The organism is Glycomyces rhizosphaerae, assembly GCF_042647865.1.
Lineage (GTDB): Bacteria > Actinomycetota > Actinomycetes > Mycobacteriales > Micromonosporaceae > Glycomyces > Glycomyces rhizosphaerae.
In genome coordinates this window covers 1-56,912 of record NZ_JBHRWO010000021.1, presented here as the reverse complement: position 1 = coordinate 56,912, position 56,912 = coordinate 1, and the positions used below count along the sequence as shown (strand labels likewise).

General features: G+C 70.0%; 50 protein-coding genes and 1 pseudogene (1 of these 51 running past the window's edge). 19 read left to right on the top strand and 32 right to left on the bottom strand.

The window, feature by feature from the left end:
• Positions 1 to 796: the 5' portion of a CobW family GTP-binding protein gene (locus ACFO8M_RS20575; RefSeq protein WP_387979045.1), read on the bottom strand. The gene continues 461 nt to the left of window position 1, outside the view; 796 of the gene's 1,257 nt are visible here — the first part of the coding sequence; its start codon is at positions 794 to 796; its stop codon lies beyond the left edge, outside the window.
• Positions 797 to 859: 63 nt separating this feature from the next.
• On the opposite strand from ACFO8M_RS20575, the gene rpmB reads away from it, so the two are divergent.
• The 4 genes from rpmB to ACFO8M_RS20555 all read left to right on the top strand — a co-directional run bounded on the left by rpmB (position 860) and on the right by ACFO8M_RS20555 (position 2,007).
• Positions 860 to 1,096 carry a 50S ribosomal protein L28 gene (gene rpmB / locus ACFO8M_RS20570; RefSeq protein ID WP_387979043.1) on the top strand — a complete coding sequence of 79 codons (237 nt, stop codon included), beginning with the start codon at positions 860 to 862 and terminating at the stop codon, positions 1,094 to 1,096.
• The gene (gene rpmG / locus ACFO8M_RS20565; protein ID WP_387979041.1) at positions 1,097 to 1,267 is read left to right on the top strand and encodes a 50S ribosomal protein L33; all 171 of its coding nucleotides are present in this window, start codon (positions 1,097 to 1,099) and stop codon (positions 1,265 to 1,267) included.
• 40 nt (positions 1,268 to 1,307) lie between these two features.
• Positions 1,308 to 1,613, top strand: a complete 306-nt coding sequence (gene rpsN, locus ACFO8M_RS20560) for a 30S ribosomal protein S14 (protein WP_387979039.1) — start codon at positions 1,308 to 1,310, stop codon at positions 1,611 to 1,613.
• Positions 1,614 to 1,809: 196 nt separating this feature from the next.
• Positions 1,810 to 2,007 (top strand): hypothetical protein, encoded by a 198-nt coding sequence (locus ACFO8M_RS20555; protein ID WP_387979037.1) that lies wholly within the window; start codon positions 1,810 to 1,812, stop codon positions 2,005 to 2,007.
• A 26-nt stretch (positions 2,008 to 2,033) separates the two neighbouring features.
• Here the strand turns inward: ACFO8M_RS20555 and ACFO8M_RS20550 are convergent, their stop codons facing one another.
• A complete protein-coding gene (locus ACFO8M_RS20550) occupies positions 2,034 to 3,188 on the bottom strand; it encodes a hypothetical protein (RefSeq protein WP_387979035.1) in 1,155 nt (384 codons plus the stop codon).
• A gap of 114 nt (positions 3,189 to 3,302) precedes the next feature.
• On the opposite strand from ACFO8M_RS20550, the gene ACFO8M_RS20545 reads away from it, so the two are divergent.
• Positions 3,303 to 4,142, top strand: a complete 840-nt coding sequence (locus ACFO8M_RS20545) for a hypothetical protein (RefSeq protein ID WP_387979033.1) — start codon at positions 3,303 to 3,305, stop codon at positions 4,140 to 4,142.
• 21 nt (positions 4,143 to 4,163) lie between these two features.
• On the opposite strand, the gene ACFO8M_RS20540 is transcribed toward ACFO8M_RS20545, so the two are convergent.
• From ACFO8M_RS20540 to ACFO8M_RS20530, 3 genes are all read right to left on the bottom strand, one after another.
• Positions 4,164 to 5,540 (bottom strand): glycine--tRNA ligase, encoded by a 1,377-nt coding sequence (locus ACFO8M_RS20540; RefSeq protein ID WP_387979031.1) that lies wholly within the window; start codon positions 5,538 to 5,540, stop codon positions 4,164 to 4,166.
• Positions 5,541 to 5,746: 206 nt separating this feature from the next.
• The gene (locus ACFO8M_RS20535) at positions 5,747 to 8,845 is read right to left on the bottom strand and encodes a tetratricopeptide repeat protein (protein WP_387979029.1); all 3,099 of its coding nucleotides are present in this window, start codon (positions 8,843 to 8,845) and stop codon (positions 5,747 to 5,749) included.
• Between the two features lie 63 nt (positions 8,846 to 8,908).
• Entirely contained in the window at positions 8,909 to 10,717 is a 1,809-nt protein-coding gene (locus ACFO8M_RS20530) for an HSP90 family protein (RefSeq protein WP_387979027.1), read from the bottom strand.
• Positions 10,718 to 10,939: 222 nt separating this feature from the next.
• Between ACFO8M_RS20530 and ACFO8M_RS20525 the strand changes: the two genes are divergently transcribed.
• Together ACFO8M_RS20525 and ACFO8M_RS20520 are read left to right on the top strand one after the other, a co-directional pair.
• Positions 10,940 to 12,211: a hypothetical protein gene (locus ACFO8M_RS20525; RefSeq protein WP_387979025.1), complete on the top strand. Its 1,272-nt coding sequence runs from the start codon at positions 10,940 to 10,942 to the stop codon at positions 12,209 to 12,211.
• A gap of 15 nt (positions 12,212 to 12,226) precedes the next feature.
• Positions 12,227 to 13,624 carry a hypothetical protein gene (locus ACFO8M_RS20520; RefSeq protein ID WP_387979023.1) on the top strand — a complete coding sequence of 466 codons (1,398 nt, stop codon included), beginning with the start codon at positions 12,227 to 12,229 and terminating at the stop codon, positions 13,622 to 13,624.
• On the opposite strand, the gene ACFO8M_RS20515 is transcribed toward ACFO8M_RS20520, so the two are convergent.
• From ACFO8M_RS20515 to ACFO8M_RS20475, 9 genes are all read right to left on the bottom strand, one after another.
• Complete coding sequence (locus ACFO8M_RS20515) at positions 13,621 to 14,568, bottom strand: hypothetical protein (RefSeq protein WP_387979021.1); 948 nt, start codon at positions 14,566 to 14,568, stop codon at positions 13,621 to 13,623. The genes ACFO8M_RS20520 and ACFO8M_RS20515 overlap by 4 nt on opposite strands.
• A complete protein-coding gene (locus tag ACFO8M_RS20510) occupies positions 14,565 to 14,954 on the bottom strand; it encodes an antibiotic biosynthesis monooxygenase (RefSeq protein ID WP_387979019.1) in 390 nt (129 codons plus the stop codon). The genes ACFO8M_RS20515 and ACFO8M_RS20510 overlap by 4 nt, the downstream gene beginning before the upstream one ends.
• A gap of 10 nt (positions 14,955 to 14,964) precedes the next feature.
• Positions 14,965 to 15,348, bottom strand: coding sequence for a Fur family transcriptional regulator (locus ACFO8M_RS20505; protein WP_387980766.1), 384 nt, complete (start codon positions 15,346 to 15,348; stop codon positions 14,965 to 14,967).
• A 26-nt stretch (positions 15,349 to 15,374) separates the two neighbouring features.
• Positions 15,375 to 15,689: an ArsR/SmtB family transcription factor gene (locus tag ACFO8M_RS20500; RefSeq protein WP_387979017.1), complete on the bottom strand. Its 315-nt coding sequence runs from the start codon at positions 15,687 to 15,689 to the stop codon at positions 15,375 to 15,377.
• 62 nt (positions 15,690 to 15,751) lie between these two features.
• Positions 15,752 to 16,651: a metal ABC transporter permease gene (locus ACFO8M_RS20495; RefSeq protein WP_387979015.1), complete on the bottom strand. Its 900-nt coding sequence runs from the start codon at positions 16,649 to 16,651 to the stop codon at positions 15,752 to 15,754.
• Positions 16,648 to 17,412: a metal ABC transporter ATP-binding protein gene (locus ACFO8M_RS20490; RefSeq protein ID WP_387979014.1), complete on the bottom strand. Its 765-nt coding sequence runs from the start codon at positions 17,410 to 17,412 to the stop codon at positions 16,648 to 16,650. Before ACFO8M_RS20490 ends, ACFO8M_RS20495 begins: the two co-directional genes overlap by 4 nt.
• 15 nt (positions 17,413 to 17,427) lie before the next feature.
• Complete coding sequence (locus ACFO8M_RS20485; protein ID WP_387979012.1) at positions 17,428 to 18,429, bottom strand: metal ABC transporter solute-binding protein, Zn/Mn family; 1,002 nt, start codon at positions 18,427 to 18,429, stop codon at positions 17,428 to 17,430.
• Positions 18,430 to 18,560: 131 nt separating this feature from the next.
• Positions 18,561 to 19,268, bottom strand: coding sequence for a TIGR03943 family putative permease subunit (locus ACFO8M_RS20480; RefSeq protein ID WP_387979010.1), 708 nt, complete (start codon positions 19,266 to 19,268; stop codon positions 18,561 to 18,563).
• Complete coding sequence (locus ACFO8M_RS20475) at positions 19,265 to 20,299, bottom strand: permease (RefSeq protein ID WP_387979009.1); 1,035 nt, start codon at positions 20,297 to 20,299, stop codon at positions 19,265 to 19,267. Before ACFO8M_RS20475 ends, ACFO8M_RS20480 begins: the two co-directional genes overlap by 4 nt.
• Positions 20,300 to 20,373: 74 nt before the next feature.
• Here ACFO8M_RS20475 and ACFO8M_RS20470 point away from each other — a divergent pair, with 74 nt between their 5' ends.
• Positions 20,374 to 21,228 (top strand): ion transporter, encoded by an 855-nt coding sequence (locus tag ACFO8M_RS20470; protein WP_387979007.1) that lies wholly within the window; start codon positions 20,374 to 20,376, stop codon positions 21,226 to 21,228.
• 82 nt (positions 21,229 to 21,310) lie between these two features.
• Here ACFO8M_RS20470 and ACFO8M_RS20465 read toward each other — a convergent pair whose 3' ends face one another.
• Complete coding sequence (locus ACFO8M_RS20465) at positions 21,311 to 22,096, bottom strand: isoprenyl transferase (protein WP_387979005.1); 786 nt, start codon at positions 22,094 to 22,096, stop codon at positions 21,311 to 21,313.
• 305 nt (positions 22,097 to 22,401) lie between these two features.
• Here ACFO8M_RS20465 and ACFO8M_RS20460 point away from each other — a divergent pair, with 305 nt between their 5' ends.
• Positions 22,402 to 23,157 (top strand): alpha/beta hydrolase, encoded by a 756-nt coding sequence (locus tag ACFO8M_RS20460; protein ID WP_387979003.1) that lies wholly within the window; start codon positions 22,402 to 22,404, stop codon positions 23,155 to 23,157.
• Between the two features lie 5 nt (positions 23,158 to 23,162).
• Here the strand turns inward: ACFO8M_RS20460 and recO are convergent, their stop codons facing one another.
• Positions 23,163 to 23,915, bottom strand: coding sequence for a DNA repair protein RecO (recO, locus tag ACFO8M_RS20455; protein ID WP_387979001.1), 753 nt, complete (start codon positions 23,913 to 23,915; stop codon positions 23,163 to 23,165).
• A 76-nt stretch (positions 23,916 to 23,991) separates the two neighbouring features.
• On the opposite strand from recO, the gene ACFO8M_RS20450 reads away from it, so the two are divergent.
• Positions 23,992 to 24,633, top strand: coding sequence for an MOSC domain-containing protein (locus ACFO8M_RS20450; RefSeq protein ID WP_387978999.1), 642 nt, complete (start codon positions 23,992 to 23,994; stop codon positions 24,631 to 24,633).
• 90 nt (positions 24,634 to 24,723) lie between these two features.
• Here the strand turns inward: ACFO8M_RS20450 and ACFO8M_RS20445 are convergent, their stop codons facing one another.
• From ACFO8M_RS20445 to ACFO8M_RS20435, 3 genes are all read right to left on the bottom strand, one after another.
• Entirely contained in the window at positions 24,724 to 25,173 is a 450-nt protein-coding gene (locus ACFO8M_RS20445) for a hypothetical protein (RefSeq protein WP_387978997.1), read from the bottom strand.
• A gap of 82 nt (positions 25,174 to 25,255) precedes the next feature.
• Positions 25,256 to 25,945, bottom strand: coding sequence for an endonuclease V (locus tag ACFO8M_RS20440; RefSeq protein WP_387978995.1), 690 nt, complete (start codon positions 25,943 to 25,945; stop codon positions 25,256 to 25,258).
• A gap of 32 nt (positions 25,946 to 25,977) precedes the next feature.
• Positions 25,978 to 26,220 (bottom strand): hypothetical protein, encoded by a 243-nt coding sequence (locus ACFO8M_RS20435; RefSeq protein ID WP_387978993.1) that lies wholly within the window; start codon positions 26,218 to 26,220, stop codon positions 25,978 to 25,980.
• Between the two features lie 128 nt (positions 26,221 to 26,348).
• Between ACFO8M_RS20435 and ACFO8M_RS20430 the strand changes: the two genes are divergently transcribed.
• A complete protein-coding gene (locus tag ACFO8M_RS20430; RefSeq protein ID WP_387978991.1) occupies positions 26,349 to 27,431 on the top strand; it encodes an NAD-dependent epimerase/dehydratase family protein in 1,083 nt (360 codons plus the stop codon).
• 56 nt (positions 27,432 to 27,487) lie between these two features.
• Here the strand turns inward: ACFO8M_RS20430 and ACFO8M_RS20425 are convergent, their stop codons facing one another.
• From ACFO8M_RS20425 to ACFO8M_RS20405, 5 genes are all read right to left on the bottom strand, one after another.
• On the bottom strand, positions 27,488 to 28,246 hold the full coding sequence (locus ACFO8M_RS20425; protein WP_387978989.1) for a hypothetical protein: 759 nt from the start codon (positions 28,244 to 28,246) through the stop codon (positions 27,488 to 27,490).
• A gap of 175 nt (positions 28,247 to 28,421) precedes the next feature.
• Positions 28,422 to 29,576: a uroporphyrinogen-III synthase gene (locus tag ACFO8M_RS20420; RefSeq protein WP_387978987.1), complete on the bottom strand. Its 1,155-nt coding sequence runs from the start codon at positions 29,574 to 29,576 to the stop codon at positions 28,422 to 28,424.
• On the bottom strand, positions 29,576 to 29,917 hold the full coding sequence (gene nirD, locus ACFO8M_RS20415) for a nitrite reductase small subunit NirD (RefSeq protein WP_387978985.1): 342 nt from the start codon (positions 29,915 to 29,917) through the stop codon (positions 29,576 to 29,578). The genes ACFO8M_RS20420 and nirD overlap by 1 nt, the downstream gene beginning before the upstream one ends.
• Positions 29,918 to 29,921: 4 nt before the next feature.
• Complete coding sequence (gene nirB, locus ACFO8M_RS20410; RefSeq protein WP_387978983.1) at positions 29,922 to 32,414, bottom strand: nitrite reductase large subunit NirB; 2,493 nt, start codon at positions 32,412 to 32,414, stop codon at positions 29,922 to 29,924.
• Entirely contained in the window at positions 32,411 to 33,832 is a 1,422-nt protein-coding gene (locus tag ACFO8M_RS20405) for an FAD-dependent oxidoreductase (protein ID WP_387978981.1), read from the bottom strand. Before ACFO8M_RS20405 ends, nirB begins: the two co-directional genes overlap by 4 nt.
• Before the next feature lie 310 nt (positions 33,833 to 34,142).
• Between ACFO8M_RS20405 and ACFO8M_RS20400 the strand changes: the two are divergent.
• The 5 genes and pseudogenes from ACFO8M_RS20400 to ACFO8M_RS20380 form a co-directional block, all read left to right on the top strand.
• Positions 34,143 to 36,092 (top strand): annotated as a pseudogene (locus ACFO8M_RS20400) (terpene synthase family protein); the annotation flags it as partial.
• Between the two features lie 1,039 nt (positions 36,093 to 37,131).
• Complete coding sequence (locus ACFO8M_RS20395) at positions 37,132 to 37,926, top strand: bestrophin-like domain (protein WP_387978979.1); 795 nt, start codon at positions 37,132 to 37,134, stop codon at positions 37,924 to 37,926.
• Between the two features lie 81 nt (positions 37,927 to 38,007).
• Positions 38,008 to 39,432, top strand: coding sequence for a family 2B encapsulin nanocompartment shell protein (locus tag ACFO8M_RS20390; protein WP_387978977.1), 1,425 nt, complete (start codon positions 38,008 to 38,010; stop codon positions 39,430 to 39,432).
• 102 nt (positions 39,433 to 39,534) lie between these two features.
• Positions 39,535 to 41,715 (top strand): 4-hydroxy-3-methylbut-2-enyl diphosphate reductase, encoded by a 2,181-nt coding sequence (ispH, locus tag ACFO8M_RS20385; protein WP_387978976.1) that lies wholly within the window; start codon positions 39,535 to 39,537, stop codon positions 41,713 to 41,715.
• A gap of 50 nt (positions 41,716 to 41,765) precedes the next feature.
• The gene (locus ACFO8M_RS20380) at positions 41,766 to 42,377 is read left to right on the top strand and encodes a DUF1349 domain-containing protein (RefSeq protein WP_387978974.1); all 612 of its coding nucleotides are present in this window, start codon (positions 41,766 to 41,768) and stop codon (positions 42,375 to 42,377) included.
• Positions 42,378 to 42,440: 63 nt separating this feature from the next.
• Here ACFO8M_RS20380 and ACFO8M_RS20375 read toward each other — a convergent pair whose 3' ends face one another.
• The 4 genes from ACFO8M_RS20375 to ACFO8M_RS20360 form a co-directional block, all read right to left on the bottom strand.
• Positions 42,441 to 43,595 (bottom strand): alpha/beta hydrolase family protein, encoded by a 1,155-nt coding sequence (locus tag ACFO8M_RS20375; protein ID WP_387978973.1) that lies wholly within the window; start codon positions 43,593 to 43,595, stop codon positions 42,441 to 42,443.
• 160 nt (positions 43,596 to 43,755) lie between these two features.
• Entirely contained in the window at positions 43,756 to 45,000 is a 1,245-nt protein-coding gene (locus ACFO8M_RS20370; protein ID WP_387978972.1) for an MFS transporter, read from the bottom strand.
• A gap of 63 nt (positions 45,001 to 45,063) precedes the next feature.
• Complete coding sequence (locus ACFO8M_RS20365; protein WP_387978970.1) at positions 45,064 to 47,115, bottom strand: molybdopterin oxidoreductase family protein; 2,052 nt, start codon at positions 47,113 to 47,115, stop codon at positions 45,064 to 45,066.
• A gap of 135 nt (positions 47,116 to 47,250) precedes the next feature.
• Positions 47,251 to 48,666 carry an MFS transporter gene (locus ACFO8M_RS20360; protein WP_387978968.1) on the bottom strand — a complete coding sequence of 472 codons (1,416 nt, stop codon included), beginning with the start codon at positions 48,664 to 48,666 and terminating at the stop codon, positions 47,251 to 47,253.
• A gap of 194 nt (positions 48,667 to 48,860) precedes the next feature.
• On the opposite strand from ACFO8M_RS20360, the gene ACFO8M_RS20355 reads away from it, so the two are divergent.
• A complete protein-coding gene (locus ACFO8M_RS20355; RefSeq protein ID WP_387978966.1) occupies positions 48,861 to 49,778 on the top strand; it encodes an ABC transporter ATP-binding protein in 918 nt (305 codons plus the stop codon).
• On the top strand, positions 49,775 to 50,878 hold the full coding sequence (locus ACFO8M_RS20350) for an ABC transporter permease (RefSeq protein WP_387978964.1): 1,104 nt from the start codon (positions 49,775 to 49,777) through the stop codon (positions 50,876 to 50,878). Before ACFO8M_RS20355 ends, ACFO8M_RS20350 begins: the two co-directional genes overlap by 4 nt.
• Positions 50,879 to 51,007: 129 nt before the next feature.
• Here the strand turns inward: ACFO8M_RS20350 and rsmI are convergent, their stop codons facing one another.
• A complete protein-coding gene (gene rsmI / locus ACFO8M_RS20345; RefSeq protein ID WP_387978962.1) occupies positions 51,008 to 51,859 on the bottom strand; it encodes a 16S rRNA (cytidine(1402)-2'-O)-methyltransferase in 852 nt (283 codons plus the stop codon).
• 262 nt (positions 51,860 to 52,121) lie between these two features.
• Here rsmI and ACFO8M_RS20340 point away from each other — a divergent pair, with 262 nt between their 5' ends.
• Positions 52,122 to 52,796 carry a restriction endonuclease gene (locus tag ACFO8M_RS20340; protein WP_387978960.1) on the top strand — a complete coding sequence of 225 codons (675 nt, stop codon included), beginning with the start codon at positions 52,122 to 52,124 and terminating at the stop codon, positions 52,794 to 52,796.
• Positions 52,797 to 52,874: 78 nt separating this feature from the next.
• Here ACFO8M_RS20340 and ACFO8M_RS20335 read toward each other — a convergent pair whose 3' ends face one another.
• The 3 genes from ACFO8M_RS20335 to ACFO8M_RS20325 form a co-directional block, all read right to left on the bottom strand.
• Complete coding sequence (locus tag ACFO8M_RS20335) at positions 52,875 to 54,350, bottom strand: trypsin-like peptidase domain-containing protein (protein ID WP_387978958.1); 1,476 nt, start codon at positions 54,348 to 54,350, stop codon at positions 52,875 to 52,877.
• Between the two features lie 154 nt (positions 54,351 to 54,504).
• Entirely contained in the window at positions 54,505 to 56,013 is a 1,509-nt protein-coding gene (locus ACFO8M_RS20330) for a sensor histidine kinase (protein ID WP_387978956.1), read from the bottom strand.
• Complete coding sequence (locus ACFO8M_RS20325) at positions 56,010 to 56,729, bottom strand: response regulator transcription factor (protein ID WP_387978954.1); 720 nt, start codon at positions 56,727 to 56,729, stop codon at positions 56,010 to 56,012. The genes ACFO8M_RS20330 and ACFO8M_RS20325 overlap by 4 nt, the downstream gene beginning before the upstream one ends.
• Positions 56,730 to 56,912 lie beyond the last annotated feature (183 nt).

Below are 56,912 nucleotides of genomic sequence, written 5' to 3'. Positions count from 1 at the left end.
GTTCGGGCTCGTGGCAGCCGACGGTGTAGCCCTCGAGGCCGCGGCCGTAGGGTTCGGGCGCTTCGGGGTCGAAGCGGCCGCTGCGGCGGATGCGTGAGGACAGCCAGCTGGGTTCTGCCATGTCGACGACGAGGTGGCGGGCCCAGGGGTTGAGGCGTTGGAGGAGGACGGCGAGGCGGGTGTGCTCGTAGTCGGGTTCGGAGCCGGGGGCCCAGAGGAGCACGGTGTCGGCGTATTCGATCTGGCGCGCCGCGACGTCGGCGACGGAGCGGGTGTCGTCGGCGGCGGCTTGGAGGCGCCGGTCGGCGAGGTCCTGGTCGGAGTCGAGGGTGTCGAGGAGGGTGGCGGGGTCGCAGACGGCGACGACGGAGTCGATGCGGAGCGCGTCGGTGACGGGTGCGCCGTCGACGTGGCACCAGCTGCAGGCGGAGGCGACGGTCTCGGGCTCCATGGAGGGCGGGAGGACGAGGACGATGTCGTTGGCGGGCCTGGAGCGGGCGAGGCGGACGAGTGCGGGGAGGAGGTCTTCGCGCACGGTGCAGTTGATGCAGCCGTGTTCGAGGGTGATGCGCTCGTCTTCGATGAGGCCTCTCCCGTCGCGCACGATGCGGCGGACGGTGCCGGTGGCGAGGAGTTCGGTGAGGTCGTGGGTGACGGTGATGAGGCCGGGGTCGGCGCGGGTGAGGAGGTCGGCGGCCTCGCGTGTCGCCTTGGGCGCGAAGCCGGTCAGGAGTGTCAGGGCCGGCCGAAGGTCGGCGGGTGACACGGAAGAGCCGGGCTGGGCGAGCTGGGTCATGAGGCCTCCGATCTATTTGAAAACGATTGTCATTATACTGGAGTTCGCGAGAGGAGGACGACAGTGTCCAGAACATGCGAGGTGACCGGCGCCGGTCCCGGCTTCGGCAACAACGTGCCGTGGTCGAAGAAGAAGACCCGGCGGCGGTGGAATGTGAACCTGCAGAGCAAGCGGTACTACCTGCACAGCGAGGGGCGCCACGTGCGGCTCCGGGTGTCCGCCAAGGGGATCAAGGTGATCGACCGGGACGGCGTCGAAGCGGTCGTGGCGCGGCTGCGAGCAGAAGGGAAGAAGGTCTAGATGGCGAGCAAGAGCACCGACATCCGGCCCGTGATCAAGATGCGGTCGACCGCGGGCACCGGCTACACCTACGTGACCCGCAAGAACCGCCGCAACGATCCGGACCGGATGGTCCTCAAGAAGTACGACCCGGTCGTGCGCCGGCATGTGGAGTTCAGGGAGGAACGCTAGTGACGACCCGGAACATGAAGCACAGCAGGGAGGACCGGTAATGGCGAAGAAGAGCATGATCGCGAAGCAGCAGCGGCGCGAGGTCCTGGTGGACCGCTACCGGGAGCGGCGGGCCGAGCTCAAGCGGCTCGTCGCCCACCCGGACACGGATGCGGCGGTCCGGGCCGAGGCCGTGGTGAAGCTGCAGCGGCTGCCGCGGGACTCCTCGGCCACCCGGTTGCGCAACCGCGACGCCGTCGACGGGCGCCCGCGCGGGTTCAACCGCAAGTTCGGACTGTCGCGTGTCCGACTCAGGGAGATGGCGCACCGAGGCGAATTGCCCGGTCTGCGAAAAGCGTCCTGGTAGTAATTCCCCGCACATCGGTCAAATGCCGCACCTGGTCGGCGCCCTCTTGCGACCCCATGGAATGAAAGCGTTATACGACTGTCGCAAGGGGGCGCTAGTGTGGGCGTTGCGAGTGCGCTGTGAGACTGCTCTCAAGCCCGGAACCATGTGAGCTCCTCCTGCGTTTGACTCGATGAACGAAGGAGCGAAAACAGCCATGGTCCAGCAAGTGGAGACCGCCCCGGCGCACCAAGCCGAGCCGAGCGAGACCGAACCCCTCGCGACCGCTGCCGATGTCCCCGTCAGCCCCGCATCCCTGTGGGCATCGGAAAGCCGGGCAAACTACTCCATCACGCACACCGACCAGTCGGAGCACGACTGGATCGACTGCGGCTGCGTCATTCACAGCGAATAGCGTTTTCGCCGCCCTGACGCCGGACGCTACTCGACCTCGATCACCGACCGGCAGCGCTCCGAACCCAGGCTGAAGCCGGCGTTGATCGAAGCGCCGCCGTCGGGGTCGAGCTCCGCGTAGAGCCCGTCCACCCAGATCGGGCAGCTCACCAGCGCCGTGCGCGTCTCGCCGTCCTCGGTGATGACCACCTGCGCCCGGGCCTCGCCCGGCAGGGCCGACCGCAGCTCGAAGCCGGTGCCGTGCTCGTACCAGAGCCGCTCGGCCTGCACCTCCGGATAAGCGACGACCTCCCAGGCCGCGCCGCTCGCCAGCGCGAGTTCGCGGTCCGGGTCGTCGGGGAACGCGAACGGGCACCCCTCCCCTGAAGGGTCCACCGCGCACGCGTCGTAGTACTCGCGCAGCGCCGCGTTCATGGCGTCCTCGCCCTCCTGGTTCACCAGGATCCAAGGCGTGGGCAGCCACTGGTCGACGACGCCCGTGCCGAGCGTCAGGTACCGGTCGCCGAGGACCAGCATCGCCTCGCCGCCGTCGAGGTCCATCGTGGACGGCAGGTCGGGGTAGAACTCGTAGTAGCCAGGCAGCAGCAGGACGTGCGCGAGCCCGACCTCCAGGTCGATGTCGAGCCGGACCCCGTTCAGGTCGAGGTATTCGAAGGCGCCCCAGCCGTCGGTCGCGACCATGGCGCCCTTGATCGACGCGTCGCCGCGGTCGATCTCCACGTGGTAGCGGTGGCCGACGCGGGAGCCGTCCTCGGCCTCGATCTCCGTGTAGACCTCAGCCACGGCGCGGCCGTTCCCGGTCTCGTCGTAGTCGACCTGGGCGACCTCGGCGATCGCCCAGCGCGAGTCGAGGGCCTCGGGGACCAGGAACTCGCCTTCGGTGCCCTCCTGGTCGGTGTAGGCGAGCGCGCCGTCCACATCGCCCTCGTGCACCGCCTCGAGGAATGCTTTGACAGTGGACTCGGCGAGGGGCCGGTGCAGCGGCGACCACTTGACGACCGTGACCACGGCGGCGGCCAGCGCGATCGCGATGGCGGCATAAGCCAAGGCCACGTTGGGAATCCGCGAGAACGGGCGCGACGGCGAGGGGGCGGGCTCCGGGGCCTGCCGGGCTTCGCCGACGGCGCCGAGGTCGATCTCGTGCTCCTCGCCCCACCGCTGCGGAGAGGCGGAATCGGACACCCTCGCTCCCCTCGCTCGACTGCTACCGTTGAAAGGCAAAGTGTAGCGTTCCCAACTAGGACCCCCATGCCCTCGAACCGGTTGATCAGGCGATCCGCACGTGTGCTGCGGGATTTGACCACCCGTGCCCACCTGCGGGCGGAGCCGCTGCCGCGACTCCCCTTCGTCATCGCGGTCGTCGTCTCGGCGGTGGCGCTGGTCGTCGCGATCGAGCATCCGCCGGGGACCGACGAGCAGGTCGCCACCGTCGAGGAACTGCCCTCCGGGCCGCCCACGTACTCCGATGACGCGGCGTTCTTCGAGGAGGTGGTCGAGCTCGACATCGTCGAGCACGGCTTCAGCAAGATCACCGATGCCGAAGGCGAGGAGTGGATCCTCGCCGCGGTCGTGGTCCGCAACCCGCACGACGGGGAGCTGCTGCCCGGCGGGCTGTCGATCCAGGCCGAGACCGAGCGGGGCTACCTGGTCAACCTGGACACCATGTACCTCGGTTCGATCCCGCCGCGCTCGACCGCGGCGATCGGCTACGTGATGGACCTCAACTTGGACGAGGTCGAGGCGGAGGAACTGGTCCTGGAGCCGACCGAGCCGGCGATGCTCTATCCCGAGGACGCGTGGGAGGTCGACGTGGAGTCCCTGACGATCCCCGACCCGCTGCCGCACTTCGAGCTCGTCGAGACCGAGCCGCTGGCCAGCCCCGACGGGTACCGGGTGCATTTCCGGGCCGAGACCGAGGCGGTCACCGAAGCGCAGATCTCGGTCCTGTTCCGCGACGGCGAAGGGCGGCTGATCGGGGGTCTGCCCGCCAACGGCGACGTCGGCACCGACGTCGTCGCGGGCGCGTACCGGACCATGCCGGCGGGCGAGTCCATGCAGTACGTCGACGTGCTCGCGAAGTGGATACCCGAAAGGGCCGACCTCGATCGAATCGAGATCGGCCCCAGTCGGTACTGAGTCCTACAGGCGCTCGAGCTGTCAGAGCCTCTGCAAGAGGAACTGTTCGACCTGGTCGATGGCGACGCGCTCCTGCTTCATCGAGTCGCGGTCGCGAATGGTCACGGCCTGGTCCTCGAGGGTGTCGAAGTCGACGGTGATGCAGTAGGGCGTGCCGATCTCGTCGGCGCGGCGGTAGCGGCGGCCGATCGCACCCGCGTCGTCGAAGTCGACGTTCCAGCGCTTGCGCAGGGCCGCGGCCAGGTCCTTCGCCTTCGGCGAGAGGTCCTCGTTGCGGCTCAGCGGCAGCACCGCGGCCTTGACCGGGGCCAGGCGCGGGTCGAACCGGAGCACGGTGCGCTTGTCGACGCCGCCCTTGGTGTTCGGGGCCTCGTCGACGTCGTAGGCCTCGAGGAGGAACGCGAGGACCGAGCGGGTCAGGCCCGCCGCGGGCTCGATGACGTACGGCGTCCAGCGCTCGCCCTTGGCCTGGTCGAAGTACGACAGGTCGGCGCCCGAGTGCTTCGAGTGGGTCGACAGGTCGAAGTCGGTGCGGTTGGCGATGCCCTCGAGCTCGCCGAACTCGCTGCCGGCGAACTGGAAGCGGTACTCGATGTCGACGGTGCGCTTCGAGTAGTGGGAGAGCTTGTCCTTCGGGTGCTCGTAGCGGCGCAGGTTCGCCTCCGAGAGGCCCAGGTCGACGTACCAGTCCCAGCGGGTCTGGAGCCAGTACTCGTGCCACTCCTCGTCGGTGCCCGGCTCGACGAAGAACTCCATCTCCATCTGCTCGAACTCGCGGGTGCGGAAGATGAAGTTGCCCGGCGTGATCTCGTTGCGGAACGACTTGCCGGTCTGCGCGATGCCGAACGGGGGCTTGCGGCGCGACGCGGTCATGACGTTCGTGAAGTTCACGAAGATGCCCTGGGCGGTCTCCGGACGCAGGTAGTGCGTGTTCTCGGTGTCCTCGGTGGCGCCGAGGAAGGTCTTCATCATGCCGTTGAACATGCGCGGCTCGGTGAAGGAGCCGCGGGCGCCGCAGTGCGGGCAGGTGAGGTCGGCGAGGCCGCCCTCGGGCTCACGGCCGTCGTGCTTCTCCTGGTACGCCTCGACGAGGTGGTCGGCGCGGAAGCGCTTGTGGCAGGACTGGCACTCGGTGAGCGGGTCGGTGAACTCCTCGAGGTGGCCGCTGGCGACCCACACCTGGGGGTTGAGGACCACGGCCGAGTCGAGGCCGACCACGTCGTCCCGCTCGCGCACCATCGCGTTCCACCACTCGCGGCGGATGTTCTCCTTCAGCTCCACACCGAGCGGGCCGTAGTCCCAGGCGGAGCGGGTGCCTCCGTAGATCTCCGAACTGGGGAAGACGAAGCCGCGGCGCTTGGACAGGCTGATGAGCGCTTCGGTGCGATCTTGGGACACGATGATTCCTCTCGATCCGGCTGGCGGTCGGTGAGACTGCGGATGGTTTCTCAGAACAGATTGTTCGAGCGGCGGCCCGTTGTCGACTCAGTTTCACACCTGAAGGCCGACACGGCGCACACGGGAAGTATGCATTCCGCCAGTGAGCAAGCGTACCTCGCAGCGGTGCCGCCGCTGTCCGCACCCTTCTCCGCGAGTCGCGTCACTCAGGCTTCCACCCTCGGCGAGCTTGCGAGCCGTAAATCAGCCCCCTCGGCGACGCTTGCGAGCCGTAAATTGGCCCCCTCGGCGACGCTTGCGAGCCGTAAATTGGCCCCCTCGGCGACGCTTGCGAGCCGTAAATTGGCACCGTCGCCCTGGCGCAGGTCGGCGAGGTGCTGCTCGAAACCCTCCCGGGCCTCGGCCGTCTCAGGGGCGGTCAGCCAGGTCAGGGCGTCCTCCCCCACCTCGATCGCCCCCGGCGTGTCCCCCAGCTCGGACAGCAGCCACATAGTCTGGTGCGCGGTCAGACTCGCGCGTTCCAGCAGCAGCGGGCCGTCGCGGAACACGGCCACCGCGCGGCGCTGCAGGTCGAGCACCGGCTCGGCCTCGTCGCGGTGCAGGCCCTGCTCACCGGCCTGGCTCTCCAAGAACTGGAACGTCAACTGGGCGTGCTGGCGGTAGGTCTCGCCGAGTTCGAAACGGGCGGCCTCCCGGACCGCCTCGGACGCCTCGGCGTCGGCGCGCACCGCGTGCAGCCGCGCGGCGATCTGCGCCATCGTCTGCAGGCCCTCACCGAACGCGGTGTCGCCCAAGATCGTGCGCAGCAGCCAAGCGCGGGCGCGGCTGACGCGGGTCCAGGAGGCGAGGTCGCCGACGGCGTCGGCGGCCTCGATCGCGCGGGTGTAGACCTCCAGGGCGTGGTCGTGCTCGCCGAGCTTCTCCAGCAGCTCCCCGGTGAGGAACAGCGTCTCGGCGTACAGGTTGACCAGGTAGTCCTCCTCAGAGGTCTCCATGAGCGCCAAAGCCGCGAGCCCGTGCTCGACGCCCTGGCGGGTGTCGCCCTGGCGGTCGTAGGACTCCGCGAGGTTGAAGCGCACGTTGCACACCCGCCACAGCTCCTGGGCCGGCAGGTCCTCGAGCGCCGCTTCCAGCAGCGGCACGGCCTCGGCGCGGCGGTCCTGCTCCACCAGGGCCACGCCCATCAGGTGGCGGGCGACCGCTGCCGGGACGGTCATGCCCGCCGCGTCGCAGTGGATCGAAGCGGCCAGCGCGTGCTCGTACGTCGCGGGGTGGTCCGCGGCGCGCATCGTGAACTCCGCGGCCTGCAGGTGGAGCTTCGCGGCGATCGTGTGCGCGGGTTCGTCCCCGAGCGCGATGAGGCCTTCGCGGCAGATGGCCAGCGCCCGGTCGAAGTCGCCGGTGAGCCCCACCTGGTCGGCGAGGTCGGCGCTGGAGCGGGCCACGGCCCATCCGGCGTCGGCGGCGCGTGCGACGTCGAGCCCGGCGGCGAGCAGGGCGGTCTTCGCGGCCGCGTCGGTTTCGAGACGGGCGCGCAGGTCGAGCAGGTCGCAGCGGCGGATGAGCGCGTACCGGCGGTCGGGGAAGGCCGCGAGCTCGGCTTCGAGCGCGCGGGCACGCTCGTCGAGGTCGGCGGTGAACGCGCCGGGGTCGCCGAGGCGGATGGTCTCACTGGTGTCGGCTTCGATGGGGCGGCCGGCCGCGAGATCCCCGGTGGCGGTGGCGGCGAGGTACTCGGCGCGCATGGCGAGGACCTGGCTGGTGTGGAAGCTGCGGTCGTCGATGCGCTGCTCGGCGCGGAGCGTGCGGGCGGTGGCGGCGACGCGGTCGGCGCCCTCGCGGGTCGCCTCGGGTTCGGCCTCCGCCAAGTGGATGAGGAGGAACGACTGGGCGACGAGGGCCCGGCCGGGCTGCTCGGCGAGCCCGAACAGTTCGATGGCGCGCCGCAGCCCGTCGGCGACCCGCTCGGGGTCGTCGGACTGGGCCGATTCGGCGTGGGCGATCTCGGCCCGGTGCTCGGGGATGAGCTCGATGCCGAGCGCGTCGGCGATCGCGCCGACCTGCAGCCAGGCCTTCCAGGTGTCGGGCGAGCAGGCGTCGTACGCGGCGTAGGCGGCGTCGATCGCGGCGTCCAGGTCGGGGCCCTCGACCGCCTCCGGGGCCGGAGGCGCGACCGGCTGCTTGGGCCTGAGTTCCTTGAGGCCCAAGTGGACCGGCTTGTCGTAAGGAGTGGAGTCGATGACGCACGAGGACATCGTCGAGTGGTGGTCGTTGAAGTTGCGGGCGTCGAAGCGGGCGCAGATCGCGACCCGCTCGGCCTCGGCCCAGTCGTGGAGCGTGGTCGCGGTCCACTCGGTGCCGGTCGGCCCGGGCATCGCGGTGTCCGCGAAGCCGAGCTCCTTGAGGCGGCGGCAGGTGAGGACGGTGACCTCCATGAGGCGCTGGCGGTCGCGCACCCCGAGGTCGAGGTCGTAGAAGCGGGCGTGGTCGGCGAGGATCTCGACGGCGCGGTGCTCGTTGCCGGTGAGGGCGCAGAACTCGGCGTGGAGGGCCACCATGGGGACCATGTCCTCTTTGCCCTTGCACATCTGGTAGCCGCGCAGGTGGTTGGCGCGCGCCTCGTCGATGCGGCCGAGTTCGACCAGCGGCAGGAGGGAGAGCGCGAGCCCGTAGTGGGGTTCGTGGGCGCAGGTCTGCTCGCCGGAGAGGACCGGTTCGAGCATCTCCATGGCCGCGTCCGCGGAGTCCTCCTCGGCGTAGAACACGATGGTGGCCAAGGAGGTGTACTGGCAGGCGGTGCAGTCGGACATCTCGTCCTCCTCGGCTTCGCCGAGGGCCTCGATCGCGGCGGCGACGCGGTCGTAGTCGCCCACGTGGTAGGCCAGCTGCATCTCGTAGGCGGCCGGGGCGTGCATGGAGTAGCCGGCCTCGCTGTAGCGGCGGCGCATCTCCTCGAGCCAGTGCTCGATGGATTCGAGCGGGACGTCGGGCTGCTCGATCATCGTGTCGACGATCCACTTGAACGTCCAGTACAGGGACCGGGTCAGGTAGGCGTCGAAGTGGTCGGGCTGGGAGTCGAAGTTGCGCAGGAGCCTCGCGAAGGGGACGAGGAGGCGGGTCGAGTCGCGGGAGAACTCGTAGGCGTCGACGAGGCCGTTGAGCGCGTAGTTGGTCAGCTCGGGGTCGCCGACGGCGTCGGCGGCCTCGACCGCTCGTTCGAGGGCCGCGACCTTCGCCTCACTGGCCTCTTCGAAGCGGGCCTCGTTGAGCAGTCGCCAGATCTCGTCGGGGTCGGGAGTGGCCATACCAGTCCTTAACTGTCCTATTTGAGGAGTGAGCCGGGGCTTGCGATGGAGTCGGGGAGCGGCTCACTCCTGCGTGATGTGTTCCAGCAGGTTCATGAAGGAACGGTTGAGGAGCGCGGTGTCGGCGCTGCGCAGCGGCCGGTGGCTCATCAGGAGCGCCTGGCCGTAGAGGGATTCGACGGCGGTGCCCGCGAGTTCGGGATCGCCGATCGCCGCGATGCGGCGAACGGTGGGGTTGCGGTGGTTGAGGACGAGTTGCGCACGGGGCGCGTTCTGCTTGATGGAGGCGAGGATCCCGCCCCACAGGTCGTCGGCCTCGGCTTCCGCTTCGGCCCGCTGGCGTTCGCGGCGGGACTCGCGGTCGTCGAGGAGGAGCGCGGGCACCGAGACGGGGTTGAACTCGCGGACCACGACGTCCACGTCCACAGTATCCAACCGGGCGCGGGCGGCGTTCAGGAAGGACCGCAGTGCGAGTTCGGCGCCGGCGTCGACCGGGTCCAGGCTCGCCGAGATGACCCCGGGCTGGAGGTTCTCGACCTTGATCTGCGGGTCCAGGCGCGGCAGGGCCTGGATGAGCTCGGCGTCGTACGTGTAGCCGCCGTTGACGACGCCGATGCCCTGGGCGGCGGCGATCTGGGCGACCTGCCGGTACTCGTCCACGCTGGAGGCCAGGTAGATCGGCTGGTACGCGCGGGCGAAGTCGGGGAGGCTCGTGTGGCCCGCGGTGGTCTCGAACCGCAGCCACGGCAGCATCGCCGCGAGCAGGTCGGCGTCGTGGCGCGCGAGGGCCTTGACGCCGAGCTCGTGCACGGCGAGGAAGGCCTCCAGGCGGGTCGGGTCCTCGGCGGCGAGGCGGGAGATCCACTCGCGGATCTGCGCGCCGATCGCGTCGCGGGCGACCGCGAGGGCCTCGTCGTCGTAGAGGGACTCGCGGGAGGCGGTGGGGCGCAGGGCATCGGTGTCGATCACGCAGCGCACGAAGAAGGCCCACTCGGGGACCAGGTTGTCCGCGGTGTCGGTCAGCAGCATCCGCTTGAGGTGCACGCGGTGCGCCGGGCGGGCCGAGGGCGAGGTCGCGTGCGGGAGGACGAACGCGAAGCCCTTGATGCCCGCGAGCGGCACGTCCAGGTCGATGACGTCGAGCGGCGGGAAGCCCAACGCGCTCTCGCAGTACTCGTTCAGCGCGACGCGGCGGGCCGTGGGCGTGGGGTGCTGCCGCTCCCACAGCGGCGTCGCGGTGATGTCGACGGGCGTGCCGCCGTCCGAGACCGTGATGTCCACCGGCAGCAGTGAGCCGTACTCGCGGGCGAGGTCGGCGACCCGCTTGGGCTGCAACCAGTCCTCGCCCTTGCGGGCGACGAGCTCGACCGTGGTGCCCGGCTCCGGGTGCTCCGAAAGGGGGACCTCCGTGACCGTGTACGAGCCGTCGTCGCGGGCGGCCCAGCGGACCACCGGGGCGGACGGGTCCTTCGCCGAACGCGAGGTCACGGTGATGACCGAGGCGACGGTGAAGCACGCGAGCAGGCCGATCCCGAACTGCCCCAGGAAGTCGCGGCGCGCGCCCTCGATCTCCTCGTCCCGTTTGGAGGAGCCGCCGATCGTCGCGAGGAGCTCGTGCACCTCTGCGAGCGTCAGGCCCACACCGTGATCGGTGATGCGAAGGCGCTTGCCGTCCGCGACGATCGCGACCTCGCGGGCGCCGGGCTGGAAACCCGGGTCGATGTGGCCGCGGGCCGTGATGGCGTCCACCGCGTTCTGCAGCAGTTCCCGCACATAGACCTTCGGCGACGAGTACAGGTGGTGAGACAAGAGGTCCACCAGGCCGCGCAGGTCCACTTGGAAGGTATGGGAAGTGGGCGTCGTCTCAGCCACAGCGCGTCCTGCTTCACTCGGAGGTCGTTCGGCGTCAGTCAGACTAGCAAACCGCCGCATCCCGGGAACCAGCGAAAAGGATCCCCAGTACGAACAGGGACGCGAACCCCTTGTCCCCCTTCGGACGCGCGCACAGCGCGCTACTCGGCGAGCACCACCCCAATGAGCGACATCCGGTAAGGTGACCGCTACCAAAGCCCCAGAGCAAGAGGAATCCACCCCATGACCATGCCGCCCCCGCCCCCGGACCGCATGCACCTGCAGTACCAGCCCGCCCCGCCGCCACAGCCCGGACCGCAGCAGATGGGGCCGGGCGGCGCGTACGGCCCGATGCGGCAGTCGCCGGCGCAGCCGGTGCCCGGGCAGATGCCACCTCCCGAAATGTCGATGAGCAAACCCGGCACGATCACCGGCATCCAGGTCATCTTGTGGATCTTCTTGGCCGTCAGCGCGATCGGGAACCTGTTCTCGATCATGAGCATGGTCGAGTTCTTCAACCCGTTCTCCTTGGTCGGTCTGGCGTTCGGGGTCTACTCGACCATCCAGTCGCTCGCCAGCGGAGTGCACATCTCGCGCGGCAAGCGCTGGGCGTGGATCTGGTCGCTCATCAGCGCGATCTTGGGGCTCACCCTGAGTCTCACCGGGTTCATCTACGGCGTCATCATGTTCGACACGGGCGGCGACATGATCATCACGGTCACCCTCGCCCTCACCGTCCTCTACGGGACACTCCTGGGCCTCCTGTGCTCCAAGTCGGCCCGGCAGTGGATCCTCATGCACCGCATCCAGAGAGGTGAGGTGCAGGTCCCCGGAATGGGCATGGGCGGGATGCCCGGCATGGCCCAACAGGGCCCGGCCGCCGCGCCCGAGCGTCCCGAGAACCGGCCCATGTCCGCGACCGTCGCCGCGGTCGCGCTCGGCCTCCTCTCGGCCCTGCTGGCGTGGGAGTCGTACCAGATCGTGAGCAACACGCTCGAAGGCATGCGCATGGCCGAGGCGAACGGCTTCGACGGCGGCAGCGGCCTCTACGAGCGGCTCTTCTTCGGAGCGTTCCCCCAGCTCGGGCACATCATGGTCGCTTACCTGGCGTTCCTCTTGTGCGCCGTCCTCACCGCGCTGCTGGTCCTCAAGGGCAAGCTCGGCGGCCGGGTGTTCGGGCTGATCTGGTCCCCGATCGCCGCCGCCGCCATCGGATACGTGGTGTCCTACTTCTACGAGCAGTCCAGCTTCTACCCTCCGGGCATGCCCAATCCGTACCGGATGATCCTGATCCTGAACGGGTCGATGGCAGTCCTGGCGGTCGCCGTCTTCGTGCTCCTGCTGACTCCCGGCGTCCGAGCCTGGACGCCCTCCAATCCCTCGGCCCCGCTGATCATGGTGGTCCCCATGGGACAGCCGCAGCAGCAGGGCCCGTACGGGCAGCAGCAGGGCGGGTATCCGCAGCAGCAACAGCAGGGGTACCAGCAGCAGCCTCCGTACCCGCCCCAGTACTGATCCTCAAGGCAGGCAATGTCTTACAACCAACTCCCGCCGCCCCCGCCCGACCGCGTCGGCGGGCCGTACGGCGGACCGCAGCTCGCCGGGCCGGGCGGCGCGTACGGCCCCGCAGCGACGCCGGTCGGCCAGCCGATCCCCGGTCAGCTGCCGCTCGACCTCGGGATGGCCAAGCCCCGCAGCGTCACCGGGATCCAGACGATCCTGTGGCTCTTCGCGGTGCTGGCCGCCGGGGCGGACCTGTTCTCGGCCCTCAGCATGGCCGAGAGCCTCAATCCGCTGGGCGTCATCAGCCTGATCTACGCGATCTACGCGACGATCCAGGCGGTCGTCACGCCGATCCAGATCACCCGAGGCAAGCGCTGGGCATGGGTCTGGGCGGTCGTGAGCGCCGTCCTCGGTATCGCGATCGCGTTGACCACCACCATGTTCGGCATGAGCGTCATCGAGTACACGACGCTGCCGGTGATCGTCGGCATCGCGATCGGACTGCTCTACACGGTCCTGCTGGTCCTGCTGGTCTCGAAGTCCGCCCGCACGTGGATCCTCATGCACCGCGTCCAACGCGGCGAGGTCCCCGTGCAGGGCACGCCCGGCCCCGGCATGGTCCTCATGGCGCGGCAGGTCGCACCCGAACGGCTGCAGGCGAAACCGGGCTCGGTCACCGTCGTGCAGCTCGCGCTGTGGGTGCTCGCGCTGCTGCCGCTGGTCTGGGTGTGGGTCGGTCTGCGCTGGGCGCAGGTCGACTTCGCGGACGGGCTCGAGAGCTGGGAGACCGCGTCGAGCGCGTTCGACCTGTTCATGGAGACCGACCTCATGCTCCTCGGCGTGCTCGGCGTGGTCGCGTTCGCGGTCATCGGGACGCTGGCGGTCATCTCCGCGGTGAGCTTGCAGCGCGGCCGGTTCTGGACGCGGGTCTACACCCCGATCTGGGTGGGTCTCGCCGCCGTCGCCGGCGCGATGTGGGTGATCGCGGCGAACATCCAGGTGATGGACCTCGACGGCGACCCGAACAAGGACGAGTTGTTCGCGGTGGCCATGACCGCGCTCGTCGCCGGCATCGTCTTCACGGTCCTGGCGTTGATCGCGTTCATCATGGTGTTCCTGCGGGGCGTGCGCTCGTGGGCGCCCGGTGCCCAGATGACGATGGTCTACATGCAGCCGGGCCCGGGCTACGCACCGCAGCAGCCGGTTCAGCAGGCAGGGCAGCCGCTGCCGCAGGCCGGGCCGCAGTACCCGGTGCCGAACCAGGCGCCCGCTCCCCCGGCACCGATGCCCGTCGGGCCGGCGACGCCACCGCCGAACCGCGCTCCCGCGGGGCCGCAGCGGTATCCGCTGGGGCATTGCCCCGTCCACCGGCACCATCAGTGCCAGTGCCCGGTGCCGCAGCAGTTCGCCGGCGGGCGCGGCTAAACGGTGGTGGAGCGCCAGCCGCAGACGCTCGTGTCGAGCGTCTCGGCGGTCTGCTCGACGGCGATGACCAGTTCGATGGCGGTGCCGTCGTCGAATTCGACCGTGACGTTCCCGGTGCTGGGGTTCATCTGCCCGATCTCGGCGCCTTCGGCGTCCCAGGCGTCCCATTCGTTGATGTAGTCCTCGGCGGGGCGCTGCCGGTAGGACTCGCAGAGCATCGCGTAGGCGGTGTCCCAGTCGTCCTCGGCGACCGCGCCGATGAACGCCTCGGCGGTGCCTTCTACCTTGTCGCCGATCGAGTTCGCGAACACGGCGACCGCGACCACGATGGCCACGACGATGGCGATGACGGCCAGGGCGCCGCCGCCGATGCCCAGGCCCAGCTTCAGGCCGAAGTTTCGGGGGTGCCCGGTGGGCGGGGCCGCGAACGGGACCGGCACGCCGGTGGGCGGCGGTGGCGGGGCCGAGGGCGCGGGGGCCGGCTCGACCTCTTTCGTCGTGGGCGGGAGCGCGAGCGTCGTCTCGGTCTCGGCAGTGAGCGCGATCGGCGCACCGGAGTCGGGCGCGACCGGTTCGGCGCCTGAAGGTTCGGGGTCCATGGGGATCGGCGCCGCACCGGGTGCCGGTGGGATCTGCTCGGGGGCGCTCACCTGCGCGAATTCTCCGCTCGCGAACGGGCCGGGCGGGTTCGGCGAGGCAGGCGAGGCGTACTTCGGATCGGCCGGGTCCGCCACGGCTTCGACCGAGGTGTGCGGCTCGGCCTCGACCGCTTCGTCCTGTTTCCGGGACTCCGGTTCAGGGGCCGGCTCGGCGATTTCGGACGGCAGCGGCGGGGTCGGTTCGGCCGGGACCGGTTCGACCGGCACCGCCTGCGGCACGGGCTCGACGGGCGGGGCGGCGTCCCGGTGCTGTTCGGGCTCTTCGGGGTTCGGCCGGTCGCTCATCGGGCGGTCTCCCGGCGGGCGCGGTCCTCGACGGCTCCGGCGGGGTCGGCGGTGCGGTCGGAGTCGGTGCGCTGCGGCTCGCCGCCGGGTGCGCACTCGGCGAGCACCTCGAAGCCGGAGGCCTCGGGAAGGGCGCGGGACAGGAGCGGGGTGGACATCTTCACCTGGAAGTTCGAGAGCGCCCGGCGGTAGGAGCCGACGTCGCTCCATTCGGTCCAGAGCATCCAGGTGGCGTCCTCGCCGTCGCCGAAGGAGTCGAGCGCGCGTCCGAGACCGCCGCGCAGGTATCCCTGGCAGGAGGCCAGCGCGGCGAGCGCGCCCTCGGCGTCGCGAGCGAAGCTTTCCGTCTCGTCTTCGGTTACGGCGAAACGATATACGACCAGCACGGCGCCAACCCTACTTGGAGCATTCGGCGCACAGGCCGTGGAGTTCGAGCGTGTGTCCGACGTCGGTGAAGCCGTGGTCGGCGGCGACCTTGTTGGCCCAGCGCTCGACGGTGGGCCCGGCGACCTCGACGGTCTTGCCGCAGGAACGGCACACGAGGTGGTGGTGGTGCTCTTCGGCGGAGCAGAGGCGGTAGAGGTGGTCGCCGCCGGGCAGGCGCATGACGTCGACGATGTCGGCCTCGGCGAAGGCCTGGAGGGTCCGGTAGACGGTGGTGAGGCCGATCTTGGACCCGGCTTCGCGCAGGATCGCGTGGAGGTCCTGGGCGGAGCGGAAGGCGTCGTCGTGTTCGAGCAGTTCGAGGATCGCGGTCCGTTGCTTGGTGGACCTGGCCATGTTCTCGGCCGGAGGCTTCGTGGCCACTAGCGTTCCTCTCGGGCGTGGTGGACGGCGTCGGTGACGATGTGCGCGATGTGGTCGTCGATGAGCGAATAGGAGATCTCGCGGCCCGACCTGGTGCCGCGCACGATACCCGCTCCCCGGAGGACCCGCAAATGCTGCGAGACGAGGGGTTGGGTGACGCGGAGGGTCTCGACGATCTGGTGCACGTACTTGGGCCCGTCGGCCAGTTCCATCACGATGGCGATCCGCAGGGGCGCGGCGAGCGCGCGCAGCAGCTCCCCGGCCGCCTCGTAGTCGGCTGGGGTGGATTCGGCTAGCTCGGTCTCGGTCCGCACACTGCAAAAATATCGCGTCCCGGCTCCGTTACGGGGCGCAGGTGGCGCGGGTCCCGCTCCGGTCATGTGTTCGGGGCGGGCAGTTCGACTTCGAGCGGCTCGCCTTCGGGCGGGAGGTGGGCTCGCCGGGTGCGGCGGAGGCGGTGGACGACGGCGGCCAGGACGGCCGTGACGACGAACGCGGCGACGCCGATGAGCACGATCGTGGAGCCGGGCGGGACGTCCTTGGCGGCGGAGGCGAGGACGCCGGCGCCGGCGATGAGGAACCCGGCGGCCATCGCGCTGAACATGGTGGCTTTGAAGGAGCGCGTGAACTGCTGGACGGTGACGACGGGGATCACGAGGAGGGCGCTCACGAGGAGGAGGCCGACCGCGCGCATCGAGACCGAGACGGTGACGGCGGTGGTGATCAGGAGCAGCAGGTTGAGCGCGGCGACGGGCAGGCCGGAGACGCGGGCGTACTGTTCGTCGGCGCAGATCGCGGTGAGCCAGGGCCGGAGCACGAGCATGAGGACGGCGACGACGGCGCCGCCGATCGCGATGGTCCAGACCTCGTCCCAGCCGGCGGTGAGGAGCGAGCCGAACAGGTACTGCTGGAGGTTTGCGACGCCTTTGTCGGAGGCGATGCCGGTGAGGTAGACGCCGCCGGCGATGCCGCCGTAGAACATCATGGCGAGGGCGACGTCGCCGGAGGTCTTGGAGTGGCTGCGGAGGATCTCCATGACGATGGAGGCGGCGACGGTGACGGCGAGGGTGGTCCACATGGGGGCGGTGCCGGTGAGGAAGCCGATGGCGACGCCGGTGAGGGCGATGTGGCCGAGGCCGTCTCCGATGAGCGCCAGGCGCTTCTGGACGAGGAAGACGCCGACGGCGGGGGCGCAGAGGCCGACGACGAGCGCGCTGATGAGGGCGCGCTGCATGAACTCGTACTCGAAGTAGCCGAGGATCGTGTCGACGTTCATTTGCCGCCCCAGAAGGGTTCGTCGGCGCTGTCGCCGTTGGCGTGCGGGTGGGCGTGGTCGTGGTGGGGGTCGGCGTGTTCGCCGACGGGGCGCGGGGGCGCGCCGTCATGGACGACCTTGCCGTCGGCGAGGACGACAGCACGGTCGAGGCGGTCGGTGAGCGGGCCGAGTTCGTGGGTGACGAGGAGGACGGCGCAGCCGGCGTCGATCCGGTCGGCGATCACGGTCGCGAGTGCGGCCTGGGTTTCGGCGTCGACGCCGACGGTGGGCTCGTCCATGATGAGCAGTTCGGGCTCGGTGGCGAGGGCGCGGGCGATGAGGACGCGCTGCTGCTGGCCGCCTGAGAGGGTGTCGACGGAGCAGTGGGAGTGGTCGGCCAGGCCGACTTCGGCGAGGCTGCGGGTCACGGCTTCGCGGTCGGCGCGGCGGGGCGGCATGCCGATGAAGCGGTGGGCGAGGCGGCCTTGGGAGACGACTTCGGCGGCGGTGGAGGGGACGCCGGAGGCGGCGCCGGTGCGCTGGGGGACGTAGCCGATGCGCTTCCAGGCGCGGAAGCGCTTCTGCGGGGTGCCGAAGAGTTCGATGGCGCCGCCGGCGAGCGGGACGAGCCCGGCGACGGCCTTGATGAGGGTGGACTTCCCGGAGCCGTTGGCGCCCATGAGGGCTACGGCTTCTCCGGGTTCGACGGCGAGGTCGACGCCGCGGACGACGGCGCGACCGCCGTAGGAGACGGTCGCACCGCTGACGTTGAGAACGGGCATTCCGCTAATGCTGCCTTACGCCGCGCCGAGAGCGGTCTGCAACGTGGCGAGGTTCTCGCGCATCACAGTGAAGTAGTCGGCGTCGGCGTCGAGCTGCTCCTGGGTGAGGCCTTCGATCGGGTTGAGGACGGCGGTCTGGGCGCCGGTCTCGGCCGCGAGCGTGTCGGCGATGTCGGGCGAGACGAGGGTCTCGAAGAAGATCGTGGAGATGCCGTTGGTCTCGACGTATTCGGCGACCTCGGCCATGTGCTGGGAGTCGGGCTCCTGGTCGGGGCTGAGGCCGGAGATGGCGATCTGGGTGAGGCCGTAGCGGTCGGCGAGGTAGCCGAAGGCGGCGTGGGAGGTGACGATGGTGTCGCTGGCGCGGGCGGCCAGGGCGTCGGTGAACTCGGCGTCGAGCGAGGTCAGGTCGGCGTTGAGGGCTTCGGCGCCGGCGGTGTAGTCGGCGGCGTTGACCTCGTCGAGGCCGGCGAGGCCCTCGCCGATGGCGGTGCCGATCTGGCCGTAGCGGATCGGGTCGAGCCAGACGTGGGGGTCGACGCCTTCGAGCTCTTCCTCGTGGCCGTGCTCATCCTCGGTGGCGGTGGCCTCTTCGGTGGCCTCCTCTTCGGCGTGCGCCTCTTCCTCTTCCTCGATGGCCTGGGTGTAGTCGTACTCGCTGGTCTCGACGGCGGTGAGCACGTCGAGGGACTTGTCGGCGGCGTACTCCTCGACGGCGGCGTCGAGCTCGGGGATGAAGCCCTTGAGGTAGACGACGAAGTCGGCCTCTTCGATGGCGGCGATGTCGGAGGGGGCGAGCTCGAGGTCGTGGGGTTCCTGGCCGGCCGGGGTGAGGTTGGTGACGGCGACGTGGTCGCCGCCGACGCGCTCGGTGGCGAAGGTGAGGGGGTAGAAGGCGGTGACGACGCTGATCTCGCCGTCGGCGGCAGGGTCGTCGCTGCCGGATCCGCAGGCGGCGAGGGCGGCGGCCGCGGCGAGTCCGAGGGTGGGCACGAGGATGAATCGGGAACGGCGCATGCTTGAACTCTGCCCAATCATGACAATCATTGTCAACATCTAATATGTGCGGGCTTAAGGTGAGCAACTCGCGCGACCAGCGTAAACACCAGGTCTGCCGCCCGGGAGGCGACGCGCCCGGATGACGGGCATCACTGGTATTCGTTGTCCGGGGTCGGGATCGAGGTGATCGACTCGACCTCGATGTACGGCACCAGCTCGCCGTTGATCTCGTCGCGGCCCTGGCGGGTCGAGTACTCGCCGACGACCTCGACCCATTGGTCCGGTTCCAGATTGGCCGGGACCTCGCCTTCGAAGCCGATCTTCACCGGCCTCGCATCGGCGGCGCAGCAGGCGACGACCATGCGCGCCAGCTGCGGCTCGTCCCCGTCGTAGAGGATGAAGCCGCGCAGCTGGATCCGGTGGCCCTCGAGCGTCGCGCCCTCGTCGAAGATCGCCCGCGAGGCGTAGTCGAGCAGCGTGATCGGCACGGGGTCGACGTCGTCGGGCAGCTCCGGATAGGTCGAGCGGTTCTCCTCGGCGCCGACGACGGTGCCGGTGCGCTCGGCCTCGTAGGACCCGAGCGCGTCCGGGGCCACCAGCAGCATCCCGACCACCGGCGCGAGCAGGAGCCATGCCACTTTGGGTTCGCCGTGCCCGTGCCCGTCGTCCACTTCTTTCTTTGCGCGCCAAGCGTTCCAACCGGTGATCGCGGCGACCGCGACGAGGATGATCCCGGCTGGGACGATGAGCCAGAACGCATAGGGCTTCACGTAGTTGAGGTAGTCGCCCGTGGCGGCGAGGCGGAGCATGCCGCCGCCGACCAGGAGCAGGATGACCGCCTGCGCGTCGCGCCTCAAAGCAGGATCACTCCCATCAGGACACTCGCGGCCACGGCCGCGCAGAACGCGGCGGGCGCGAAGCGGGCCGCGAACCCGCGGCCGAAGGTCCCGGCCTGCATGGCCGCGAGTTTGACGTCGATGAACGGCCCCACCACCATGAACGTCAGCTTCGCGGTGGGCGAGAACTGGGTCAGCGAGGCGGCCACGAACGCGTCCGATTCCGAGCAGATCGAGACCAGGACCGCCAGGACCGCCAGCGCGAGGACCCCGAGCACGGGGTTGTCGGCGATCGGCTGGAGCCAGGTCTCGGGCACGAGGGTGTTGAGGCTCGCGGCGATGGCGGCGCCGATGACGAGGTAGCCGCCCGCGTGGAGGAAGTCGTGGCGGATCGCGGACCAGAACGCGGCCCACTTGCCGTCGTCGTGGTGGTGGTGTTTGGGCAGGTTGAGCCATTCGGTCTTGCCGAGCTTCGCCCAGAGCCAGCCGATCGAGATCGCGGCGACGAGCGAGGCGGCGACGCGGGCGGCGACCATCTCGGGGTTGCCGGGGAAGGCCACGAAGGTCGATACGACGACGATCGGGTTGATCGCGGGTGAGGCGAGCATGAAGGTGAAGGCGGCGGCGGGGGCGACGCCTCGGCGTACGAGGGCTCCGGCGACGGGCACGGAGGCGCATTCGCAGGCGGGCAGGACCGCGCCGCCGACGGCGGCGACGGGGACCGCGAGGGCGGTGCGCTTGGGGACGACCTTGTGGAAGAACCCGGCTGGCACGAACGCGCTGATGGCGGCGGAGAGGACCACGCCGAGGACGAGGAACGGGAACGCCTGCACGCAGACCGCTACGAACCGGGCGGACCAGGCTTGTGCGACGGGGGCGGCGAAGAGCTCGGTGAGGCCGGGCCGGGCGGTGAGGCCGAAGATGAGCAGGAGGGCGAGGGCCTCGATGGAGGTGAGCCTGCGGCGCCTCGGGGGCGCGGGCGCAGCAGAGGTCTCGGCTGCGGGGGGCTCGGTATCGGCGAGGTCGGCGCTCACGCTGCCATTGTGCGGCATGGACGCGAGTGAACGGACGGGTGCCTCAGGCTACCCATCAGTACCTGAGTGTTCTGCTTGATTACTCTGGTGCGGTGCGTGTTCCCTCACTAGGTACCGACCCCAGCCGCGTCCCGGCCGCCTGCCGGGCGCTCTTGGCGAACCCCCGATTCCAGATGCTGTCGATGACAGTGATCCTGGTGAACGCGGCCGCGCTGGGGGCGCTGACGTTCCCGCACGCGCGCGAGGCCGGGGAGGAGTTCCTGCTCTGGGTGGACCACGTGTGCCTGGGGTTCTTCACCCTCGAGGTGCTGGCCGGGATCCTCTCGTTCGGCCGCAAGCCGTTGCGGTATTTCAAGAACGGCTGGAACCTCTTCGACTTCGTGATCGTGTTCGCCTCGTTCATGCCGGGCCTGCGCGAGAACGTGACGATCCTGCGGATGCTGCGGCTGGCGCGGATCGTGCGGATCTTCCGGTCGCTGCCGAGCCTGCGGATCATCCTCGTCGCGGCCGGGAAGGCGCTGCCGAAGTCGGCCGGCGTGTTCGCGCTGACCGGTGTGGTGATGTACCTGTGGGCGATGGTCGGATGGATCGCGTTCAGCGACACCGACGCCGAGCATTTCGGCACGGTGGGCGATGCGCTGCTGAACCTGTTCCAGCTGGTGGCGTTCGACGACATGGGGAACGTCATGCGCGACAGCATGGCCCAGAACCCGTGGACGCTGCCGTACTACGTGGTGTTCATCCTGTTCGGCGCGTTCGTGCTGGTGAACATCCTGCTCGGCGTGGTGCTGACCTCGATGGAGGAGGCGCAGAAGATGGACGACGAGGACGGCCTGGTCTCCGCCGACACGGCGCTGCTGCTGGAGCGGATCGACCGGCTGCAGAACACCGTCGACAAGCTCGCGGCGGACCAGGAGCGGAGCCGGGGCTTCACCCCGTTCCGCTAGGTCGCGGCGGCCGGGTTGGGCTCGGTTCCGCCGCTGTGCTTCCCTTCGGCTCCGCCGCAGTGGCACCGCCTTCTACCTCGACTTACGACGCCACCGGGTTGGGCTCGGCTCCGCCGAAGCGGCGGTCGCGGCTGGCGTAGATCTCGCAGGCGTGCCAGAGGTGGCGGCGGTCGAAGTCGGGCCAGAGGACGTCGAGGTAGACCATCTCGGCGTACGCGGATTGCCACGGCAGGAAGTTCGAGGTCCGCTGCTCCCCCGACGGGCGCAGGAACAGGTCGACGTCGGGCAGGTCCGGGTTGTAGAGGTAGCGGGCGAAGGTCTTCTCGGTGATGCGGTCGGGGTTGAGCTTCCCGGCCTTCACGTCGCGGGCGAGGGCCGCGGCGGCGTCGGCGATCTCGGCGCGGCCGCCGTAGTTCACGCAGAACTGCAGCGTGATCTTGTCGTTGTGCTTCGACATCTCCTCGGCCACTTCGAGTTCGCTGATGACGCTCTTCCACAGCTTCGGGCGGCGCCCGGCCCAGCGGATGCGCACGCCCATGGCGTTCAGCTCGTCACGGCGGCGGTGGATGACGTCGCGGTTGAAGCCCATGAGCCAGCGGACCTCGTCGGGGCTGCGCCGCCAGTTCTCGGTGGAGAACGCGTAGGCCGAGACGGTGGAGATGCCCATCTCGATGGCGCCTTCGATGGTGTCGAAGAGCGAGGCCTCGCCCATGGTGTGGCCCTCGGTGCGCTTGAGGCCGCGCTCCTTGGCCCAGCGGCCGTTGCCGTCCATGACGAGCGCGACGTGCCGGGGAACGAACTCGCGCGGCAGCGCGGGCGGGACCGCACCCGAGGGGTGCGGCTTCGGCGGCTCGTACGTGCGGCTCACAGGACCTCCATGGCGGGCAAGTCGTCGGCGGGACCCGATCTTAATCCGAGGACGAGCGAGGCCCAGAGCACGCCCGCGCGCAAGGGTGCAGCGGACGCGGGTGGTGCGACCGCCGCGCACCGCGGGCGCCGCTGGTGCCACCGCCGCACCCCGTTGCGCGACTCCGGCGGAACTGCCCCGCCGTTCTGTCGGACCCGCCGGGCACTATCGAAAACGGGGGCGATCGCGAACCCGCGCCCCGCTCACCTTCGCCCGCCGCCGCTCGACCGATGGCGTATCCCCATGCCCTCTGTTACGTTCGGGCCGTGGAACCTCTCAACGTCGAGCACGCCGGCCGCACCCTCCGCGGTGTCCTCCACCTCCCCCACCCCAACCCCGCCCCGGCGCCCGCCGTCATCCTCTGCCACGGCCTCGGCGGCAACCGCATCGGCGGCGGCAACGACTTCGTCGTCCTCTCACGACTGCTGTCGGCCCAGGGCTTCGCCTGCTACCGCTTCGACTTCGCCGCATTCGGCGAATCCGACGGCGATCCCCTCGACTTCAGCGTCTCCGATCAGGTCTCCCAGCTCAAAGCCGTAATCGCCGGGCTTGAACGCAACCGCGCCATCGCCCCCGACCGGATCTCCGTGCTCGGCTACAGCATGGGCGCCCTGGTCGCCGTGCTCGCCTCCGGCGACCGGCCGCTGCGGTCCCTCGCGCTCTGGGCCCCCGCCGGCGGGCCGCTCAACCTGCCGTTCTGGGAGGGCGGTCCGTTCCGCGACCAGATCCGCGAGCACGGCCGCGCCGACTACAACGGCGTGGCGTTCGGCGATGCCTTCATCGACGACCTCTACGGCATCGACCAGTTCGCGGCCGCGCGCCGCCACGAAGGACCGGTGCTCTTGGCGGGCGGCACCGAGGACGGGCTGATGCGGGCCGAGCTCATCGACCCCTACCGCGAGGTCTGGGGCGATCGGCTCGAACAGCACTGGATCGAGGGCATGGATCACGGCTTCGGATCGCTGGCGAACCGCGACAGCATGTTCGAGGTCACCGCCGCGTTCCTCTCACGCACCGCGTAACACAGTCAGGCCTGGTGCGGCACGTACTTCAGGGTCTTCAAGGGCCGCTCGGAATGCCACTGGAAGTGCGCGGCGATGAGACCGGCCGCTTCGGAGCGCTGGCGCGCGTCCGCCGCCCTCGCGTTCGCCCAGTCCCCGGCTTCCAACGCCCGCATGAGTTCGAGCGAGGCCGGGGCCGGCACCGTCGCGCCGCCGGGGCGGCAGTCGGCGCACACCGCGCCGCCGGCCGCGACCGCGAAGGCGCGGTGCTCGCCGTCCTTGCCGCAGCTGGCGCACTGGCTGAGCGAAGGGGCCCAACCGGCGGACTTCATGCCGCGCAACAGGTACGAGTCCATGACGAGGACCGCCGGGAGGTCGGTCTCGGCCAGCGCCCGGAACGCGCCGAGCGTGAGCTGGAAGACGTCGAGGTCGGGCTGGTGGTCTTCGGGGACGAGCCGCTCGGCGGCCTCGGCGATGACGCACGCGGCCGTGTAGGAGGGCCAGTCGGAGGCGATCGAGCCGCCGGAGAGGTGCAGGCCTACTGCCTGGGTGACGGTGTGGAGCTCGGAGCGGCCCTCGATGAGCTGGAGGTCGACGTGGCTGAAGGGGGCCAGTCGCGCACCGAACTTGGAGGAGGTGCGGCGCAGGCCCTTGGCCACGGCGCGGTAGCGACCCTTTTGGCGGCCGAGGAACGAGACGATCGTGTCCGCTTCGCCGAGTTTGTAGGTGCGCAGAACCACCGCGTCATCGCGGAACAGCTTCCGAGTGCCAACCCCCACGCCACAAGCGTAACCGGAGGGTCCGACACCACTAATGGGGTTGAGGCCCGGCGGCGGCGCCGATAGGCTCCGGGCGGTGAAGATTCTTTCGGTGAACGTCGGTCGGCCGCGGGAGAACCCGTGGAAGGGCCTCACGGCCACTTATATCGACAAGCGGCCGGTCGCGGGGCCGGTGCGGGTGACCTCGCCCGGGCCCAAGGGCGACGGGACGGTCGGGCTCGCGGGCGACCGGGTCGGGGACGTGGAGCACCATGGCGGCACCGACCAGGCCGTCTATGTCTACGGCAGTGAGGACTACGGGCTTTTCAACGCTCTGGTCGGCCGCGAGTTCGGGCCCGGCGCGTTCGGGGAGAACCTGACGACGACCGGGTACGACGTGAACGAGGCGCTCATCGGCGAGCGGTGGGCCGGGCCCGGCGGGCTGGTGCTGCAGGTGACCGGCGCGCGCGTCCCGTGCGGGACGTTCCGGGGCTGGATCGACGAGCGCGGCTGGCTCAAGACGTTCACGCGCGAGGCGCGTCCGGGCCCGTACCTGCGGGTGGTGGAGCCGGGGCACGTCGAGGCGGGCGCCGAACTCGAGGTGGCGCACCGGCCCGATCACGGCGTCACGGTGGCGATGTTCTTCCGGGCGGCGATGGGCGAGCGGGATCTCGTGGAGACCGTCGCGGCCGTGCCCGATCTGGCGCCGGGCGACGCGGAGTGGCTGCGCAGCCGCTGACCCGACGAGAACGCAACGTGCCCCGGCCTCGCGGCCGGGGCACTGTCGTTTCGAGGCACTGTCGTTTGGAAGCGTTGCGGCGCTGTCGTTTCAGGCGGTCGCGAGTTCGGACTTGCGGAAGTACGCGTTGGCGCCGCGGCTGAACATCAGGCCGGTGGCGAGGAGGACGGCGGCGATGTGGAGGAGCCTGATCACGAAGAAGGCCAAGGCGAACCGGCCGTCGCCGCCGACGGCTCCGATGAGCGATTCGCCGTCGGCGATCTGCATCGCGGAGGGGACGACCATCGCGGCGAGGCCGATGACCGAGAGCAGCGCGAAGAGGCTCAGGCGGGCCCAGCGGCGGCCCCGGGCGAAGAAGCCCACGAGGACGAACGCGCCGATGTAGACGACCGATCGCAGGCCGATGTTCATCCAGACCCCGGCGTCGATGCCGGACTCCATCGCGATCTCGCTGACGGCGAGCACGGTCTCGAGGATCCCGGCGGCGATCGCGGTGATCCACAGCAGGGTGGCGTTCTTGGCGGTTTCCGGTTGTTCCATGCCCGCAACGCTATGACCGGGCGGGAGCGGAATCCATCCTGTGAACGCCCCTCCAAGGGGTGAGGACGGCCCTACCACGTGGTCATTCGGTCGCGGCGAGTCGCCTGCGGCCCAACTGGTCGGCGGCGCGGATCGGTTCGGGGAGGCGGTACTTCGGGGCGAGTTCGAGCACGAGGCCGCGGGCGGTGGCGAGGGTGCTGCGGTGCCCCACCGAGACGTACACGGGCTTGACGCCGTCCTGGGTGCGCAGCGCGCAGCCGACGGTCTCGCCGCTCGCGGTGATCGGGGTCCACGCGCCGCGTTTCGGGCCGGGGGCCTCGACCGGGAGGTGCGGCGGGTTCTTGGCGACGCCGATCGCGGGCGCGTCGAGGACCACGCCGAGATGGCAGGCCAGGCCGAAGCGCCGCGGGTGGGTGAGCCCGTAGCCGTCGCACACGTACAGGTCGGGGGTCACCGCTAGCGCCTCGATCGCCTGGAGCAGCAAGGGAAGCTCGCGGAAGGCGAGGAGGCCGGGGACGTACGGGAAGTCGGAGGCGCCGTGCACGACGGACCGGTCGATCTCGGCGAGGTCGGACCGGCGCATGACGACCGCGGTCGCCACTGCGCTGTCGCTGTCCTTGTCATAAGCGATGTCGAGCCCGGCGATCGTCTCTATCGGACTGTCGTCGTCGGCTTCGACCACGCATCCGGCCAGCTCGGTCTGCATCGCGACCGCCTCGGCTTCGTCACGGGGCAGGCGGGCATAGGCGGCACGGGGATGATCGTCGCTCACGCCGAAAGCCTAACGAAAGCCGCGGGCGGGGATCAGTCGCCGTCGAATTCGTAGAAGGAGCTCTCGCCGCCCTCGTCCGGGGCGTCGTCCGTCTCGACCGCCTCGGTCTCGAAACTGCCGTCGCCTTCGGCTTCGTAGAGGAACTCGTCCACGCCGCCGTCGCCTTCGAGGTCGAAGTCGAGCGGGTCGTCCGCGTCGGGCTCGACGGGGTCGTCAGGGCCGGCTTCGAGCGACGCGAAGAAGGACTCGTCGAAGTCCGCACCGTCGTCGGTCATGCCGCCCCCAGTCTCGCCCCTGTCGTTCCCACCATATTGCGCCCGTGCGCGATCCGCATCCTCTCCGCCCGATCCGCTCAGGGCGAACGGCCCTTGCCAGCCGCCCGGCCAGGGACCATGCTCAGGGCATGAGCACCCAGCGGAAGACCCTCGTCCTCGGCGGGACCGTGTACCTGTCCCAGGCCATCGCCAAGCACGCCGTCGCACGCGGCCACCACGTCACCGTCGCCTCCCGCGGCAGCAGCGGCGAACCGCCGGAAGGGGTCGAGTTCGTGCGACTCGACCGATCCACCGGTGAAGGTCTCGATGCCTTGCGGGGCAAGGAGTTCGACGCCGTCTTCGACGTCGCGCGCCTGCCCGCGCTCATCGGCCCCGTCCTCGACGCGTTGGCGGACAACGCCGGCCACTGGTCGTTCGTCTCAACGATCTCGGTCTACAAGCACTTCGACGTGGTGAGCGACGAACTGCACGAGCCGACCGCCGCCGACTCCACCGACCCGGCCCTCGAGGTTTACGGCGCCAGCAAGATCGCGTGCGAGAACCTCGTGCGGGAACGCCTGGGCGACAAGGCGTTGATCACGCGGCCCGGGCTCATCGTCGGCCCCGGAGACCGCAACGACCGCCTCGGCTACTGGCCGCTGCGCTTCGCCGAGGGAGGCGAGGTGCTCGTTCCCGGCCCGAAGGAGCGACCGGTCCAGTGGATCGACGTCGACGACTACGCCGCCTGGCTGCTGGATGCGGCCGAGGCCCAGGTGTCAGGGACGATGGACGCCATCGGCGCACCGCTCGGGTTCGGGGCGTTCCTCGACGGGATCGCCGACGCGCTCATCGAGCACGGCGTCCTCACCGAGCGCCCGAACCTGACCTGGACGCCGCAGGAGTTCCTGCTCGAGCAGGGCGTCAACCCGTGGGCCGGACCCGACTCGTTCGGCATGTGGGTGCCCACGCCCGACTACGACGGCCACCAGAGCCGGCCGACGGACCAGGCGGTGGCCGCCGGGTTCCGGGCCTCACCGCTCGGCGACACCGTCAAGCGCTGGTGGGACGCGAACGCCGGAGCGCCGCGGCTGAAAGCGGGCCTTTCCCGCAAGAAGGAGGGCGAGGTGCTGGCCGCCTGGCACGACGAGCCGGTGGACGCCGACCTCGCCGAGCTCGATGCGAAGCGCGCGTTCGCGGTCCCGAAGCCGGAGACGCCGGCGTACGACGGATAGCGAAACGGCCCCACCGCGCTGTGCTTCTGCAACACCGCGATGGGGCCGTTCGAGTCCTACGGGGCGGGCGGGCCCTGCCCGTACGGGGGCTGGCCCGGCGGCGGGGGCTGCTGCCCGTACGGCGGCTGGCCCGGCGGCGGAGGCTGCTGCCCGTACGGCGGCTGACCACCGTAAGGCGGCTGGCCCTGGTACGGGCCCATGGGGGCTTCTTCCTTGCGGAAGAACGCGTTCGAGGCCGGGACCGCGAGCAGGATGATGATCAGCAGCGAGCCGACGATGAACATGATGAGCGTGATCCAGTCGAGGGCCGCGACCCAGCCGGGGGTGGCGTCCTCGATCGCCTGCGTCATCTCGTCTTCGTACTCCTGGCCGTTCACCGTGGTCGTCATGGAGCCGACCTGACCGATGAGGCCGCCGATGCCGCAGCACGCGAGCCCGATGCCGGAGAGGATCCAGCTCAGGATGCGCCCGGCCCGGTTGCCCTTGTTCACCAGGAGGCCGAGGATCAGGTAGAAGACCGCGAAGAGGATGTAGACACCCGCGACGGCGGCGAAGGTGACGGTCATCAGCGTGCCGACGTCGTCGGCGGTCAAGCCCGCGTCCGCCATGGCCGGGTCGTTGAGCAGCTCGTCCGTCACGACGTCCTTGACCGAGCCCTGCACCGCGAACATGCTGATGGCGGTGACGAGGAGCAGTGCGGCCGTGAGGAACTGGGTCCACACGACGGCGGTGACCGACCCGGGCTTGGTCTTCGGCCCCGGTCCAGGAGGGGGCGGGGGCGCTTGCGGATACTGCGGCGCCGGCGGGTATGCCATGGCGGCCTCCGATCAATGACTTCTGGGCGGGCGTAACGGTCTCAGGCCCCTCATCGTACGGAGTCGCCGTCGATACCGCCACCCATCCTCAATGGGCGGTCAGCGGCGCGGGAACGCCACGGGGGAACGCTGACGCCGCCTCGCCGGGTTCAGCGAGGCGGCGCGAGCAGCGATATCAGACTTCGAGGTTCAAGCGGTAACCGCGCTTGATGACGGTCTCCACACAGGACCGCAGATGCACGGCGTCGCGCAGGCGCGTCACCGCCATCTCGACGGCGTGCCCGTCCGCGCCGCGCGGCAGGTGGCCGAGGAGCTCGGCGCGCGAGAGGACCTTGCCGTTGGCGGAGGCCAGCGCTCTTATAACGGCCATCGGCGCGGGCGGGAGCTGGAACGGCTGGTCGTCGAGCAGGACCATGTGGCCGCGCAGCTCGATGCTGTGGCCCGTGGCGAGCTGGAGCTTGCGGGAGCGCTTGGGCAGGGCCGAGGCGACGGTGCGCACGAGCGCGCCGAGCCGGGCGCGCTGCGGCTGCACCGATTCGACGCCGAGCCGCGTCAAGGGCGCGGCGGTGATGGGGCCGACCGAGACCGAGAGGACGCCGTTGTCCTCCGCGGAGGCGCGGAACGCCTCCAGCATGTCGGCGGCCTGGTCGCCCGCGATGCGCAGGAGCGCGTTCGCGGCGGGGGCCGACGTGAACGTCACGGCGTCGATCCGGCGGGCGCAGATCGCGTCCACCAGGCGCTGCACGGGCGTGATGTCGGTCGGCAGGGTCCAGCGGTAGACCGGGACGGCGACGGCCGCGCCGCCGCCGTCGCGGACGGTCTGGATGAAGTCCTCGGCCGGGTCGCCGTGGAGCTGGATGGCGACCCGCTGGCCGTTGACACCGTGTTCGCGCAGGTATTTGACGACCTCGTCGCCGGTCTCGCTCGGCGCGGTCCACTCCTCGGTGAGGCCGGCGGCGCGCACCGCGCCGAGGGCCTTGGGGCCGCGGCACAGGATGCGCGCGCGGCCCATCACGGTGAGCAGGTCGTCGCCCATGCCCCAGCCCTCGGCGGCTTCGAGCCAGCCGCGGAAGCCGATCCCGGTCGTCGCCACCACGAGATCGGGCGCCTCGCGGATGAGCTCCACTGTGGCCGCGCGCAGCGCTTCGTCGTCGGGGAGCGGGACGATGCGCAGTGTCGGGGCGACCACCGTGCGGGCGCCGCGGCGCTCCAGGAGGGTCGCCAGCTCGTCGGCGCGCCGCTGCGCGGTGACGGCCACGGTGTAGCCGGTCAGCGGCGCGAGCGCCGCATCGGCTGCGGCTTCACGGGAAGGGGCTTGGGCTGCGACCATCAGGCGCTCGCTTTCACTTCCGAGTTGACGCCGACGCGGACCTCGCCGGAGAGGACCTCGACCGCGAATACCTCCAGCGCCACCGTCTCATCGTCGAGACAGACGCCGGTCTTGAGCGAGAACGCCTGCTTGAGCAGGGGACTGGTGACGATGGGCTCGCCGCCGCGGTCGCCGACCAGGCCCCGGCTCATGACGTTCGCGTCCATGAACGGGTCGAGGTTCGACACGGCGAAGAGGCTGTCGTCGTGGAGCCGGAAGACGGCGACCTGGGTCCCGTCCTCCAGGAGGGCGGCGACGCCGCGGCCGGGGATGATCCGGTCGAATGCGCAGATGGTTTGCATGGCGTTAGTTCCTTTCCGTACCGAGCCTGGAAGGCGTGCCGAGCAGCACCGGCGTCGCATGCGAGCGCTCGGTGGACCCGGCCGGGAACTTCTGGCCGCGGACGGTCTCGAACTCGATCTTCGGGTCCGGGGCCTCCGGGGCGTTCACGAACGACACGAACCGCTGCAGCTTCTCGGGGTCGTCGATGACGCCCTTCCACTCGTCCGCGTAGTTCTCGACGTGCTTCTCCATGAGGGCGTCGAGCTCGGCGCAGATGCCGAGCTTGTCGTCCACGATGACCTCGCGCAGGTAGTCGATGCCGCCTTCGAGGCCCTCGACCCACTTCGAGGTGCGCTGGAGCCGGTCGGCGGTCGAGATGTAGAACATCAGGAACCGGTCGATGGTCCGCACCAGCGTCTCGGTGTCCACGTCGGACAGGAGCAGGTCGGCGTGGCGGGGCGTGAAGCCGCCGTTGCCGCCCACGTACAGGTTCCAGCCGTGCTCGGTGGCGATGACCCCGAAGTCCTTGCCGCGGGCCTCGGCGCATTCGCGCGCGCAGCCGGAGACGGCGGACTTGAGCTTGTGCGGGCTGCGCAGACCGCGGTAGCGCAGTTCCAGGTCGATCGCCATCTTCACCGAGTCCTGGACGCCGTAGCGGCACCAGTCGGTGCCGACGCAGGACTTCACGGTGCGCAGGGCCTTGCCGTAGGCGTGCCCCGACTCGAAGCCGGCGTCCACCAGCTTGCGCCAGATCTTCGGCAGGTCCTCGACGCGCGCACCGAACATGTCGATGCGCTGGCCGCCGGTGATCTTCGTGTAGAGGTCGAACTCCTTCGCCACCTCACCGATGACGATCAGCTTGTCCGGGGTGATCTCGCCGCCGGGGATGCGCGGGACCACCGAGTAGGTGCCGTTGCGCTGCATGTTCGCGAGGAAGTGGTCGTTGGTGTCCTGGAGGGACGCCTGCTCGCCTTCGAGGATGTGCCCGTTGGAGAGGCTCGCGAGGATCGAGGCCACCGTGGGCTTGCACAGGTCGCAGCCGGAGCCGGTGCCGTAGCGGGCGATGAGCTCGGAGAACGTGGTGATGCCGGTGACCTTGACGATGTCGAACAGCTCGGCCCGGGACTGGCCGAAGTGCTCGCACACCGCGTTCGAGACCTCGACGCCGCCTTCCTTCAAGAGCTGCTTGAGCATCGGGACGCACGAGCCGCAGGAGGTGCCGGCCTTCGTGCAGGCCTTCAGCTCGCCGACGTCCTGGCAGCCCTGCTCGTGGATGGCGCCCATGATGTCGCCCTTGGTGACCGCGTTGCACGAGCACACCTGAGCGGCGTCGGGCAGGGTGCCCTCGATCTCGCCGCCGCCGAGGAGGTCGGCCAGCTTGCCGGGGACCTTGCCGCCGACGGAGGCGCGCAGCAGCGGGTACGGCTCGGCGTCGCCGACGAGCATGCCGCCGAGCAGCGTCTGGGCGTCGTCGGAGAGGATCAGCTTCGCGTAGGTGCCGTGCGCCGGGTCCAGGTAGGTGGTGGAGAGCGGGCCCTCCATCGCGCCGAACTGGGCGACGTCGACACCGAGGAGCTTGAGCTTCGTCGACATGTCGGCGCCCGGGAAGGTGGCCTCGCCGCCGGCGAGCCGGTCCGCGACCACTTCGGCCATCGAGTAGCCGGGGGCCACGAGCCCGAAGCACATGCCCTCCATCGCCGCGACCTCGCCGATGGCGTACACGTCGGGATCCGAAGTCTGGCAGCCGAGGTCGGTGATGATGCCGCCGCGCTCGCCCACCTCGATGCCGCATTCGCGGGCGAGCTGGTCGCGGGGGCGCACGCCCGCCGCGAAGATGATCAGGTCGGTGTCGTAGGCGACGCCTTCCCGGTTGGTCTCCATGCGCAGGCGGCCGTCGACCGTCTCGATCTTGGTGCCGCCCGTGCCGCAGTCGACGCCGATGCCGAGCTTCTCGATGTGCTGCTTGAGGATGCCGCCGCCGGCCTCGTCGAGCTGGCGGGCCATGAGCCAAGGGGCGAACTCGACGATCTGGGTCTCAAGGCCCAAGAGCGTCAACGCGTTCGCGGCTTCGAGGCCGAGCAGGCCGCCGCCGATGACGACGCCGTGGCGCTTGCCCTCGGAGTGGGCCTTGATGGCCTCGAGGTCGTCGATGGTCCGGTAGACGAACACGCCATCGAGGTCGGCGCCCTCCATCGGGGGCACGAACGCGTAAGAGCCGGTGGCGAACACGAGCTTGTCGTACGGGTACTCACCGGAGTCGGTGTACACGACCTTGCTGGTCCGGGCGATCGAGACCGCCGGCTCACCGAGCTTCACCTCGACGTTCGGCAGGTCCGAGGCGAGCGAGAGCTCCTCGGCGCTGACACCGTCGAAGAACGCCGACAGGCGCACCCTGTCGTAGGCAGGGCGGGGCTCCTCGCAGAGGACCGTGACTTCCCAGGACGGGTCGCGCTGGGTGACCGCTTCCAGGAACCGGCGGCCGACCATGCCGTCACCGATGACTACCAACTTGCTCATGCTGACACCTCATTCAATTGCTCGGCAGCCTGACCGATTCCAGCGACGGTGCTGTTCAGCCACTTGCACAGACCCGCGACGTCCTCGGCACACGTGCCGCAGCCGGTCGAGGCCTGCGTAGCCTCCGAGAGGGCCTCGGGCGTGCGCGCTCCGTTGAGGAACGCGGAGCCGAGCTCCCCTTTCGTGACGTTGTTGCAACGGCAGACCACGACCTCGTCGGACATGGATGCCGGGGTATCGGGGGCCACCGACACGGACTCGCCGGGGCGGCCCATCAGGAGGGTGCGGCGGTCGTGCGGCACCGGGTCACCGGTGTCGAACAACTGGACCACCTGGCCCACCATGGGGTTGTCGCCGAGCATGACCGCCCCCGCGAGGCGGCCTTCGGCGTCGATCACCAAGCGGGCGTAAGTGCCTCGCGTCGGGTCGGCGAACGAGACGACCTCGTCGCCCTCGACCTCGCCCATGGCGGCCAGCTCGATGCCGGAGGCCTTGAGGCGGGTCACCAGGCGCGAGCCCTCGTAGGCCGCGTCGGGGTTCACTCCGGAGAGGAGGTCCACGACCACGTCCGCCTGCTCCCAGGCGGGACCGACCAGGCCGTAGGGGATGCCGCGGTGCTCGGCGCAGTCGCCGACCGCGAACACGTCAGGGTGGGAGGTGCGGCACTGGTCGTCGATCTTCACGGCCCGGCCGCATTCGATGCCGATCGCGCGGGCGAGGTCGGCGTTGGGGCGGATCCCGCAGGAGACGACCATGAGCTGGCCGGTGACGGTGCGGCCGTCGGCGAGCACCAGCGTGAGGCCGTCGTCGCCGTGGATGACCCGGGTGGTCTGGGCGCTGACGACCGACTGGACGCCGACCTCGGCGTAGGAGTCGGCGAGGACCTTGGCGCCCATGAAGTCGAGCTGGCGGTCCATGAGGTGGCCGGCGGCGTGCACGACGGTGACGTCCATGCCGCGCTTGGCGAGGCCGCGCGCGGACTCGAGGCCGAGCAGGCCGCCGCCGAGCACGATGGCGCTGGCGCGGTTGGCGGCCTCGTCGAGGATCGCGCGGGCGTCCTCGATCGTGCGGAGCACGTAGGCGCCGGTGGGCAGCGGGTCGAGGCCGGGGATCGGCGGGACGAAGGCGTCCGCGCCGGTGGCGAGGACGAGCTTGTCGAAGGCGACGCCGTTGACCGTCTTGTTCTCGAGGTCGACGGTCTCGACGGCTTCGCCGAGGCGCAGTTCGACGTGCTCGGGCGGGACCGGCAGGGCGATCTCGGCCTCGGTCTGCTTGCCCGCGATCATGCTGGAGAGCAGGATGCGGTTGTAAGCGGCCTGGGGTTCGTCTCCGAAAACGGTGACCTCGACGCCGCGCCGCCCGAGTTCGCGGGCGATGCGGGCACCGGCCATGCCGTACCCGACGATGGCGACCTTCACGCGCTGGACCTCCCGGTACTGGACTGACTGCGTAGACGGCGGCGGGATCGCGTCCTGCTATCGGACGAAACCGCCCGCCGCTCGTTGTCGTGGCGACGACGCTGTCAGTCCCCGACTGGCGTCTAGATTCGCCCGGACCTGTTACGCGAGCGAGCGGTGAATGTTTCGCGTGTGCTAAGTAGTCCGCACTCTCCCGCCGCTGAGCCTGGACAGCTCGTGCGCGTCACCCGACTGGGTGTAGCGATTTGACAGCGACGTGACCTACGGTGGATCGCAATGCATTCCACCGGTTTCGCCGATAGGGAGAGCTATGGCCGAAAATCACCCGTTCGAGCTGCCCGTCTTCTACCTTCCCTATCCGGCCCGCCTGAATCCGAACGTCGAGGGCGCCCGCGCCCACGCACGGGTCTGGGCCAAGGCGATGGGGATGCTCGACGCCCCGGCCGAAGGCGGCGGCGTCATCTGGGACGAGGCCGAACTCGACCGGCACGACTACGGCCTGCTGTGCGCCTACACCCACCCCGACTGCGACGCGCCCGCGCTGGACCTGGTCACCGACTGGTACGTGTGGGTGTTCTTCTTCGACGACCACTTCCTCGACGCGTTCAAGCGCACCCGGGACTCCAAGGGCGCCAAGGCGTACCTCGATCGCATCCCGCTGTTCATGCCGCTGGACCTCGGCCAGACGCCGGAACCGGAGAACCCGGTCGAACTCGGCCTCGTGGATCTGTGGCAGCGCACCGCGCCCGCGATGTCGATGGGCTGGCGGCGGCGCTTCCTCGTGAGCACGATCAACCTCCTGTTCGAGTCCCTGTGGGAGCTCACGAACATCACCACCGACCGGGTCGCGAACCCGATCGAGTACATCGAGATGCGACGCAAGGTCGGCGGCGCCCCCTGGTCGGCGGGCCTGGTCGAGTACGCGGTGGGGGCCGAGGTGCCGGACGAGGTCGCGGCCTCGCGGCCGCTCGAGGTCCTGCGCGACACCTTCTCCGACGCGGTGCACCTGCGCAACGACCTGTTCTCCTATGAGAGGGAAGTCCGCGACGAGGGCGAGAACGCGAACGCCGTCCTCGTCTTCGAGCGGTTCCTGGGGACGGAGACGCAGCCGGCGGCCGAGCTCGTCAACGACATCCTCACGTCGCGCCTGCACCAGTTCGAGAACACCGCGCTCACCGAGATCCCGGTGCTGTGCGCGACCGAAGGGATCACGCCACCCGAGCAGCTCGCCATCGCCCTGTACGCCAAGGGGCTCCAGGACTGGCAGGCCGGCGGCCACGAATGGCACATGCGGTCCAGCCGCTACATGAACGACGCGGCGGGCCGGGTCCTTGGCGGCCCCAACGGGATCGGGACGTCAGGGGCCCGCATCGCCGCGTCCGGCCTGAAGCAGCACGTTCGCGAGCCGTTCCGCAAGGTCGGGCCGATGACGCTGCCGGAGATCCACCTGCCGTACGAGCTGCGGCTCAACCCGGGCCTCGAGCAGGCCCGCCGCCACGGCGCGGACTGGGCGACGGCGATGGGGTTCCTCGCCCCCGACCCGGCGCTGCCGGGCTCGGGCCTGTGGCACCGCGAGCAGTTCCTCGGATTCGACTTCGCGCTGTGCGCCTCCGGCATCGACCCCGATGCGACGCAAGGGGAACTCGACACCGCATCGGACTGGCTCGCCTGGGGCACCTACGGCGACGACTACTACCCGGCGGTGTTCGGCCGCGGCCGCAACCTCGCCCCCGCGCTCGCACAGCACCAGCGGCTCCTGGAGTTCCTGCCGCTGGACCTCGGGCCGGTCCCGGCCCCGGTCAACCCGGTCGAGAAGGGCCTCGCCGACCTGTGGCGGCGCACCGCCGCGCAGTTCGACGAGCGGGCCCGCGCCGAGTTCAAGGACGCCGTCACGGTGATGATCGAGTCGTGGCTGTGGGAGCTGCACTCGGAGAACCAGAACCGGGTGCCCGACCCGGTCGACTACGTAGAGATGCGCCGCCGGACCTTCGGCTCCGACCTCACCATGGCACTCGCGAGGCTGAAAGCCGGACGCCGAGTGCCGGACGCGGTGTTCGAGTCCAGGCCGATCCGGGCCATGGAGACCGCCGCGATGGACCAGTCGACGCTCCTCAACGACCTCTTCTCCTACCGCAAGGAGACCGAGTTCGAAGGCCAGATCGCCAACGCCGTGACCGTGGTCGAGGAGTACCTCGGCTGCGGGCCCGCGGAAGCGATGGACGTCGTCAACGCGCTCATGACCGCCCGCGTCGAGCAGTTCCGGTTCCTCGCCGAGACGGAACTGCCGCCGCTCGCCGAGGAGCTCGAACTCGACGCGGCGGAGCAGCAGGCCCTTGACTCGTATGTAGAGGATCTGCGGAACTGGAACGCGGCGATCCTCCACTGGCATCGCGAGACCTCCCGCTACGTCGACGACCAGTTGCGGCCGCTGTCGCTGGCGGGACCGGGCACGACGGGAGGCCCCCGGGCCTTCCCGAAGCGGCCGGGCGGCTCCGAGACGGCCCTGCCGCAAACATTCGCCGAAGCGGACCGCGAGCAGGCGTCCGAGACTCCCGAGGAGTTCCGGCTGCCCGCGACGGCGACCGCCGGACTGCGGCCGCCGTCGTGGCGCGACTACCTGCCGGCGCGGCCCGAGACCGCCGCTCCGCCGCCGATCGCGAGTGCGAACGCGAACATGGCGACCATCAATCGCTTCTTAAGCGTCGCCGAGTCGTCGTCCGCGTCCGCGGCGAGCGCGACCTCCTCCTCTTCGACCGCGAGGGCTTCGGGCATCGGCCCGGGATCCGCGGGCGGCGCGGCGGTCTCGCTCGAAGACGGTTCCTCCGCTGGGGTCTCCTCAGCGGAGGGCCCGGGCGAAGGGGCGGGAGGCGACGGCGAGAGCGGAGTGGCGTGCGAGGGCGTGGGTTCCAGTTCCGGTTCCGGTTCCGGTTCCGGCAGTGAGGGTTCGGGTGGGGTGGGCTCGGCGGGCGGTGACGGGCTGGGAGGCGGCGACGACGGGCTCGAAGTCGGGGGCGCGGAGGGCTCCGGGTCCGGGCATTCCAGCAGGGGAGGCAGCTCCGGCAGGTCGACCACCGGCAGTTCGATGCAGATCTGGAGTTGCAGGCCTGCGTGCGCCGACAGGTTCTCGGGCCCGACCTCCGGCTCCGGTTCGGAGGCCAGCGCGAGGCCGGAGAAGAAGGTCAGCCCCACCGCCGCGATGACCAAGGCCACTAGGCGCCGCACGTAACCCTCCAGGGAATTTTGCGTTGTTCATCACGATTCATACTCAATATTCTGCTTTACGAAGTCTGGTGAGATCAATGCCCATCTGGTTGCAAGGACTGCTCTTCACTCTTTCGATAGTCGCGGTGGCCTGCGTGGTCGTCGCGCTGCTGCAGAGGTTCGCGCCGCCGACCGACCGCGCCCACAACAACGAGCTGGGCACGACGATCTTCGAACTGCTCACGGTCCTGTACGCGATCGTGCTGGCATTCGTGCTCATCACCGCTTGGGAGAACAAGAACGAGGCCGGGCAGGTGACCTACCGGGAGGCGAACGAGCTGGTCGACGTGTACTGGTCGGCGGCCGCGCTCACCCCCGAACAGCGCGACCAGGTGCGAGAAGCCGTGCGGGCCTATACGAACGAGGTCATCGACAACGAGTGGCCCGCGATGCGCGACCAGGAGCCGGTCACCTCGGAGGGCCTGATGCTGCTCGACGCGATGCGGGCCCCGGTCGCGGGCGCGCAGACCGATGACGACGTGACGCAGTCGCGGCTCGACGCCACGCAGAGCGGCATCCTGACGATCTCCGAGCACCGCACCGAGCGCCTGTTCGCGGCCCAGAGCGGCCTCAGCTCGGCAATGTGGACGGTGCTGGTGCCCGGGGCGATCCTGGTGTTCGCGGTGATGCTGACGCTCGGCACGCCGACCAGGAAATACCAGTTCATGCTGGTCGGCCTCATCTCCGGCATGGTCGCGCTGATGCTGTTCGCGACGTACCAGCTCGAATACCCGTTCAGCCGGAGCGGGGCGACCGATCCGGTGGCGTACGAGACCGCGATCGAGCGGTTCGATGAGATAGATGCGAATTATGCGCAAGATCCACTCTTTTGAGTGATTAATTGGTGTATTCACCCTAAAGATTAATATACTGCTAGACGAGCCTTAACCGCCTCAACGTGAGGAAGTGTGAGCATGACCGACTCTGTCGTCGACAGCACCCCCGCCATTCCCCAGCAGTCCGCGAACGGACAGCACCCGCAGACCAGTCTCAGTACCGCCGCAGCCCGGAATCTCGCCACCACCACCAAGTCCGCCCCGCAGATGCAGGAGATCACCTCCAGGTGGCTCCTCAAGGTCCTGCCGTGGGTGCAGACGCAGGGCGGCGCGTACCGGGTCAACCGGCGCCTGACGCACACGGTCGGCGACGGCCGCGTCGAATTCACCACCGAGGGGGACGCCGTCCGCGTCATCCCCACCGAGCTCGGTGAGATTCCGCAGCTGCGCGGCATCGATGACGAGGAAGTGCTGGGAGCGCTGGCCGACCGCTTCGAGCAGCGCGAGGTCCAGGCCGGGGAGCACCTGGCGCAGGAGGGCCGGCCGGTCGACGGCCTGCACCTGATCGCCCACGGCCGCGTCGAGCAGTTCGGCGCCGGGCCGTTCGGGGACCAGTCCTCGCTCGGGCTCATGGTCGACGGCGACCACTTCGGCGACGAGGTCCTCGTCGAGGACGGGCCCGTCTGGGACCACGACGTCGTCGCCGCCACCCCGGTCACGGTGCTCACGCTCCCGGCCGCCACGGCGGCCGAGCTGGTCGAGCGCATGCCCGAGCTCGCGGCGCACCTGGAGCGCTTCAAGGCGACCCGGTCGGCGAAGGCCAACAGGCACGGCGAGGCGGCGATCCACGTCGCGGCGGGCCACACCGGCGAGCCGGACCTCCCGCGCACGTTCGTGGACTACGAGCTGGCGCCGCGCGAGTACGAGCTGTCGGTGGCGCAGACGGTGCTTCGCGTTCACACCCGCGTCGCGGACCTGTACAACCAGCCGATGAACCAGATGGAGCAGCAGTTGCGGCTCACCGTGGAGGCCCTTCGCGAGCTGCAGGAAGACCAGATGGTGAACAACAAGGAGTTCGGGCTCCTGCACAACGCGGCGCTGAACCAGCGCATCCCCACCCGCTCCGGTCCGCCGACCCCGGACGACCTGGACGAGCTCATCAGCCGCCGCCGCAAGCCCGAAGTCCTGCTCGCGCACCCGAAGGCGATCGCCGCGTTCGGCCGCGAATGCACCAAGCGCGGCATCTACCCGAGCACGGTGGACTACCACGGGCACCACATCCCGGCGTGGCGCGGCATCCCGATGCTGCCGTGCAACAAGATCCCGGTCACCGGGGCGCGCACCACGTCGATCCTCTGCATGCGGACCGGCGAGGCCGAGCAGGGCGTCGTCGGCCTGCACCAGATCGGGCTGCCTGACGAATACGAACCCGGGCTCTCGGTGCGGTTCATGGGCATCGACGAGAAGGCCGTCATGTCCTACCTCGTGAGCGCCTACTACTCCGTCGCGGTCCTGGTCCCCGACGCGCTCGGCATCCTCGAGCACGTCGAGATCGGACGCTGAGAACTCCGGGCGGCCGCCTGCGCACCATGGCGACCGCCCGGGCCCCTGCTCCATGAGCCCCAACGCGTTCCCAGCAGACCCCGCCGCCCAGGGAGGCCCCGCATGACCGTCCTGACCGACCAGTACACCGCCGAACGCGAGGCCGTCGACGCCGGGCTCCGCGCCGCCGCCGACCGGCTCCCCGCCCCGGCCGCCCGCATCGCGGCCTACCACTTCGGGTGGACCGACACCGCCGGCTCACCAGTCCAGGCCAACTCCGGCAAGGCTCTGCGCCCGCTCCTGACCCTGTTGGCCGCCAAAGCGGTCGGCGACGGGGAGCGCTGGCGGCAGGCCGTGCCCGCCGCCGTGGCCGTCGAGATGGTCCACAACTTCTCCCTGATCCACGACGACATCATCGACCACGACAGCCTGCGGCGACACCGCCCGACCGCATGGAAGGTCTACGGCGTCAACGACGCGATCCTGGTCGGCGACGCCCTCCACGCGCTCGCGTTCGAGATCCTCGCCGAGACCGGCGGCGACCGCGTCCCGGCGGGCACGGGCCTCCTCGCGCAGACCGTGCGGGCCCTGATCGAGGGCCAGCTGGCGGACACCCGCTTCGAGGGCCGCGACCGGGTCGAACTCGCCGAGTGCATCGCGATGTCCGAGGCCAAGACCGCTTCCCTCATGGGTTGCGCCACCGCTCTCGGCGCCCTCTTCGGCGGCGGCACGGCTCAGCAGGTGGACGCCTTGCGGGACTTCGGTTTCCGCCTCGGGCTCGCCTTCCAGCATGTGGACGACCTCCTGGGGATCTGGGGCGACCCGGCCGTCACCGGCAAGGCCGTCTACTCGGACCTGCGCAACCGCAAGAAGTCCCTCCCGGTGACCGCCGCCCTCGGCTCCGGGCACCCCGACGCGCCCGAGCTCGCCGCGATCTACAGCGCCGCAGGGCAACTCACCGAAGCTGAACTCACCAGGGCCGCCGACCTCGTGGAGGCCTGCGGCGGCCGGCACGCCAGCCGCCACTCGGCCGAGACGCTCACCGAATCGGCGACCGGCAGCCTCCTCTCGGGCGGCCTCCGGGCCGAGGCCGTGGAGGAACTGTCCAGGCTGGCCGCGAGCACGGTCGACAGAGCTAATTTATGGCGCGCAGGCTTCGCCAACGCGGGCAGATTCATGGCATGCAAGCTTCGCCAAGGGGGCCGATTGATGGCGCGCGACCTTCGCCAAGGGGGCGAACCAATGGCTAGCAAGGTTCGCCGAGAGGCGGCCCGCCGCCGGGTGCTCCTCCCGGCGCCGCGGTCGTTCTGCGCCGGGGTGGAGCGGGCGATCGAGATCGTCGAGCGCCTCCTCGAAGAGCACGGCCGTCCTGTTTACGTGCGCAACCAGATCGTCCACAACGCGCACGTCGTCGCGGACCTGGAGTCGCGCGGAGCGGTCTTCGTCGGCGAACTCGACGAGGTCCCCGACGACGCGCTCGTGGTCTTCAGCGCCCACGGCGTGGCCCCGGCGGTGGAGCGGGAGGCGGCCGCGCGCGGCCTCGACGCGGTCGACGCGACGTGCCCGCTGGTCGCGAAGGTCCACGCCGAGGCCAAGCGGGCGGCCGACAACGGCGACACGGTGATCCTCATTGGACACGAAGGTCACGAGGAGGTCGTGGGCACCATCGGTGTCGCCCCGGAACGGACCCTCCTGGTCGAGAGCGCCACCGAAGTCGCGGCGCTGCAAGTCCCCGACCCGGCGAGACTCACCTACCTCAGTCAGACGACCCTCGCGGTGGCCGAGGTCGAGGCCATCGCCGAGACCCTGAAAGGGCGCTTTCCTGCGATCAAAGGCCAAGGCGCCGAGGACATCTGCTATGCCACGAGCAACCGCCAGGCGGCCGTCGCCGCCGTCGTGGACGAGGCGGACCTCGTCCTGGTGGTCGGCTCGGCGAACTCCTCAAACTCGAACCGCCTGGTGGAACTCGCCAGGAACGCGGGAGTCACCGCCCACCTGATCGAGGACGCCGACGCGATCGACCCGATCTGGCTGAGTGAGGCGAGGACCGTTGCCGTGACGGCTGGAGCCTCGGCACCACCGCGACTCGTCGACGAAGTAGTGCGGGCCCTGGCCGAGCTGGGCCCGATCGAGATCATCGAACGGGCCGTCACCCGCGAAACCCAGGAGTTCCTACTCCCCCAGCGCCTCAGGGCCTCAGGCGGTGGCCCGCGCCTACTCGGTGCCTCCGCGTCAGGGCACAGCGGCCACACCGACACCTCCGAACGCGTCGAGGAGATCCTGCGCGACCGCGATCGTTCCTAAGCGTCGGAATGGCGCGGCCCCGGGCCAGCTCGCCCCGATACGCTGCCCGCATGACCGTGAACCTTCCTTCGCTCCCATTCGAACTCGAATGGGAAGACGCCGTCGAACCCCCGAGCTGGCAGGTCACCGACACCGGCCTCGAAGCGACCGCCGCGGCCAAGACCGACTGGTACGTCCACGCCCCCGACCCCGCGAACCACGCCCCCGCCAACGGCGCCCGCCTGCTCGGCCTGCCGCCGGAGGGCGACTGGCAGTTCAGCGCCCGCATCACCGTGGACTTCAACGGCAAGTACGACGCGGGAACCCTCTTCCTCCTCGCCGACGAGACCCACTGGTCGAAACTCTGCTTCGAGTACTCGCCGGACGAGCAGGGCATGGTGGTCTCGGTCGTCACCCGCGGCGTCTCCGACGACGCCAATGCCTGGAACGTGGAGGGCGACTCGGTCTGGATGCGCGTCAGCCGCATCGGCGAGGGCTTCGCCTTCCATGCCTCCTCCGACGGTGAGCGCTGGGAGTTCGTGCGCTGCTTCGGTTTCGGAGTGGATGCCCCGGTCAAGGCCGGCTTCGGCGTCCAGGCTCCCGAAGGCGAGGGCTGCAAGGTCGCCTTCGACCGCATCGCGTTCACCTCAGCAACCCTCCAGGACCTCCGCAACGGTTCCTGACCTCGTTCCCGCCTTGGAGCCCGGCCGCGCAAAGCGCGGCCGGGCTTTCGGTTTCCTTGCGGCCTAAGGGTTGTGGAAGACCAGCTCGGGCCAGTCCTCGCTCGGGCCTTCGAAGACCGGCTCGTCTTCACCGCGCAGGTGGGCCTCGACGAAGCCCGTGACGAGGGCTCGGGAGATCTCGTTGCTGCGGAAGCCGTCGAGCTCGTCCTGGTTCAGGCCGGCCTGCTCGCCGAGCGGGCCGAAGTCGGTCATCGAGCTGTGGGTGGTGCCGGAAACCGAGATCCAGCGCTTCCAGCCTTCGAGCTTCTTCCAGGCGCAGTCCCAGCTGTCGTCCTGACCGGGGCTGCCGTGGTCGTCGCCGCCGCCGACCATCATGAACGGCCGATCCAGTGTGCGGGGGGAGAGTGCGAAGAACGTGCCATCGAGGTTGAACCCGGCGTCGAAGCGTTCGTCGGCGAGCATCACGCGGTGGCTGCTCGCGCCGCCGATCGAGTGGCCGCCCACGGCAATGCGATCGGCATCGATGTCGAGCCTTTCAAGGACCGACGAGTCGTCCCCGGCATCTTCGCCGGTGAGCTCGTCGAGCACGAACGACAGGTCTTCGGCCCGGTTCGGCACCAGAGTGCGGACGTCGAGGTCCTCCTGCCGGCAGGTGAGGCACTCAGTGGTGCGCCCGTCGGGGAAGGTGATCGGCGCTTCATGGTTGTGGCCGACCGCGGCCACTGCATAGCCCTGGCTCGCCAGCTCCTCGGCGAGGCCGGTGAGCGTGGCGCGCGGAAAGGAGAAGCCCGGCGAGAGCACCACGAGCGGCAGGGGATCGTCATCGTCGATCGGCTCGGCGTCGACGACCGAGTTCGTCTCGACCGAGGCGAGCAGCTCGCCCGGCAGTTGCAGCTGTGCGCCGAACAGCTCGGCTTCCTCGGCGGTCATGTACGGCGCGCTCGGGCCGTCCGTCTCGTCTGTCGGGTACCACATGGTCACCATGAGCTCCCGGTCTTCCTCGGGGACCCACACATCGGGGCGGCCTTCGTCGATCAGGTGGAGTTGCGTGGTGCCGGTGGCGAACTCGCCGCCGGGGGCGGGGATGGCCAGCGCTTGCTGCGCGGGCTGCGGGTCTTCGGCCTCGGCGTTCGCCTCGGTCATCGCGAAGACGCCGGCGCCGGCGGCCAGTGCCGCGGCGGTCGTGCCGAGCAGGGCGCGTTTGAGGTGTCGCTGCAAGTCAAGCTCCTGGTCTCGATGGGAGTGGTCGGCCCGGTCGCCGTGCGGGACCGGGCCGCCATTCCACCGTAGAAGCGCGGGTGCCCGACCCGCCTGGGTCTTTTGTCCGAACCATCTCGGTCTTTGGACCGATATCGGCGGGCGGTCTTCCGGCCGAAAGTCAGGGTGCCGGGACGGGTTCGGCTGGGACGGGCCGGGTGCGGGCGGCCCAGCGGGCCGCCGCCGGGACCAGGATTCCGGCCGTGGCGAAGCAGGCGGCCATGATGAGCCAGCCGGGCCAGCCCAGGCCGATGACGGCCACGGACAGGACGGCGGGGGCGACGATGTCGGCCACTTGGAAACCGGTGTTGTACAGCCCTTGGTACTGGCCTTGCGCGTGGTCGGGTGCGAGTTCGTACGAGAGGCCCCAGCCGCCGGCGGCCATGTAGAGCTCGCCGAAGGCGTGGACGGCGGCTCCGGCGACGAGGATCGCGGCGGCCGTCCAGGCGGGCCAGCCGGCGCTCAGGGCGTAGAGCACGCAGGCGCCGGCGAGGAGGAGCCCGCCGAGCCGTTGGGCGCGTGCGGCTCCGGGAACGGTGGCGCTGCCGCGGCTGGTGCGCACCTGGAGGGTGACGATCATGATGGTGTTGACGACGAACAGTGCGGAGACCACCCAGGCCGGGGCTTCGGTGCGTTCGAGTACCCACAGCGGAATGGCGACGTTGGAGATGCCGAAGTGGATCGTCAGGACCGCGTTCAGCACGGTGAGGGCGAGATAAGGGCGGTCGCGCAGGGCCGCGCCCATCCGTTCGCGCTTCGAAGCGGGCTGGGCGGCCACCGACGGGACCCGGAGGTAGAGCAGGGCGCCGAGCGCGGTGACCGCGCCGGTCGCCGCGATGACAGAGGCGTAGGCGGCGTCGGTGTCGAAGAACAGGGCGATTCCGGCGAGGGGGGAGCCGACCATCCAGCCGACGTTGGTGACCACCCGCAGGTAGGCGCGGGTGCGGACGCGCTGCTCGGGCGGGACGCTGCCGGCGATGAGGGCGCCGCGCGAGGCGTGGAACGCCGACTGGCCGACCGAGGCGAGGCTCGCGACCGCCACGAAGACCGGCCAGCTGGAGGCGAGGAAGTACAGGTTGACGGCGCCGGCCCCGACGAGGCCGAAGACGATCGTCATGGTGCGCGGGCCGATCCGGTCGGCCAGGTGCCCCATCGGGACGCCTGCGAGCAGGCCGACGCACGCGGCGATCGTCAAGCCGGTGCCGACCTGCCACGGGGACAGGCCGACCGACTTGGTGAAGAACACGACCGAGGCCGTGATGAACAGGCCCCGGCCGATCGACGAGGGGAAAATCGCGAGCGTCAGCGCTCGCGCGGGCCCTGGATCCGGGAGGAGCGACCGCAGCCGGGGGGAGAGTGTCGGCACTTCGAAACGCTAGCACCGGTTCCAGGTTTGCACCAGTTCGATGATGTTGGGGCCGAGGCGTACTCAGGGCCTCGCGGCGGGGGCGATCTTGACGGCGCAGACCTTGAACTCGGGCATGCGGCTGATCGGGTCGAGCACGTCCGAGACCGCGGCGTTGGCGTTGGCCGCGCCGGGGAAGTGGAACGGGCTGAAGACCGTGTCGGGCCTGATGTCGACCGAGAGGCGCGCGGGTGCGGTGTAGGAGCCGCGCCGCGAGGTGATGCGGACCCAGTCGCCTTCGCCGATGCCGTGGCGCACAGCGGTATCGGGGTGGATCTGGAGGAACTGCTCGCTGTCCGGGGTGCCGCCGAGGGACTCGATGAGGCGGGTCTGCGCGCCCGACTGGTACTGGGTGAGGACGCGGCCCGTGGTCAGGTACAGCGGGTAGGAGCGGTCGCGGCGCTCGGCCGGGTGGCGGTGGTCGACGGCGATGAACTTGGCGCGGCCGTCGGGGGTGTTGAACTTGAAGTCGGCGAACATGCGCGGCGTGCCCTCGTGGTCGGGGCTCGGCACCGGCCACTGGAACGTGCGTTCCTCAAGGCGCTCATAGGAGACGCCGGAGTAGTCGGCCTTGCCTCCGGCGGAGGCGCGGCCGAGTTCCTCGAAGATCGCCTCCGGGTCGGTCGAGTAGGCGCCGGGGGCGTCGAGCCGGGCGGCGAGCTCCTTCATGATCCACAGGTCCGAGTGGACGCCGTCGGGGGCGCCGCGGAGGGACTTGCGCCTGATGATGCGGCCTTCGAGGTTGGTCATGGTGCCGTCCTCTTCCGCCCACTGCGTGACGGGCAGGACGACCTCGGCGAGCCGGGCGGTCTCGGACATGACGAAGTCGAACGAGACGAGGCAGTCGAGGGCCTTGAGTCGGTCGGCGACGCGCGCGGCGCGCGGGGCCGAGACGACCGGGTTGGAGCCGAGCACGAACAGCATCTTGACGTCGTCGCCGCATTTGCGCAGCAGCTCGACGGCGGAGACGCCCGCGCCCGGAATGGTCTCGGGGTCGACGCCCCAGACCGCGGCGACGTGCTCGCGCGCGGCCGGGTCGTTGATCATCCGGTAGCCGGGGAGCTGGTCGGCCTTCTGGCCGTGCTCGCGACCGCCCTGGCCGTTGCCCTGGCCGGTGATGCAGCCGTAGCCGGAGCTGGGCTTGCCGGGCAGGCCGAGGGCGAGGGTCAGGTTGATCCAGGCGGTGACGGTGTCGACGCCCTTCGCGTGCTGCTCGGAGCCGCGGGCGGTGAGGACCACGGTCTTCTTGCCGGCCATGAGGCGGGCCGCCGCGTACAGGTCCGGCACGCTCACACCGGTGATGCGCTCGACGAACGCGGGCCAGTAGCCGGCGGCGGTCTGGCGGACCTCGTCGAAGCCGTTCGTGTGCGCCTTGATGTAGTCGTGGTCGAGGTAGCCCTGCTCGATCGCGATGTGCAGCAGGCCGTTCGCCAGCGCGAGGTCGGTGCCGGGGGCGGGCTGGAGGTGGAGCTGGGCCTGCTCGGCGGTGGCGGTGCGGCGGGGGTCGATGACGATGAGCTCGGCGTCGGTGAGGAACCGCATGAGCGGCGGCATCGTCTCGGCGGGGTTGGCGCCGACGAGGACGATCACGTCGGCGTCCTGCAGGTCCTCTTTCGGGAAGGGCAGGCCGCGGTCGATGCCGAAGGAGCGGTTGAGGGCCCCGGCCGCCGAGGACATGCAGAAGCGGCCGTTGTAGTCGATGTGCTTGCTGCCCAAGGCGAGGCGGGTCCACTTGCCGAGCTGGTAGACCTTCTCGTTGGTGAGGCCGCCGCCGCCGAAGACGCCGACGGCGTCCTTGCCGTGCTCGTCCTGGATCGCGCGGATCCGGTCGGCGACGTGGTCGAGGGCGGTCTCCCAGGAGACGGGTTCGCCGTGCAGGAGCGGGGTGGTGAGCCGTTCGGGGTGGTCGAGGAGCTCGGGCGAGGTCCAGCCCTTCTTGCACATGCCGCCGCCGCGGGGCGAGGCCGTGACCTTGCCTTCCGTGTCCTCCTCCAACCGCATGCCGCACTGCAGCGCGCAGTACGGGCAGTGGGTGTCGGCGGTGCGGAGGACGGGGAGGGCGGCGCGAACGGTCATGCGGCGAGTGTGACCGGGAGTCGTTTCGGCGTCACGTGAGCAATGTTTCCGGAATGCTAAGTGGCCCGCAATCGTCCGTTCGGGACGATTGCGGGCCGCAGTGTTGACACGGCGACTCTGCCGCGTTCGGGTGGGTCAGACCTTGGCGTGAGCGAGGCTCGGGGCCCGCTCGACGAGGACGGTGCGCTGGTAGCACCACCAGTTGAGGACCAGGAAGACGGCGTAGCCGCCCACGAACACCCACATGGCGGTGACGACCGAGCCGGTCTGCTCGTTGGCGATGCGGAAGCCCTGGTTGATGAGGAACCCGCCGAAGGCGCCGATGGCCGAGATCCAGCCGAGGGCGGCGGCGGTGAGCTTCTTGGCCTTCACCACGTCGGTCTCGCTGGCCTCGCCTCCGGCCGCGGCGGCGGCCTCGGCCTGGAAGATCGCCGGGATGGACCGGTAGGTCGAGCCGTTGGCGACGCCGCTCATGAGGAACAGCACCATGAAGGAGGTGAAGAACAGTGCGAACGATCCGGTGTTGATGCCCCAGATCGCGCCCATCGCCCCGGCGCCCATCAGGATGAAGGAGGCGCTGGTGATGGGGGCGCCGCCCACCTTGTCGGCGAGCCAGCCGCCGACCGGACGGACGACCGAGCCGACGAGCGGGCCGAGCGCGGCGATCCACAGCGACTGGAACTCGGGGAACTCGATCTTGATGACCAGCGGGAACGCGAACGAGTAGCCGATGAAGGAACCGAACGTGCCGATGTAGAGGACGCTCATGATCCAGGTGTGCCTGCGGGTCAGCGCGGGCAGCTGCTCCTTGATCGGGGTCCGGGAGACCGACAGGTTGTCCATGAAGCGCCAGGCCATGACCGCGGCGAAGATGCCGAGGACCAGCCACAGCAGCGGCACGTTGTGCAGCCAGATCTGCTTGCCGGCGGGGTTGACGCCCTGCGAGGCGCCGATGACGCCGAGGGCGATCACGAACGGGCCGATGAACTGGACGGCCGGGACGCCGATGTTGCCGCCCGCGGCGTTGATGCCGAGGGCCGAGCCGCGGTGGCGCTCCGGGTAGAAGTAGGAGATGTTCGCCATCGAGGAGGCGAAGTTGCCGCCGCCGAACCCGGCGGTGATGCCCGCGGCGATGAACAGCCAGTACGGAGTACCCGGCGTCATCAGGCAGTAGGCCAGCAGCGCGGTCGGGATGATCAGCAGGGCCGCGGAGATGATGGTCCAGTTGCGTCCGCCGAAGACCGCCACGGCGGCGGTGTAGGGGATGCGCAGGAAGGAGCCGACGAGGTTCGGCACGGCGGTGAGCCAGAACAGCTGGCTCACGGTGAAGTCGTAGCCCGCGGCCGCCAGATACGGGGTGATGATGCTGAACATCACCCAGACCGAGAAGCCCAGGTGCTCGGCGAGGACGGACCAGATCAGGTTGCGCCTGGCGACCTTGCGCCCCGTCGACTGCCAGAAGGCCTCGTCGTCAGGACGCCAGTCGCTGATCCAGCCCTTGCGGGCACCGGTCGGCTTCTCAGCCGTCGTTTGCGTCAGAGTCGTTGTCATGCGCCCTACATTCACGGAGCGTCATTGCCTGGACGTGCGGCGACTGTTCCTCAGCGATGAAGTTCGCCTCACGGTTCTGTTACGGAGGGTGTGAAAGGCGCGGGAGATGCGCCCACGGGCGTACGCGCGGGGGACGTCTACACCCGTAAGGCGAGAACCCCGTCACAACAGCCCATGGCATAGCGTTAGCGCCTATGGACGCCGCCATTGAGGTCGCCGACCTCCGCAAGACCTACCGCGGCCGCAGGACCGGTGAGATCCGCGCGGTCGACGGTGTGAGCTTCCGCGTCGAGCGCGGTGAGTTCTTCGGGATCCTCGGACCCAACGGGGCCGGGAAGACCACGACCCTCGAGATCGTCGAGGGCCTGCGCAAGCCCGACTCCGGGACCGTGCGCCTGCTCGGCCGCTCGCCGTGGCCGCACTCCCCCGAGCTGACCGGCCGCCTCGGCGTGCAGCTCCAGGGGTCGGCGTTCTTCGAGTTCCTGACCGCGAGGGAGCAGATCGAGACGTTCGCCGAGCTGTACGGGGCCACGAAGGCCCGCGGCGCCGAGATGCTCGAGCTGGTGGGCCTCGCCGAGCACGCGAACGTGCGCTGCGAGAAGCTCTCGGGCGGCCAGCAGCAGCGGCTCTCGATCGCGTGCGCGCTCGTGGGCGACCCCGAGCTGGTGTTCCTCGACGAGCCGACCGCGGCCCTGGACCCGCAGGCGCGGCGCAACCTCTGGGACCTCATGCGCGCGATCAACGCCGACGGCCGCACCGTCGTCCTGACCACGCATTACATGGAGGAGGCCGAGGCGCTCTGCGACCGGGTCGCCATCATGGACTCCGGGAAGATCAAGGCCGTCGACTCCCCCGCCGGGTTCGTGCGCGCCCTCGACGCCCCCACCAAGGTGACCGTCGCGGCCGGGCAGCTCAGCGACGAACGCGTCAAGGAGCTCGCGGCCGGCGAGACCGTGACCACGGGCGAGACCACGGTCGTGTTCGAGACCCGCGACCCGCGGAAGCTCTTGACCGCTCTGGCGTCCGACGGGGCCCTGGAGGGCCTGTCGGTGCGCACGGCGAACCTCGAAGACGTGTTCTTGCACGTGACCGGACGGGAGTGGCGGGGATGAGCCTCGATACGGCCGAAGTGCGCGCCGAGCGGCGGCAGGGAACGGGCGGCAAGGCGTACCTGAGCCTGTTCAAGGCGCTGGGGCGCGGGTGGCTGCGCGACCGCAGCCAGATCTTCTTCACGATCCTGCTGCCGCTGATGTTCATGGTGCTGCTGGCGAGCGTGTTCGGTTCCGGCGACACCGCGGCCTCGCGGGTGGTGGCGGTCGGCGACGTGCCGGTGCTCGAAGGCGCGGACCCGGACGACTTCGCCGTCACCGAGGCCGCCGACCTGGACGCGGCGCTGGCGATGCTGCGCGACGGCGACGCGGATGCGGCGGTGGCCCAGGACGGCACGACCGTGCGGATCTATCCGTCGGCGACGAACTCGACCTCGGGCGCGATCGCCGCGGGGAACCTCTCGGCGATGATCGACGACGTGAACGTCGAGGTCCTCTCGGCGGCGGCGCCGGGCGAGCCGGTGCTGACGACCGAGGTGGAAGAGGCCGACGGCGGGGCGCTCAAGCCGATCCAGTACCTCGCGCCGGGCATCCTGGCGTGGGGCGTCGCGATCGCGGGCGTGTTCGGCGCGGCCGGGACGATCGTGGACTGGAAGCGCGACAAGCTGCTGCGGCGCCTGCGGCTGACGCCCGCTTCGGTGCGGACGTTCCTGGGCGCGAAGGTCTCGGTGAACCTCGTGGTCGCGGTCGGGCAGACCGCGGTGTTCCTCGCGGTGGCGGCCCTGGCCTTCGGGCTGCAGCTGTCGGCGTGGACGTGGTTCGCGGTGCCGCTGGTGCTGCTCGGAACGCTCGCGTTCCTCGCGATCGGCGTGGTCATCGGCGGCATCGCCCAGACGAGCCCGGCCGCGGCGGGGCTGAGCAACCTGGTGACGATGCCGATGGCGTTCGTGTCGGGCGCGTTCTACCCGCTCGCGCTCTCGCCCGAGTGGGTGCAGGCGATCTCGTACCTCTCGCCGATGCGGTACTTGAACGAGGCACTGCAATCGGTCGTGGTCTACGGCGAACCGCCGAGCGCGGTCCTCCCCCAGATCGGCTTCCTCGCGGCCTTCGCGGCGATCATCGCCCTCATCTCGTGGAAGACCTTCAAGTTCGACGAACTCTGAGCATTGCTCACCTCGTGTTCGAACCGGAATTGTCGGCCCCCAGGAGTACTTTTGCGTCAGGGGTCCCTTAGGGGGTATATATCCGCTTATTTGCGGATATTTGGCTTCTTGGCTAGCACATGATGCCGCTCAGTCCGCTTTGAGAACCGCGTCGTAGACGTCTCTTCGGCTCACGCCGTAGCGGAGAGCGACTTCTTTCATCGCGAGTTTGCGGTCGGTGCCCGCCGCTTCCAGAGCGGCCACCGCGGCGGCCATCGCCTCGGGGGTGGCCTCGCTGGCGTCCGGGCCGGTCCAGCCGGAGATGACCAGGGTGATCTCACCGCGCGGCGGGTCCGCTTGCGCGCCTTCGGCGAGCGCGCCGAGGCCGCCGTGGCGGACTTCTTCGTGGGTCTTCGTCAACTCGCGGCAGAGGGCCGCGGGCCGGTCGTCCCCGAAGGCCGATGCCATGGCGCGCAAGGTCTCCTCGACACGCCGAGGTGACTCGAAGAACACCATGGTGCGCTTCTCCTCGGCGAGCTCGGCGAACAGGCGCCGCCGCTCACCGTCCTTGCGCGGCGCGAAACCCTCGAAGCAGAACCGGTCGCAGGGCATCCCCGAGAGTGCCAGCGCCGTCGTCACCGCGCTCGCGCCCGGCGCGCAGGTCACCGCGATGCCGGCGTCGATCGCGGCCTTGACCAGGCGGAATCCCGGGTCCGAAACCGAAGGCATGCCGCCGTCGGTGATGACGGCGACCCGCTTTCCATCGTACAATTGTTCGATAAGACCAGCCGTCTTCCCCGCCTCGTTCGCCTCGAAATACGAGGTGATCTGCGCAGTGGGAACGACACCCAGTTCACTCAAGAGCCGGCGGAGCCGCCGGGTATCCTCTGCGGCGATGACGTCGGCGCGGGCCAGCTCGGTCCGGAGCCGAGACGAGGCGTCCTCTGGATTTCCCAGGGGCGCACCGAGAAGCACCAGAACGCCCGTTGAAGATGTCGACATCCGGCCAGTATCCCCCACTGCCTGCGGCGGGGTCCCGGCTCGGTGAGTGTGTCGCGACGGGCCGCACATGCAAGCTGCCGGGCCATGCTGTCGGGTACCGGACATTGCCCTTACGCGTGAGCGAAGGGTAACGGATACTCATAGTCATGGCGACGCTTGCGAGCCATGCACGCTGACATCACATGCGACATACGCCGGCCCGCCCCCAGCGAGCTTGCGAGCCGTAATTTTGCTGAGCCCTCTGAACCCAGTGGAGGCCGCCATGTCCGTGTTCATCAGAGCGGGAGCGGGAATCGCCGTTCTCATCCTCGGCTACTTCGTTCTCGGATTCATAGCGGACCACTGGGCATGGTTCGCGTCGGTAGCGATCCTGTTGGGCGGCACGGCCCTCGCGGGGTGGATCCTGTTCCGCAGCCGCGGCCACGAGCACCGCGACCGCGCGGTGTCCATCGAACGCCAGGCGCTCATGCGCAGCGTCGACAAGATGAACATCCCGGCCTTCGACGCGATGGCGGGCCAGCTGCTGGTCGGCCTGGACGCCAAGCGCGTCAAGAAGTTCGGGCACCGCAAGAACGACCTCGGCTGCAACTTCGTCGTGACCTTCACCAACGGCCAGCGCATCATCGTGCGCGCCAAGAAGGACGACAAGACGATGCGGCGGCGCAACGGCAACCGCCACGTCCAGATTCTCGGCGGCGAGATCAAGGCCCGCTGGGACTGCGACGCCGGCGTCCTCATCACGAACGCGAACCTGCATTGGATGCACCACGCCGCGCGCAACGAGGCCGTGGCCGCACAGCTGGGCGTCCTCATCGTCGACCGCGACCGCCTCGCGGAGTGGATCGACACCGGCGAGGCCCCGGCGCAGCTGCGCCCGGTCCGCGCCGCGCTGCAGGCGAGCGAGAGCACCGCCCCGCAGGTGAGCGCGTCGCAGTGAACGCCACTCGGTTCGGTTGTCCCTGAACACGAATGCGGCCCCGAGCCTGAGGCTCGGGGCCGTTTCGCGTCGGTGTGTCTAAGCGCCGGCGAGGGTGGCCGAGGCTTCGGCCTCCTGCCCGTCGCGGGTGTAGGTGATGACGACCTCGGTGCCCGAGGAGGTGCCCTGCACCGCCGCGACCACTTCGGACGCGCTGGTGACGGCGTTCCCGTCGATCGCGGTGATCACGTCGCCCTCCTGGAGTCCGGCCTGCGCGGCCGGGGAGTCGGGTTCGACGCTGAGGATCATGGCCCCGTTGCCGTCGGTGTCGGCCACCGAGACGCCGAGGTAGCCCTGCTCGACCGAGCCGTTCTCGATGAGCTGCTGGACGGTGTTCTGCACGGTGGTCGACGGGATGGAGAAGCCCAGGCCGATCGAGCCGGAGTCGGTGGTGGCGATCGCGGTGTTGATGCCGATGAGTTCGCCGTCGCCGTTGACGAGGGCGCCGCCGGAGTTGCCGGAGTTGATGGCCGCGTCGGTCTGGATGAGCCCGCTCAGGGTCGAGCCGGACTGCTGGCCGCCTGGGGACTGTTCGCCGGAGACGGTCATGGAGCGGTCGAGGGCCGAGACGATACCGGTGGTCACGGTGCCTTCGAGGCCCAGCGGCGAGCCGATCGCGACGGCGACGTCGCCGACTTGCACGGACGCGGAGTCGGCGAAGGTGATCGGCGTCAGGTCGTCGACGCCGGAGACCTGGATGACCGCGAGGTCCTGGGTCGCGTCGGTGGCGACGATGGAGGCGTCGGCGGTGGTGCCGTCCGAGAAGCGGACCTCGACGGTCTGCGCGCCGTCGACGACGTGGTTGTTGGTGACGATGTAGCCGTCCTCGGAGTAGACGACGCCCGAGCCTTCGGCCGCGTCGGTCACGATGGTGACGACGGAGGGGCTGACCTTGTTCACGATCTCCGTGTAGGTCATGCCGGATCCGGCGTCCATCGACACGGACTGGACGGTGGTGGTGCCGCCGTCGCCGTCGTTGAGGAACCAGCCCGCGATGCCGCCGGCGCCGCCCGCGATCAGGGCGAGTGCGAGCGCCCCGGCCACGAGTTTGCCGCGGCCGCCGGGCCGTCGCGGAGGGCCGACGGGTGCGCCGGGCTGCCGGTACATCGGCGGGACCGGTGCGCCGGGCTGCCAGGCGGGCGCCTCGCCGGGCGCGGCCATGTAGGGGGCCCCGGCGGGAGCGGGGGCGGGGGCGCCTGCGGGTGCCCCCGCGGTCTGCAGGACGCGGGTGTGGTCGCTCGGCGGGGGTGCTGCCGGTGCGGCGCCGGGGACGTTCGCGTCGGCCGGGTACGGCTGGGCGGCGTCGGGTGCCGGGTTCGGGTTCGGGCCGCCGATGACGGCGCCCGCGGCGGGCGCGCCGCTCGGGGGCAGGCTCGCGGCCGGCTGGGCGTCTTCGGGCAGGAACGCGTCGTCTGCGGAGGCGGCCTGTTCCGAGGCGGCGTCAGGGGTGCGAGGCCCTTCGGTGCCCTGCGGTGCGGTCCCCTCGGGGCCCTTGGTGCTCTCAGTGCTGCTCATGTAAGGCAGCATGCAGGGCTCAGCTCTCGGCCCGCTGCAAAAACGCCTTAAAACCCTTTAATGATCCGAGACGCGGGCGCACTGGTCAGAGCGCTCGGAGATGCGGCCAGGGGCGCGGAAGGCATCGATGAGCTTTAAAGCTTTCAAAGCTTCGCTATTCGGCGTCGGCGGGCTCGGCGGGCTCGGCGGTGAGGATGACGGTGAAGGTCGTGCCCTCGCCGGGTTCGGAGGCGACTTGGACGGTTCCGCCGTGGGCCTTGACGATTGCCGCGACGATCGCGAGGCCGAGCCCGGAGCCGGGGTGGGCGACCGAGGCGGAGCGGTAGAAGCGCTCGAAGACCCGTTCGGCGGTCTCGTGGGTCATGCCGGGCCCGTCGTCGGCGACGGTGAGGCGCACGGTGGCGTCCTCGGCGGCGACCTCGACCGTGATGTGGGTGCCGGCCGGGGTGTGCCGGACCGCGTTCGACAGGAGGTTGTCGAGGACCTGCCGCATGCGGGCCCGGTCGGCGGCGACCACCGTGGAAGCGCCTGGGACGCAGGTGAAGCGGAACTCGTAGTCCTCTGACATGACGGCGTGGGCCGCGACGGCCTCGTGGCCGAGGACGGCGAGGTCCACCGGTTCGGTCTCGACCGGCCGCTCCTGCCCGAGGCGGGCGAGGTGCAGCAGGTCGCCCACGAGCAGGCCCATGCGCTTGGCGGCCTCCTCGATCTGCCCGATGTACTGCTGCCGGTCGGCCTCGGGCATCTGCGGGTTGGTGCGCACGAGTTCGGCGTAGCCGCGAACGCTGGTCAGCGGGGTGCGCAGTTCGTGGGAGGCGTCGGCGATGAACTCGCGCATGCGCTCCTCGGAGTCGTGCGCGCGTTCCTCGGAGTACTCGCGGGCGCGGATGGCGCCCTCCACCTTGGTGAGCATCGAGTTGATGGCGCGTCCGACGCGTCCGACCTCGGTGTTCGGGTCGTGGTCGGGCACGCGCCGCGAGTAGTTCCCGGCGGCGATCATGGCCGCGGTGTTCTCGATCTGGCGCAGCGGCGAGAGGCTCGCGCGCACCAGGCCGACGCCGATCGCGGCGAGCCCGGCGAGGACGCCGGCGCCGATGAGGAGGTCGACCCAGACGAGCCCGGCGACGGTCTTGTCGAAGTGGGAGAGTTTGTACGACAGCACGTAGTAGGAGTCGGGGTCGAGGTCGTGCTCCTCGGGCTCGTAGTCGGCGTTCTTGCTGCCGACCTCGGAGCCGGGCAGGCCGAGGACCCGCCAGCGGGTGACGCCGTCGGCGCTCAGCGCGGTGAACGCCTCGCCGTCGGCCGCGGCCAGGCGCTCGTAGTCGAAGACGGGGTAGTCGTCGCGGTCGCCCGGCCGGTCGAGGCGGTTCCCGGTCGGGGAGACGAGGCTGAAGATGTACTGCTCGGGCCGCAGCCCGGGAGTGTCATCGCTGTCCTCGAAGATCTCGTTGCCGAACGTCGCGGGGCTCCAGCTGGTCAGCTGGGTCTCCAGCTCCTCGTCGACGGTGCCGAGGAAGTAGGAGTGCAGTGCGAGGATCGTGGAGACGCTGATGAGGATGAGGGAGCCCGCCACGAGGACGAGCACGGCCGCGGTGAGCCGAACCCTCAGGGGCGTGCGGTCCCACTTGTCCCGGACGCCTGCGAGTACGCGCGGTGCGCTCAACGATGCTGCTCCCGCAGGACGTAGCCGATGCCCCGGAGGGTCTGGATGAGTTTGGGCTCACCGGTGTCGACCTTGCGGCGCAGGTAGGACACATAGGACTCGACGATGCCGTCGTCGCCGCGGAAGTCGTAGCGCCACACGTGGTCGAGGATCTGGGCTTTGGAGAGCACGCGCCCGGCGTTGATCATGAAGTAGCGCAGCAGCTTGAACTCGGTGGGCGAGAGCTGCACGGCCTTGCCCGAGCGCCAGACCTCGTGGGTCTCCTCGTCGAGTTCGAGGTCGGCGTACTGCAGGCGCGAGGGCCGGGGCAGTTCGCCGGAGGAGCGGCGCAGGACCGCGCGAATGCGGGCGACGACCTCTTCGAGCGCGAAGGGCTTGGTGATGTAGTCGTCGCCGCCGACCGACAGGCCGGTGACGGTGTCGGCGGTGTCGTCGCGGGCGGTGAGGAAGAGCACGGGGGTGTGGTCGGAGCCCGAGCGCATCCGGCGCACGACCTCGAAACCGTCGAAGTCGGGGAGGTTCACGTCGAGCACGACCAGGTCGGGGCGGTGACGGGCGATGGAGCGGAGCGCTTCGTCACCGGTGCCGACGGCGTGGACGGCGAAGCCGGCGTAGCGCAGCGACGTGGCCAGCAGCTCGCAGATGTTCTCTTCGTCCTCGACGACGAGCAGGGTGGCCTCGGTCTCGGCGTTCGGCTGGCTAGTCGAAAGCGGCATAGGCCTCTCACAGGTTCGGCGATCAAGCGCAGGTCACGGGTGGTTTTGAAGCATACGCCCAGACCCCGGGCGCGCCAAGCGGTCCGGAGACGGCTCACGGCGGCCTCTAGTCCCAATGCCGTTCAGTTAGTGGGGTGGTCGGGTTGTCAAGCCTGGTCTCGCCCGGTAGGTATGGAGCAAGGG

Bases quoted from the DNA above. Each gene is read 5' to 3' on its own strand.
- rpmG (WP_387979041.1), top strand. From the start codon at position 1,097: ATGGCGAGCAAGAGCACCGACATCCGGCCCGTGATCAAGATGCGGTCG.
- rpsN (WP_387979039.1), top strand. From the start codon at position 1,308: ATGGCGAAGAAGAGCATGATCGCGAAGCAGCAGCGGCGCGAGGTCCTG.
- ACFO8M_RS20555 (WP_387979037.1), top strand. From the start codon at position 1,810: ATGGTCCAGCAAGTGGAGACCGCCCCGGCGCACCAAGCCGAGCCGAGC.
- ACFO8M_RS20535 (WP_387979029.1), bottom strand. From the start codon at position 8,845: ATGGCCACTCCCGACCCCGACGAGATCTGGCGACTGCTCAACGAGGCC.
- ACFO8M_RS20525 (WP_387979025.1), top strand. From the start codon at position 10,940: ATGACCATGCCGCCCCCGCCCCCGGACCGCATGCACCTGCAGTACCAG.
- ACFO8M_RS20520 (WP_387979023.1), top strand. From the start codon at position 12,227: ATGTCTTACAACCAACTCCCGCCGCCCCCGCCCGACCGCGTCGGCGGG.
- ACFO8M_RS20515 (WP_387979021.1), bottom strand. From the start codon at position 14,568: ATGAGCGACCGGCCGAACCCCGAAGAGCCCGAACAGCACCGGGACGCC.
- ACFO8M_RS20505 (WP_387980766.1), bottom strand. From the start codon at position 15,348: ATGGCCAGGTCCACCAAGCAACGGACCGCGATCCTCGAACTGCTCGAA.
- ACFO8M_RS20495 (WP_387979015.1), bottom strand. From the start codon at position 16,651: ATGAACGTCGACACGATCCTCGGCTACTTCGAGTACGAGTTCATGCAG.
- ACFO8M_RS20490 (WP_387979014.1), bottom strand. From the start codon at position 17,412: ATGCCCGTTCTCAACGTCAGCGGTGCGACCGTCTCCTACGGCGGTCGC.
- ACFO8M_RS20485 (WP_387979012.1), bottom strand. From the start codon at position 18,429: ATGCGCCGTTCCCGATTCATCCTCGTGCCCACCCTCGGACTCGCCGCG.
- ACFO8M_RS20475 (WP_387979009.1), bottom strand. From the start codon at position 20,299: ATGCCGCACAATGGCAGCGTGAGCGCCGACCTCGCCGATACCGAGCCC.
- ACFO8M_RS20445 (WP_387978997.1), bottom strand. From the start codon at position 25,173: ATGGAACAACCGGAAACCGCCAAGAACGCCACCCTGCTGTGGATCACC.
- ACFO8M_RS20435 (WP_387978993.1), bottom strand. From the start codon at position 26,220: ATGACCGACGACGGTGCGGACTTCGACGAGTCCTTCTTCGCGTCGCTC.
- ACFO8M_RS20430 (WP_387978991.1), top strand. From the start codon at position 26,349: ATGAGCACCCAGCGGAAGACCCTCGTCCTCGGCGGGACCGTGTACCTG.
- ACFO8M_RS20425 (WP_387978989.1), bottom strand. From the start codon at position 28,246: ATGGCATACCCGCCGGCGCCGCAGTATCCGCAAGCGCCCCCGCCCCCT.
- ACFO8M_RS20420 (WP_387978987.1), bottom strand. From the start codon at position 29,576: ATGGTCGCAGCCCAAGCCCCTTCCCGTGAAGCCGCAGCCGATGCGGCG.
- nirD (WP_387978985.1), bottom strand. From the start codon at position 29,917: ATGCAAACCATCTGCGCATTCGACCGGATCATCCCCGGCCGCGGCGTC.
- nirB (WP_387978983.1), bottom strand. From the start codon at position 32,414: ATGAGCAAGTTGGTAGTCATCGGTGACGGCATGGTCGGCCGCCGGTTC.
- ACFO8M_RS20395 (WP_387978979.1), top strand. From the start codon at position 37,132: ATGCCCATCTGGTTGCAAGGACTGCTCTTCACTCTTTCGATAGTCGCG.
- ACFO8M_RS20390 (WP_387978977.1), top strand. From the start codon at position 38,008: ATGACCGACTCTGTCGTCGACAGCACCCCCGCCATTCCCCAGCAGTCC.
- ispH (WP_387978976.1), top strand. From the start codon at position 39,535: ATGACCGTCCTGACCGACCAGTACACCGCCGAACGCGAGGCCGTCGAC.
- ACFO8M_RS20380 (WP_387978974.1), top strand. From the start codon at position 41,766: ATGACCGTGAACCTTCCTTCGCTCCCATTCGAACTCGAATGGGAAGAC.
- ACFO8M_RS20365 (WP_387978970.1), bottom strand. From the start codon at position 47,115: ATGACCGTTCGCGCCGCCCTCCCCGTCCTCCGCACCGCCGACACCCAC.
- ACFO8M_RS20360 (WP_387978968.1), bottom strand. From the start codon at position 48,666: ATGACAACGACTCTGACGCAAACGACGGCTGAGAAGCCGACCGGTGCC.
- ACFO8M_RS20355 (WP_387978966.1), top strand. From the start codon at position 48,861: ATGGACGCCGCCATTGAGGTCGCCGACCTCCGCAAGACCTACCGCGGC.
- ACFO8M_RS20350 (WP_387978964.1), top strand. From the start codon at position 49,775: ATGAGCCTCGATACGGCCGAAGTGCGCGCCGAGCGGCGGCAGGGAACG.
- rsmI (WP_387978962.1), bottom strand. From the start codon at position 51,859: ATGTCGACATCTTCAACGGGCGTTCTGGTGCTTCTCGGTGCGCCCCTG.
- ACFO8M_RS20340 (WP_387978960.1), top strand. From the start codon at position 52,122: ATGTCCGTGTTCATCAGAGCGGGAGCGGGAATCGCCGTTCTCATCCTC.
- ACFO8M_RS20335 (WP_387978958.1), bottom strand. From the start codon at position 54,350: ATGAGCAGCACTGAGAGCACCAAGGGCCCCGAGGGGACCGCACCGCAG.
- ACFO8M_RS20325 (WP_387978954.1), bottom strand. From the start codon at position 56,729: ATGCCGCTTTCGACTAGCCAGCCGAACGCCGAGACCGAGGCCACCCTG.